The 41,326-nt window shown below is 60.6% G+C and carries 39 protein-coding genes and 1 pseudogene; 27 read left to right on the plus strand and 13 right to left on the minus strand.

Going from position 1 to position 41,326, the window contains the following annotated elements:
* Positions 1–270: 270 nt before the first annotated feature.
* From BN1134_RS19290 to BN1134_RS11685, 7 genes and pseudogenes are all read left to right on the plus strand, one after another.
* The gene (locus BN1134_RS19290) at positions 271–1,353 is read left to right on the plus strand and encodes a thymidylate synthase (protein WP_042047408.1); all 1,083 of its coding nucleotides are present in this window, start codon (positions 271–273) and stop codon (positions 1,351–1,353) included.
* Complete coding sequence (locus BN1134_RS19295; RefSeq protein WP_084214790.1) at positions 1,350–1,901, plus strand: adenylate kinase; 552 nt, start codon at positions 1,350–1,352, stop codon at positions 1,899–1,901. Before BN1134_RS19290 ends, BN1134_RS19295 begins: the two co-directional genes overlap by 4 nt.
* On the plus strand, positions 1,885–2,937 hold the full coding sequence (locus BN1134_RS11680) for a nucleotide kinase domain-containing protein (RefSeq protein ID WP_042047409.1): 1,053 nt from the start codon (positions 1,885–1,887) through the stop codon (positions 2,935–2,937). Before BN1134_RS19295 ends, BN1134_RS11680 begins: the two co-directional genes overlap by 17 nt.
* A 170-nt stretch (positions 2,938–3,107) precedes the next feature.
* On the plus strand, positions 3,108–3,422 hold the full coding sequence (locus tag BN1134_RS20030; RefSeq protein ID WP_269746969.1) for a TIR domain-containing protein: 315 nt from the start codon (positions 3,108–3,110) through the stop codon (positions 3,420–3,422).
* A pseudogene (locus BN1134_RS19305) lies at positions 3,416–4,080 on the plus strand (Nmad2 family putative nucleotide modification protein). Before BN1134_RS20030 ends, BN1134_RS19305 begins: the two are co-directional and overlap by 7 nt.
* A gap of 46 nt (positions 4,081–4,126) precedes the next feature.
* A complete protein-coding gene (locus BN1134_RS19735) occupies positions 4,127–4,825 on the plus strand; it encodes a hypothetical protein (protein WP_156991748.1) in 699 nt (232 codons plus the stop codon).
* A 757-nt stretch (positions 4,826–5,582) separates the two neighbouring features.
* Positions 5,583–5,942, plus strand: coding sequence for a lysozyme inhibitor LprI family protein (locus BN1134_RS11685; RefSeq protein ID WP_042047450.1), 360 nt, complete (start codon positions 5,583–5,585; stop codon positions 5,940–5,942).
* Between the two features lie 226 nt (positions 5,943–6,168).
* Here the strand turns inward: BN1134_RS11685 and cysS are convergent, their stop codons facing one another.
* Entirely contained in the window at positions 6,169–7,545 is a 1,377-nt protein-coding gene (gene cysS / locus BN1134_RS11690; protein ID WP_042047411.1) for a cysteine--tRNA ligase, read from the minus strand.
* A 198-nt stretch (positions 7,546–7,743) separates the two neighbouring features.
* Between cysS and BN1134_RS11695 the strand changes: the two genes are divergently transcribed.
* From BN1134_RS11695 to BN1134_RS19315, 5 genes are all read left to right on the plus strand, one after another.
* A complete protein-coding gene (locus tag BN1134_RS11695) occupies positions 7,744–8,238 on the plus strand; it encodes a peptidylprolyl isomerase (RefSeq protein WP_042047412.1) in 495 nt (164 codons plus the stop codon).
* Positions 8,239–8,380: 142 nt separating this feature from the next.
* Positions 8,381–9,112, plus strand: coding sequence for a UDP-2,3-diacylglucosamine diphosphatase (gene lpxH / locus BN1134_RS11700; RefSeq protein WP_042047413.1), 732 nt, complete (start codon positions 8,381–8,383; stop codon positions 9,110–9,112).
* A 144-nt stretch (positions 9,113–9,256) separates the two neighbouring features.
* A complete protein-coding gene (locus tag BN1134_RS11705) occupies positions 9,257–9,835 on the plus strand; it encodes a PhnA domain-containing protein (RefSeq protein ID WP_042047451.1) in 579 nt (192 codons plus the stop codon).
* 162 nt (positions 9,836–9,997) lie between these two features.
* The gene (locus BN1134_RS11710; protein ID WP_042047414.1) at positions 9,998–10,420 is read left to right on the plus strand and encodes a DUF2753 family protein; all 423 of its coding nucleotides are present in this window, start codon (positions 9,998–10,000) and stop codon (positions 10,418–10,420) included.
* A gap of 240 nt (positions 10,421–10,660) precedes the next feature.
* On the plus strand, positions 10,661–10,789 hold the full coding sequence (locus tag BN1134_RS19315; RefSeq protein WP_084214791.1) for an entericidin A/B family lipoprotein: 129 nt from the start codon (positions 10,661–10,663) through the stop codon (positions 10,787–10,789).
* Positions 10,790–10,842: 53 nt separating this feature from the next.
* Here the strand turns inward: BN1134_RS19315 and ppsA are convergent, their stop codons facing one another.
* Positions 10,843–13,221 (minus strand): phosphoenolpyruvate synthase, encoded by a 2,379-nt coding sequence (gene ppsA / locus BN1134_RS11715; protein WP_042047415.1) that lies wholly within the window; start codon positions 13,219–13,221, stop codon positions 10,843–10,845.
* A gap of 265 nt (positions 13,222–13,486) precedes the next feature.
* On the opposite strand from ppsA, the gene ppsR reads away from it, so the two are divergent.
* From ppsR to BN1134_RS11730, 3 genes are all read left to right on the plus strand, one after another.
* The gene (ppsR, locus tag BN1134_RS11720; protein WP_042047416.1) at positions 13,487–14,299 is read left to right on the plus strand and encodes a posphoenolpyruvate synthetase regulatory kinase/phosphorylase PpsR; all 813 of its coding nucleotides are present in this window, start codon (positions 13,487–13,489) and stop codon (positions 14,297–14,299) included.
* Between the two features lie 285 nt (positions 14,300–14,584).
* The gene (locus BN1134_RS11725; protein ID WP_042047417.1) at positions 14,585–15,961 is read left to right on the plus strand and encodes an amino acid permease; all 1,377 of its coding nucleotides are present in this window, start codon (positions 14,585–14,587) and stop codon (positions 15,959–15,961) included.
* Positions 15,962–16,202: 241 nt separating this feature from the next.
* Complete coding sequence (locus BN1134_RS11730; RefSeq protein WP_404800079.1) at positions 16,203–17,054, plus strand: ZIP family metal transporter; 852 nt, start codon at positions 16,203–16,205, stop codon at positions 17,052–17,054.
* A gap of 52 nt (positions 17,055–17,106) precedes the next feature.
* Here BN1134_RS11730 and BN1134_RS11735 read toward each other — a convergent pair whose 3' ends face one another.
* Complete coding sequence (locus BN1134_RS11735) at positions 17,107–18,072, minus strand: TDT family transporter (protein WP_042047420.1); 966 nt, start codon at positions 18,070–18,072, stop codon at positions 17,107–17,109.
* A gap of 121 nt (positions 18,073–18,193) precedes the next feature.
* On the opposite strand from BN1134_RS11735, the gene BN1134_RS11740 reads away from it, so the two are divergent.
* Positions 18,194–19,093 carry a LysR substrate-binding domain-containing protein gene (locus BN1134_RS11740; protein WP_042047421.1) on the plus strand — a complete coding sequence of 300 codons (900 nt, stop codon included), beginning with the start codon at positions 18,194–18,196 and terminating at the stop codon, positions 19,091–19,093.
* Here BN1134_RS11740 and BN1134_RS11745 read toward each other — a convergent pair.
* Positions 19,054–19,998 (minus strand): Gfo/Idh/MocA family protein, encoded by a 945-nt coding sequence (locus BN1134_RS11745; protein ID WP_042047422.1) that lies wholly within the window; start codon positions 19,996–19,998, stop codon positions 19,054–19,056. The genes BN1134_RS11740 and BN1134_RS11745 overlap by 40 nt on opposite strands.
* 178 nt (positions 19,999–20,176) lie before the next feature.
* Between BN1134_RS11745 and BN1134_RS11750 the strand changes: the two genes are divergently transcribed.
* The 6 genes from BN1134_RS11750 (at position 20,177) to BN1134_RS11775 (ending at position 26,745) form a co-directional block, all read left to right on the plus strand.
* Positions 20,177–21,193: a FecCD family ABC transporter permease gene (locus BN1134_RS11750; RefSeq protein ID WP_042047423.1), complete on the plus strand. Its 1,017-nt coding sequence runs from the start codon at positions 20,177–20,179 to the stop codon at positions 21,191–21,193.
* 1 nt (position 21,194) lies between these two features.
* On the plus strand, positions 21,195–22,238 hold the full coding sequence (locus BN1134_RS11755) for a FecCD family ABC transporter permease (RefSeq protein WP_042047424.1): 1,044 nt from the start codon (positions 21,195–21,197) through the stop codon (positions 22,236–22,238).
* On the plus strand, positions 22,238–23,035 hold the full coding sequence (locus BN1134_RS11760; protein ID WP_042047425.1) for an ABC transporter ATP-binding protein: 798 nt from the start codon (positions 22,238–22,240) through the stop codon (positions 23,033–23,035). Before BN1134_RS11755 ends, BN1134_RS11760 begins: the two co-directional genes overlap by 1 nt.
* Positions 23,036–23,065: 30 nt before the next feature.
* On the plus strand, positions 23,066–23,983 hold the full coding sequence (locus BN1134_RS11765) for an ABC transporter substrate-binding protein (protein WP_042047426.1): 918 nt from the start codon (positions 23,066–23,068) through the stop codon (positions 23,981–23,983).
* Between the two features lie 63 nt (positions 23,984–24,046).
* Entirely contained in the window at positions 24,047–24,601 is a 555-nt protein-coding gene (locus BN1134_RS11770) for a lipoprotein (RefSeq protein WP_042047452.1), read from the plus strand.
* 146 nt (positions 24,602–24,747) lie between these two features.
* Positions 24,748–26,745 (plus strand): hypothetical protein, encoded by a 1,998-nt coding sequence (locus BN1134_RS11775; protein ID WP_042047427.1) that lies wholly within the window; start codon positions 24,748–24,750, stop codon positions 26,743–26,745.
* A 57-nt stretch (positions 26,746–26,802) separates the two neighbouring features.
* On the opposite strand, the gene glgC is transcribed toward BN1134_RS11775, so the two are convergent.
* The 3 genes from glgC to metE all read right to left on the minus strand — a co-directional run bounded on the left by glgC (position 26,803) and on the right by metE (position 31,111).
* A complete protein-coding gene (gene glgC, locus BN1134_RS11780) occupies positions 26,803–28,074 on the minus strand; it encodes a glucose-1-phosphate adenylyltransferase (RefSeq protein WP_042047428.1) in 1,272 nt (423 codons plus the stop codon).
* A 91-nt stretch (positions 28,075–28,165) separates the two neighbouring features.
* The gene (locus tag BN1134_RS11785; protein WP_042047454.1) at positions 28,166–28,672 is read right to left on the minus strand and encodes a hypothetical protein; all 507 of its coding nucleotides are present in this window, start codon (positions 28,670–28,672) and stop codon (positions 28,166–28,168) included.
* A gap of 156 nt (positions 28,673–28,828) precedes the next feature.
* Positions 28,829–31,111 carry a 5-methyltetrahydropteroyltriglutamate--homocysteine S-methyltransferase gene (metE, locus tag BN1134_RS11790; RefSeq protein WP_042047429.1) on the minus strand — a complete coding sequence of 761 codons (2,283 nt, stop codon included), beginning with the start codon at positions 31,109–31,111 and terminating at the stop codon, positions 28,829–28,831.
* Positions 31,112–31,261: 150 nt separating this feature from the next.
* Between metE and BN1134_RS11795 the strand changes: the two genes are divergently transcribed.
* Positions 31,262–32,167: a LysR substrate-binding domain-containing protein gene (locus tag BN1134_RS11795; protein WP_042047430.1), complete on the plus strand. Its 906-nt coding sequence runs from the start codon at positions 31,262–31,264 to the stop codon at positions 32,165–32,167.
* A gap of 130 nt (positions 32,168–32,297) precedes the next feature.
* Positions 32,298–33,554 (plus strand): D-amino acid dehydrogenase, encoded by a 1,257-nt coding sequence (locus BN1134_RS11800; protein WP_042047431.1) that lies wholly within the window; start codon positions 32,298–32,300, stop codon positions 33,552–33,554.
* A 51-nt stretch (positions 33,555–33,605) separates the two neighbouring features.
* On the opposite strand, the gene BN1134_RS11805 is transcribed toward BN1134_RS11800, so the two are convergent.
* On the minus strand, positions 33,606–34,253 hold the full coding sequence (locus tag BN1134_RS11805; RefSeq protein WP_042047433.1) for a DedA family protein: 648 nt from the start codon (positions 34,251–34,253) through the stop codon (positions 33,606–33,608).
* A 181-nt stretch (positions 34,254–34,434) separates the two neighbouring features.
* Between BN1134_RS11805 and BN1134_RS11810 the strand changes: the two genes are divergently transcribed.
* Positions 34,435–34,719 carry a hypothetical protein gene (locus BN1134_RS11810; RefSeq protein ID WP_042047434.1) on the plus strand — a complete coding sequence of 95 codons (285 nt, stop codon included), beginning with the start codon at positions 34,435–34,437 and terminating at the stop codon, positions 34,717–34,719.
* Positions 34,720–34,728: 9 nt separating this feature from the next.
* Here the strand turns inward: BN1134_RS11810 and BN1134_RS11815 are convergent, their stop codons facing one another.
* The 5 genes from BN1134_RS11815 to fadI form a co-directional block, all read right to left on the minus strand.
* Positions 34,729–35,616 (minus strand): AEC family transporter, encoded by an 888-nt coding sequence (locus BN1134_RS11815; RefSeq protein WP_042047435.1) that lies wholly within the window; start codon positions 35,614–35,616, stop codon positions 34,729–34,731.
* A gap of 1 nt (position 35,617) precedes the next feature.
* On the minus strand, positions 35,618–36,172 hold the full coding sequence (locus BN1134_RS11820; protein ID WP_042047436.1) for a YaeQ family protein: 555 nt from the start codon (positions 36,170–36,172) through the stop codon (positions 35,618–35,620).
* An 82-nt stretch (positions 36,173–36,254) separates the two neighbouring features.
* Positions 36,255–36,395, minus strand: a complete 141-nt coding sequence (locus tag BN1134_RS19320; protein WP_084214792.1) for a TIGR02808 family protein — start codon at positions 36,393–36,395, stop codon at positions 36,255–36,257.
* A 153-nt stretch (positions 36,396–36,548) separates the two neighbouring features.
* The gene (fadJ, locus tag BN1134_RS11825) at positions 36,549–38,672 is read right to left on the minus strand and encodes a fatty acid oxidation complex subunit alpha FadJ (protein ID WP_042047437.1); all 2,124 of its coding nucleotides are present in this window, start codon (positions 38,670–38,672) and stop codon (positions 36,549–36,551) included.
* 16 nt (positions 38,673–38,688) lie between these two features.
* On the minus strand, positions 38,689–39,999 hold the full coding sequence (gene fadI / locus BN1134_RS11830) for an acetyl-CoA C-acyltransferase FadI (protein ID WP_042047438.1): 1,311 nt from the start codon (positions 39,997–39,999) through the stop codon (positions 38,689–38,691).
* Positions 40,000–40,190: 191 nt separating this feature from the next.
* Between fadI and BN1134_RS11835 the strand changes: the two genes are divergently transcribed.
* Both BN1134_RS11835 and BN1134_RS11840 read left to right on the plus strand, forming a co-directional pair.
* Positions 40,191–41,123, plus strand: coding sequence for an AAA family ATPase (locus BN1134_RS11835; RefSeq protein ID WP_042047439.1), 933 nt, complete (start codon positions 40,191–40,193; stop codon positions 41,121–41,123).
* The coding region (locus BN1134_RS11840; protein WP_042047440.1) for a DUF58 domain-containing protein at positions 41,114–41,326 on the plus strand (213 nt) is incomplete at its 3' end. The genes BN1134_RS11835 and BN1134_RS11840, both read left to right, overlap by 10 nt.

The following is a 41,326-nucleotide window of genomic DNA, read 5'->3' on the forward strand; positions in this document are numbered from 1 at the left end:
TCTGATCCGGTCCTCACCCACCCCATGGCGAAACCAAATTTTCGCACCTATGCAACAGGCTATATCGACATCATTGCATAGATGAAAAATCATTATGAGAAGACAAGTGGTACACATCCCTATCGGGGATAGGTTTTATATGTAAGGCCAGACAGTAAGTATTTTCCGAGATAATATCTTAATTTCTCTAAGGTCCAATTACGCTTTGTTAATATAAAATAAAGCATCGCACCTACGGCTAAATTTACATTTATCTAATGAGGCAATATTATGCATGTCGTTTATGGTGACAACATTAATAGTGTTATAGTAAATGCTATAGAAAAAATATTCTCCGATGGGGTTAACACTTCATCAAGAAACGGAGAAGCATTAACTTTACATGATGTGAGCATCATATTAAACAACCCAAGATCAAGACACCTAAACTTATCAGGTAGAAAAAACAATATCTTTGCCACTTTTGCTGAAACCCTCTGGGTATTAGCAGGTATGAATGAAATCGCTCCTTATTTATCGTTTTTTGTACCTAGGGCGAAAGAATATTCAGATGATGGTATTATCTGGCGTGCTGCTTATGGTGAAAGGCTCTATGCATATGGACAAATAGACAATGTAATTAAACAATTTAAATGTGAAGGTATATACACAAGAAGAGCTGTTATCAGTCTTTACATGCCAAATAGGGACACAAGTGAAAGTCTACTTGAAGTTAATTTGGAAAATAGCCTAGACATTCCTTGTAACAACCTAATCCATTTTTTTGTCACTCCAGACAAAAAACTAAATATCAAGATAACTCAACGAAGTGGGGATTTGATATTTGGAGTCAGTCATATAAATATATTTGAATTCGGTCTATTACAAGAATTCGTCCTTTTTATGTTACAAAAAGAGGTTGATAGTGAATTAACTTTAGGTTACTTACACCAATCTATTACCAACCTACATATCTATAAAGAAAAAATAAATCAGGCTAAAGATATACTTTTCAATAAAGACAAACAAGATTTAGACATTAAAAATCACGATAATATATATTTTGCAAGCTCTCCACAGGAAACAAAAAAACTATTACATGATATAGTCTCATTTATAGAAAATAAGATAATCATAAGCACTCCTGATCTACCACCAATAGAGCAATCTAGGATTGAAATGAAATCTATATTTTCACATTACAATGTAGACTATAATGGCAATCTTCTTTGGGGGTATTGTGATGCTACATTGGCATATGTTTACCAAAAAAGACTCATGCAACCAATCACCTTACATTCCACATTAAGTGAAGACTTTATATCATCAGTCACTAAAAACAATTTCAATCTACAGATAAAGGTCGCATCATGAAAATTGCTTTTATGGGAGTCTCTGGTAGTGGAAAAGACTATCTTGCCAATTATTTAATTAACAACCATGAATTTGTTCGTTTCTCATTCAGTGACCAATTAAAAAAATTAGCTCGTCATATATATCCTTGGTTAGAAAAAGACTATCAACCTGAGGAAAAAGCATTGCCTTTGAATATCACTCTATCTACTGGGGAAAGAATAACATATTCTCCGAGAGATATATGGCTAAACCTTGATGGTTTAAGAAAAATTGAAGAGCAGATATTCATAAGAATGTTATCTGAGGAAATAAATACTATTGATAATGAAAAGAAAATAATAATAACCGATATAAGATCAACTAATGAGTTATTGTGGTGCAAGAAAAATAACTTTGTAATAATATACATATACAGAGATAATAATAATTACGATAAATACGATATTGACAAACATATTATAGTGAACAGTTCAAATTCCGATTACACATTTAATAATTCCAGTAGCGGCACAGATACATTTGATATGTTCTTTCAAGAGGTCTTCATCAGTGGACAACAAAAATGACTTATTATATTGTAATGTTAGTAAGCAAAAAATACAGTCAGCCAAACCTATACTTAATGAACGAGTTATAAAGGAATGGTTTTATCATCAACGAGAAAGAACATCTATTTATTATAAGAAAGAGATTCTAGAGCTCCCCCCCTTTTGGACAACTGATGAAATATTAAAGAAATATAAATTTGTTAATACCAAGAGAGCATGGGATAGAGAAACAAAATGGCTTATTTCCAATGTAATAAAAAATCCGTCCTTAAGCTATGACAATAAAATATTAAATATTTTTTTATTTAGAGTTATAAATAAAAGCAATACTTTATGTTCACTTGATGCACCATTCAATTTCTCTAACATGAGTTTGGATTATATAAATGACACAATAAGAAACAAGCTATCTATTTTGGCTTACAACGATCCAAACTATGTCTTTTTCAGTGCTGCCTATATATTAGGCGGCCCAAAAATGAACTTCGGATCTTTTCTGGAGCAACGAGAGGGAAAAAAAGAGAGCAATATGGTCATAAGAATGATTAAATTTGTTTTCTACAATCAAGACTCCATTTTGAAAGGCGTTAAAAATTCAACAACACAAGATGCAGTATATAACCATCTTAAGTCATTCCATGGTATCGGGAAGTTTCTCGCCTACCAGATCTTTGTTGATCTAACCTACCTTAACGAGTTTCCATTTACAGAGCACAACTTTGTTGTTTCAGGGCCTGGATGTGAGAGAGGCATTAACTGGATTTTCTCTAACAGGGATGGAATGAACAGCGAAGAATGTTTATTCTGGTTTACAAAAAACCAGCACATGATTTCTGAAAAATATAACGAAAGCTGGGATATGGACGAAGTATTTCACTTTTTGCCAAAAAATGAAAGAATTTATACATTAATGGACATGGAAAATAGTGGAGCATGTGAGATTGATAAAAGATGTAGAACAAAATTCAATAACAAGAGGCCGAAGCAGATTTATCATTATAAAGTAAATCGTAACTTCGAGATTTTTAATTTTTTTGGAGATAAAAATGGTTAACACTATTAAACGAAATGTATTTATTAGCCATCATCATAAAGATGATGCAAGTGTCGATGGGATTACTCGCTTAGCATCTTCTAAAGGCTATCAATTTAGAAATAGCTCCATTAGAGTGAAACCAGAGAACCAAGCCCGTATAGACCAGAAAAAAAATAAGCGATAGAACTATCGAACGCCTACTTAGAATGAAAATGAGATGGGCTAGTCAAGTCATTGTAGTCATAGGTAAAGAGACATATACGAGACCTTGGGTAAACTGGGAGATAAAAGTAGCCCATCAGCTTGGAAAGCCAATTATTGGCGTGTATGAAAATGGTTTAAAAGACGATGTTGAACTACCAGACAACCTGACAAAATATGCGACATCTATTGTTGGATGGCGAGCTGAATCGATCATCGATGCGCTAGATGGCAATAGCCATTTTCAACATATTGACGGTCGAGAGAAAGAGAAAATTAATGGTGGGAACATTATATGCTAATATCTCCAAACTCACATTTGTACGCTTATGCAATCACTCGAGACTTTGGTTTCGCACCTAATCCATTTCATGGAGTTTGTACTTTAGCAACATGCAAGCCACGAATAAGAGCATCGGCCAATATCGATGATTGGATTTTAGGAATTGGAGGGGCACAGTTACGCACAGCCAAAAAAAATGCATTCTATTAATGAAAATAACGGAAAAAATCAATTTTAATGATTATTGGTCAGACTCACGTTTTTCTCTGAAAAAACCATCGAGAAATGGTAGTCACGTGCAAATGCTAGGTGATAACATCTATCATCAAGATGTAGATAAAGCGTGGATACAAGAAGACTCTCATCATAGTAACCCTGATGGGACCTATAATATTAAAAACTTAGAAAGAGATACTAAATCTAAGTTTGTCCTAATTTCAAACCACTTCTATTACTTTGGTAATGCAGCAGTTGAAATTGACCTACAATCAATTGGATATAATAAAATAAGAGACTACAAAAAAATAGATATAGCCCAATCAAAAGGGGCAATGGATATCATAGAAAGCATACACAAAAATAACAAATCAAAATTAAACCTGGTTATTTCAGATCCCTGCCAATTTTCTGAGTTTTATAAACGGGTAGACCAAAAATCAGGCTTAATATCGACATGAAATGATTCACAATAATCACACAAAAATATATAAGGATAACCCCATCATGCCTATTCCAATGCCAGCAGCACAAGGCACGTCAACTCAACCAATAGAATTAAAAATTGTTTCAATAATTTTTGATGGAATCAATTCCACACTTAAAATAAACATACCAATACCACTATCAATAATTGCTGCGTTCATTTTATTAATCTTATTATTCAAGGTAATACAACCAGTATTAAAGAATTACAAGGCAGATGAAATCATAATCAAGGAGCCATTTACAGGAACTCAAATAAAAATAAAACCCAGCATAGAGGATAAAAAAATTGCACATAAGATATGGACAGAGCTAGTAACAAGAAAAGCAGCCTTACCTTTTCAACGAGATAAAGATGTGATCATTGAAGTCTACGATAGCTGGCATACTTTATTTCAATGTGTCAGAGAGCAAATAGCCGCACTTCCGGTAGAGAAACTATCAGGTAAAGAGAAAAAAGACACTGAAAATCTTATTGACATATCCATGATGGTCCTAAATGATGGTTTAAGACCACACTTAACTGAATGGCAGGCCAAGTACCGCTCTTGGTATAAAGTGGAAAAGGAAAAAGAATATAATAAATCAGCCTCACCTCAAGATATTCAAAAGACTTACGTTTATTACGAACAACTAGTAAGTGATGTAGAAAATGTAAACAGGAAACTTCAACTTTTTGCTGATGAGTTGAAAAAATTTGTCAGAAGTGATTTTACATAAAATAAAAAGTATAATCTTAATGTTCACTCTGTTCTTATAATAACCGTTTGAAATAGTATCAAATAATAAAACCAGCCTTCATCTTATACTTCATCTGTTAAATCATACCCTCAGTCTGGAGCAATATGATTGATAGTTGCGCAAAAAATTCACATAAAATAACTTTACAAATGCATTACCTCTAGATGTTTATAAAAAGCGCCCTTTACATTGTATACCACAATAAAACCGCGCCTTAAGCTGCAGTTTTTATTTCTATACCCCAAACACACTTCGACCCCAACTAGAAGACTATTTCGCCAACCCCTTACACTGCTCTCCTCCTGCGGTGGGATCGCCGGTGCGCAGGCTGCCAGATTGACAAAAATCGCAGGGGCCGCTGACGGCGTCGAACGAGGAGCCCGGCTCACCGAAGGTGAAGCTGACCTTGACCTCGCACTCCCCCTGATGGCCCGGGATCGGGTTGGATGAGAGGCTCTGCGAGCTCAGCAGGTGACCCCTAGCGTTGGGCTGGAAGGGGTTGTCTGCGACAAAGGAAGGCTTCCGGCGCCTCGCGAGTGGCGCTCTCCCGCGTCCTGGAGGCGGCATTGAGCAGGTAGAGCAGCTGGCCGCCATATGCATCGCAGACGCCAGCCTTAGACGGCCCCACGTTCAGCGTCATGACGTCATCTGCTTGTTATTCTTGAAAAACAGAGCCACCATCGCGGCCGATTTATACCGTATAGTGGCTCTCTCGCCACTACAAAGGAACAGCCTCTTGAGACCCTATTCCGCCCTGTTACTCTTGCTGGCAACCACTGCCGTTCAAGCTACTCAGGATTGCACTGCGCCGGTAACACAAACCGACATGAACACCTGCGCATTTCAGGATTACCAGCGGGCCGATGCAAGGCTCAATGCCGCCTACAAAAAGCGGGGTGTCGTCTTGGACAAGGCACAACTGGAGAGGCTGAGAACTGCGCAGCGAGCCTGGATCACTTTTCGCGATGCCCAGTGCCGTTACGAGGCCGGCGTCTATGAAGGGGGATCGATGGCCCCCCTGGTACACAGCAGTTGCCTCACCCAGTTGACCGAGGAGCGTACCAAGGTACTGGTCGAGCAATCCGAAACGCCATAACCGGAGCTAATGCCTCGGGGTTCACATTGCAATCTGGCAACCGCGCCCTTGCAGAGACGCCATCGCGCGTTGATATGAGCCCCCTCCCGCAAGGAGAGAGGGGATCAGAGCGCAGGCCACCGAGGCTTAAGAGGTGTCGAGGGAAAAGATGCAAACAAAAACCGCAGCCCTCGGGCTGCGGTTTTTTTATTGGCTCAACCGGTTGGCGCGAGCAGGGCCACCGGCCTTAGGCGCGGCGCCAGGTGGTCTGGCCGGCGCTGTCTTCCAGCACGATCCCCATTTCGGTCAGGCGGTTGCGCGCCGCATCGGCGGCGGCCCAGTTCTTGTCGGCACGAGCCTGGTTGCGCTCACTGATCAGGCGCTCAATCTCGGCAACCTCGTCGTCGCTCTCGCTCCCCTTGAGGAAGGCGTCGGCGTCTTGCTGCAAGATGCCGAGCACGCCGCCGAGCTCACGCAGGCGGGCGGCCAGACCCGCCGCCGCGACGTCATCCTGCCCCTTGAGGCGGTTGATGTCGCGCACCAGATCAAACAGCACCGAGTAGGCTTCCGGGGTGTTGAAGTCATCGTCCATGGCGGCTTTAAAGCGGGCCACGGCCTCTTCACCACCGGCCGGGGCCACCGCCGGCAGGCCGCGCAGGGCGGTGTAGATACGCTCGAGCGCCGCACGCGATTGCTTGAGGTTCTCTTCCGAGTAGTTGAGCTGGCTGCGATAGTGGCCCGACATCAGGAAGTAGCGCACCGTCTCGGCATCGTAGTGAGCCAGCACGTCGCGAATGGTGAAGAAGTTGCCGAGGGACTTGGACATCTTCTCTTTATCCACCATCACCATGCCGCTGTGCATCCAGGTGTTGACGTATTCGCCGTCGTGGGCGCAGCAAGACTGGGCAATCTCGTTCTCGTGGTGCGGGAATTGCAGATCCGAGCCGCCGCCGTGGATGTCGAAGTGATGACCCAAGTGCTTGGAGTTCATGGCCGAGCACTCGATGTGCCAGCCGGGGCGGCCCGGCCCCCAGGGGCTCTCCCAGGTCGGCTCACCGGGCTTGGACATCTTCCACAGCACGAAATCGAGCGGGTTGCGCTTGGCATCGACCACATCGACCCGGGCACCGGCCTGCAACTGCTCGAGATCCTGGCCCGAGAGGCGGCCATATGCCGGGAAGGAGTCGACGATGAACATCACGTCGCCGTTGTCGGCCACGTAGGCATGACCGCGATCGAGCAGCAGCTGCACCATGGCGATGATCTCGCCGATGTGGGCGGTGGCGCGCGGCTCGATGTCGGGGCGCTGCATGGCCAGCGCATCGAAGTCGGCGTGCATGTCGCCGATCAGGCGCTCGGTCAGGTCATCGCAGCTGACGCAGGTCTCGGCGGCGCGCTTGATGATCTTGTCATCGACGTCGGTGATGTTGCGCGCATAGGTGAGGTCATAGCCGAGATAGCGCAGGTAACGGGCCACCACGTCGAAGGCGACGAAGGTGCGGCCGTGGCCAATGTGACAGTGATCGTAGATGGTGACGCCACACACATACATGCCCACCTTTCCCGGGTGGATGGGTTTGAATTCTTCTTTTTGACGAGTGAGTGTGTTGTAAATCTTCAGCATCGCGATCGCTGTCCTTCCAGTGAAATGGGCTGCCATTCTAACCCCATCGGGGGGATAAAACGAGCCGTGTCGCCGCCCCTTTCGCCGCACAAAGCCTGTCCGCTCGCGCCTTTGCCCCCTGCCCTACGCTTTGCCGACAGCCCGCCTTGGGCTAGAATTGCCCGCACTTGCACACCCACCCACTAAAAGGACGCCGTAATGGTCACTTTGCACACCAATTTCGGGGACATCACCCTGACCCTGTTCGCCGACAAGGCCCCGGAGACCGTCGCCAACTTCCTGCAATACTGCCGTGACGGCCACTACGATGGCACCGTGTTCCACCGCGTCATCGACGGCTTCATGATCCAAGGCGGCGGCTATGCGCCCGGCTTTGAAGAGAAAGAGACCCGCGATCCGGTACAAAACGAAGCCGGCAACGGGCTTTCCAACAAGATCGGCACCGTCGCCATGGCCCGCACCATGGATCCGCACTCGGCTACCGCCCAGTTCTTCATCAACGTTAACCACAACGATTTCCTCGACTTCAAGTCGGCCACCACCCAAGGCTATGGCTACTGCGTGTTTGGCGAAGTGAGCGAAGGGATGGACGTGGTCAACAAGATCAAGGGCGTCAAGACCGGCAACTACGGCCGCATCCACCAGGACGTGCCGCTCGAAGATGTGATCATCACCAAGGTCACCGTCGCCTGAGCCCGGTGAACGACCTTGCCACCGCGGCCCCGGCCGCGGTGTTTCCCTTTGATGCCCACGGGCGTTGCATCGATTCCCTCGCCGCCTTTGATGCCCGCCGGCCTCTTTATCACCTCCTGAGCCACGGCGGCCTGTGGACCCCATGACGACCCTCTTTATCAGCGATCTGCACCTTTCTCTGGAGCGGCCCGACATGACGGCGGCCCTGCTCAGCTTCCTGCAAGGTGAGGCGCGCCGCGCCGACGCCCTCTATGTGCTCGGCGATCTGTTCGAGTTCTGGATTGGCGATGACGACCCCAACCCGCTGCACGACCAGGTGGCCGACGCCTTCGCCGCCTTGGCCAGCGCCGGCGTGCCGCTCTATTTCGTGCACGGCAACCGCGACTTTTTGCTGGGGCCGGCGTTTGCCCGCCGCGCCGGCATGACCCTGCTCGGCGATCCCAGCGTGATCGAGCTCTACGGCCAGCGCACCTTGCTGATGCACGGGGATCTGCTCTGCACCCTGGACGTGGACTATCAGCGCTTTCGCCGCGTCACCGGCTGGCGCTGGCTGCGCTGGCTGTTTTTGCACCTGCCGCTGGCGCGCCGTCAGCGCATTGCCCGGCAGCTGCGTGGCAACAGCCAAAAAGAGAACGCCGGCAAGGCGCAATCGATCATGGACGTGACCGAGGCGGCGGTGCACCAGGCCATGCGCCAGCACCACTGCACTTTGCTCATTCACGGCCACACCCACAGGCCCGCCATCCACGATTTTTCCCTCGACGGTCAGCCGGCCCGCCGCATCGTGCTGGGCGACTGGTTTGAGCAGGGCTCGGTGCTGGCGTGCCGCCCCGCTGAGCAGACGCTGGAGCAGCGCCCCCTGCCGCCGCGCTGATGAGCAGGCTCGCTTGAGGCGAAACTAGCATATGACACGATTATCCCTGCCAAAATGGGGGATAATATGCTATAGTCCGCCCCCTCTCGTTATAACTGAAACATGGCCTACCAGTGGTGGGCCCGAACCTTGGGGAATATCACCATGTCGATCGATCAATCTCTGCTGGCCCGGGCCGGTGGCAAATGCGAACTGTGCGGTGCCGAGCAGGAGCTGAGCCAGTACGCCATCCCCCACTCCCCGGCCGCTGACGCCGACCACAGCGTCGCCCTGTGTGCCACCTGCCACGGCCAGATCAGCGCCCCCGAGACCCTCGAGGTCAACCACTGGCGCTGCCTCGGCGACACCATGTGGAGCCAGGTGCCGGCCGTACAGGTCATGGCGTGGCGTCAGCTCAAGACCCTGGCCGATCAGGGTGAAGTGTGGGCCCGTGACAACCTCGACATGCTCTACCTCGAAGACGACACCCGCGCCTGGGCCGAAGCCGGCCAGCAGCAGGCCGATGACGATCACACCCCGACCCTCGACTCTAACGGCGCCGTGCTGCAAGAGGGTGACTCGGTGACCCTGATCAAGGATCTCGACGTCAAGGGCGCCGGCTTCACCGCCAAGCGTGGCACCCTGGTCAAGAACATCCGCCTGACCAACAACCCGCTGCACATCGAAGGCAAGGTCAACGGCGTGCAACTGGTACTGGTCGCCGCCTACATGAAGAAGGCATAACGCCGCGCGCGATAACGCGGTAAAAAGGCGGCCCGAGGGCCGCCTTGTTCGTTCTTGCTCCAATCTAGGCGATCAAGAGGCGTTGCCTCACTCTTTGCGGGGTTCATATTGCCGGTCAAATGAGATAAGTTCCCATTATCATTTGCCTGACAGGAGAGCCCTATGTCGACCCGTTTCTGGAAACACCAGACCCGGCTTGGCAACCGCCGTTTCGCCCTCGGTAACCACGCCGGCGCACTGGCGTGCTACCAGCAAGCCCTGTGGAGCGCCCGCCAGCACCTGCCCCTGTGGCGCGAGCCCGAGGAAGCCGTCGCCGCCCTGGTGGTCTCTTACCACAACCTGGCCGATCTGCTGCTGGCCATGGCGCTGCCCGAGCGCGCGGCTTACTACCTGTGCGAGGCGCAGCAAAGCCTGCTCAATCTGCTGCAAGACGGCGCCCAGCCGTGCCGGCTGCGCGAGGCGGCCCATACCCATCTCTTCTGCTGCCGCGTTGAGCTGCTGCGGTTTTTGCGCCGCAGTGGCCCCCATCCCGAGGTGGAGCAGGCGCTGCGCTGCTGTGGCTGCGCCCACCCCACCCTGCACTAGTCCAACATGCCCATCGGGTGCTAACGCCCCCCAGCGACGGCCGAACCTCGATGGCCATGGAGGCTACCCCCTTAGCGGCGCAGGCGCGATGAAGGGGCCACGCGATGTGCACCGCTCACTCCGCCACGTCCGGCGCGCAGCTCACGGCCGCGCTCCCGCTTCATGTTGGATCAGTGAGGAGCCGGGCAATTTCCCCCCGTTTGGATACCCTCAAAGGGAACCACCATCAGGGAGAGAGCCATGATCCGAATTGTTGTGTCCCTTCTGCTGGTTGTCGCCTGCGGCCAGCTGGTTGCCTGCAACACGGTGCGCGGTGTCGGCCAGGATATCGAAAGCGCGGGTGATGCCATCCAGCGCTCCACCCACTAACCCTCGACCATGAAAAAGGGGCCCTCAGGCCCCTTCTGTTATGGGTGGTCGGCTCAGTTGACCGGGTGCTGCTCAGCCAGATAGAGCCAGGTGTTGACCACGGTATCGGGGTTGAGCGACACCGAGTCGATCCCCTGCTCCAGCAACCAGGCGGCAAAGTCCGGGTGATCGGACGGCCCCTGGCCGCAGATCCCCACGTATTTGCCCGCCTTGCGCGCCGCCTGGATGGCCATGGCCAGCAGGGCCTTGACCGCCTCGTTGCGCTCGTCAAACAGGTGGGCGATCAACCCCGAGTCCCGATCCAGCCCCAGGGTGAGCTGGGTCATGTCATTGGAGCCGATGGAGAAGCCATCCACGTGTTCGAGGAACTGCTCGGCCAGCAGGGCGTTGCTCGGGATCTCGCACATCATGATCACCTTGAGCCCCTGCTCGCCGCGGCGCAGGCCGTTCTCGGCCAGGATCTCGATCACCTCGCGGATCTCGCCGACGGTGCGTACGAAGGGCACCATCACCTCGACGTTGGTCAGCCCCATCTGCTCACGCACCCGCTTGATCGCCTCGCACTCGAGGGCAAAGCAAGCACGGAAGCTGTCGGCGATGTAGCGCGAGGCGCCACGAAAACCGATCATGGGGTTCTCTTCGTGGGGCTCATACTCGCGCCCGCCCACCAGGTTGGCGTACTCGTTGGACTTGAAATCCGACATCCGCACTATGACCCGCTCCGGCCAGAAGGCCGCGGCCAGGGTGGCGATCCCCTCGGTGAGCTTGGCCACATAGAACTCACGCGGGCTCTCATAGCCGGCCATCATCTTGGTGATGGTGGCTTGCAGCTCGGGGCTCTGGCGGTCGAACTCCAGCAGCGCCTTGGGGTGCACGCCAATCATGCGGTTGATGATGAATTCAAGGCGCGCCAGGCCGATCCCGGCATGGGGCAGCTGGGCAAAGTCGAAGGCCCGATCCGGGTTGCCCACGTTCATCATGATTTTCACCGGCAGGCGCGGCATGTTGCCCACCTCGGTCACCGCCACGTCAAAATCCAGGGCCCCATCATAGATAAAGCCGGTGTCCCCCTCGGCGCAGGAAACGGTCACCTGCTGGCCGGGCTGAATGTGGTCGGTGGCGTCACCACAACCCACCACCGCCGGGATCCCCAGCTCGCGGGCAATGATGGCGGCGTGGCAGGTGCGCCCGCCCCGATTGGTGACGATGGCCGAGGCCCGCTTCATGATGGGCTCCCAGTCCGGATCGGTCATGTCGGTGACCAGCACGTCGCCGGGCTGTACCTCGTCCATCTGGCTGATGGAGTTCACCACCTTGGCCGGGCCGTGGCCAATCTTGTGGCCGATGGCGCGCCCCTCGGCGATGACGCTGCCCGCCTGCTTGAGGGCGAAACGCTCTAAGGTGTTGCCCTCCTGGCGGCTGCGCACGGTTTCCGGACGCGCCTGGACGATGTAAAGCTGGCCATCCTGCCCATCCTTGGCCCACTCGATGTCCATCGGGCGGCCGTAGTGCTGCTCGATGATGAGCGCCTGCTTGGCCAGCGCCATCACCTCTTCATTGGTGATGCAAAAGTGGTTGCGCTCGGCCTCAAGGGTATCGACGGTCTGCACCTGGCGGCCATGGCCGGCATCGCCCGAGTAGATCATTTTGATGAGCTTGGAGCCGAGGGTCTTGCGCACCACGGCAGGGCGACCCGCCTTGAGGGTCGGCTTGTGCACGTAGAACTCGTCCGGGTTGACGGCCCCCTGCACCACCATCTCACCCAATCCCTGGGAGCCGGTGATGAAGACCACGTCGTTAAACCCCGACTCGGTGTCGAGGGTGAACATGACGCCGGAGGCGGCCAGATCCGAGCGCACCATGCGCTGCACCCCGGCCGAGAGGGCCACGCCACGGTGATCGTAACCCTGGTGAACCCGGTAAGAGATGGCTCTATCGTTAAACAGCGAGGCAAAGACATGCTTGATGGCAGTGAGCACGGCGTCGATGCCGCGCACGTTGAGGAAGGTCTCCTGCTGCCCGGCAAACGAGGCGTCGGGCATGTCTTCGGCGGTGGCCGAGGAGCGCACCGCAAACGAGGCATCGAGCCCGGCAGAGAGCTTGTCATAAGAGGCGTGGATCGCCTGCTCCAGCGCCGGTTGCAGCGGCGCGGCGACGACCCATTCACGGATCTGCTGGCCGGCACGGGCCAGGGCATTGACGTCATCCACATCCAGCTCGTCGAGCAGGGTATGGATCCGCTCGTTGAGACCACTCACCTCGAGAAACTCGTTGAAAGCAAACGCCGTGGTGGCAAACCCGCCCGGAACCGAAACACCGGCTCCCGAGAGGTTGCTGATCATCTCGCCGAGGGAGGCATTCTTGCCACCGACGCGATCCACATCCTGCATTCCGAGTTGCTCGTACCAGAGTACGTACTGTTGCACTTGCATGTCTCCAGGTTGGTGAACACGGGATCGAGCCCGTGTTTCTGTTATGGTGTAGGGCACCGCAAAGAAAACGTTTTCTTGCCAGAGCCAATAAAATCCCCTGTATAAAGGGGATGGTTCAATGGCGAGGCCATTTTACAATGAATCACAAAAAATTAACGAACCAGGTTTGCAACCTGTATCACAAGTTCACAACAGCTGGATAGTTGACATTCCGCGTTGGTATCCAGAGAAACTTTATTTGTAGAGCTGAAAAAGGAGCATTCTCGTGCACACCGTCTTCTACGTTTCCGATGGCACCGCCATCACGGCCGAAGTGTTTGGCCACGCCGTGTTGAGTCAGTTTCCCCTCGCCTTCGAACAGGTGACCATCCCCTTCGTCGAAACCCTGGAGAAGGCGCGCCTGGTGCGCCAGCGCATCGATGAGTGCTTCGCCCAGACTGGCATCAAGCCCCTGCTGTTTCACACCATCGTCGACCCCGTGCTGCGCGAGGAAGTGCTGCGCGCCCAGGTCAATGCCCACGATTTTCTCAACACCTTCGTCACCCCGCTCGAGCAGGAGCTGGGCGTAAAGGCCACGCCACGCCTGCACCGCACCCACGGCATGGAGAACCGCAAGCTCTATGACGATCGCATCGACGCGGTCAACTTCGCCCTGGCCAACGATGACGGCATCACCACCAAGGAGTATGAGGAGGCAGACATCATCCTCATCGGGGTGTCGCGCTGCGGCAAGACCCCCACCAGCCTCTATCTCGCCCTGCAATTTGGCATTCGCGCCGCCAACTACCCCTTCATCGATCAAGACATGGGCGCCCTGGAGCTGCCCCCCGCCCTCAAGGCCAACCGTCACAAGCTGTTCGGCCTGACCATAGCGCCCCAGCGGCTGCACGAGATCCGTAACCAGCGCCGGGCCAATAGCCGCTACTCGTCACTGGAGCAGTGCGAGCAGGAGCTGGCTCGGGTCGAGCGGCTGTTTCGCCAGGAGGCGATCCATTTTCTCAACACCACCTCCCACTCGGTGGAAGAGATCAGCGCCAAAATCCTGGAGACCACCGGGCTGCGCCGGCAACTCTATTGAAGAGGCAACAGTAAAACGCGAAGTCAATAGAGACCTGATAGATTGAACAAAATTCACTCTTTTCTTGGTTTTTCGCCCGTTGTCGCAGCCAGCACGTGATTAAGGCGCCATTTCCTCCGCTTTCTCGGTGAAAAAGAGGTGCAAAACCGTGCACCTAGCATTATTCTCGGCCTATTGGTAGTGACACGATATGGTTAAGCAGGCGAATTCGTAACGAAGCGCACGCAATATTGTAAACATATCGGTACGCAACCAAGTTAACTGACCGACACAGAGGATTGAGGAATGGATCTGACACAGCAGGGAAATGAGCTCAAGCGTGGCTTGAAGAACCGCCACATCCAGCTGATCGCCCTGGGCGGTGCCATCGGTACCGGCCTGTTTCTGGGGATTGCGCAAACCATTAAGATGGCGGGCCCGGCCGTGCTGCTCGGCTACGCCATCGGCGGCTTCATCGCGTTTCTTATCATGCGCCAGCTCGGCGAGATGGTGGTCGAAGAGCCGGTAGCCGGCTCGTTCAGCCATTTTGCCTACAAGTACTGGGGCGACTTCGCCGGTTTTGCCTCCGGCTGGAACTACTGGGTGCTCTATGTGCTGGTGAGCATGGCCGAACTGACCGCGGTCGGTATCTATGTGCAGTACTGGTGGCCCGAGATCCCGACCTGGATGTCGGCGGCCTTCTTCTTCGTGCTCATCAACGCCATCAACCTGACCAACGTCAAGGCGTTCGGCGAGATGGAGTTCTGGTTTGCCATCATCAAGGTACTGGCCATCGTCGGCATGATTGGCTTTGGCAGTTGGATGCTCTTCTCCGGCACCGGCGGCCCGGATGCCTCGGTCACCAACCTGTGGGCCCAAGGCGGCTTCTTCCCCAACGGGGTGAGCGGCCTGGTGATGGCCATGGCGGTGATCATGTTCTCCTTCGGCGGGCTTGAGCTGGTCGGCATCACCGCCGCCGAAGCCGACAACCCCGAAAAGAGCATTCCCAAGGCCACCAACCAGGTGATCTACCGCATCCTCATCTTCTACATCGGCGCCCTGGCCGTACTGCTCTCCCTCTACCCCTGGGGCAAGGTGGTGGAAGGCGGCAGCCCGTTCGTGATGATCTTCCACGCCCTCGACAGCAACCTGGTGGCCAACGTACTCAACATCGTGGTGCTGACCGCCGCCCTGTCGGTCTACAACAGCTGCGTCTACTGCAACAGCCGCATGCTGTTTGGTCTGGCCAAGCAGGGCAACGGCCCCAAGGCGCTGCTCAAGACCAACCAGAGCGGGGTGCCTGTGGTGGCCATCTCCATCTCAGCCGCCGCCACCTTGCTGTGCGTGCTCATCAACTACCTGATCCCGGGCAAGGCGTTCGAGCTGCTGATGGCCCTGGTGGTCTCGGCCCTGGTGATCAACTGGGCCATGATCAGCCTGGCTCACCTCAAGTTCCGCAAGGCCAAGGCCGCCGAAGGGGTCACCCCCAAGTTCAAGGCGCTGTGGAGCCCGTTTGGCAACTACCTCTGCCTCGCCTTCATGGCCGGCATCCTGGTGATCATGTACCTGACCCCCGGCATCCAGATCTCGGTGCTGCTGATCCCGGTCTGGCTGGTCATTCTTGCCGTTGGCTACCAGTTCAAGCAGCGGCGCAGCCGCGCCAGTCTGGCCACCAACCCCTGATCCTCATCGCTAGCAACAACCGGCCTTCGGGCCGGTTTTTTTATCGCCATCGACCGGAGCGTTTGCCCCAATAGGTTTGGCCGCATGGACAAGCGCCGCTGCCACAGGCTCTAATACCCTGGTTTTCCTCTGCCCACTGCCTTTATCCGGAGCCGTCATGACCGATCACACCCTCTCCTCCCCGCCCCAACCCTGGCAGCAGCTGCTGCGCCTGCACATTCAGGCGCACCCCAAGGTGGCCATGGCGCTGGCCATCGCCCTCGCCGGCGTATTGCTGCTGCTGTTGCAAAGCCTGATTGCCATCGCCGCCGGCGATCTGACCCCGGGGGCCCACTACGGCATCATTGGTGGTCTGGCGGGCTTTGCCGCCACCGCCCTTGGCGCCCTGCCGGCGCTGGTGCTGCGCTCCATCCCGCAGCGGGTGGAGGACACCATGCTCGGCTTTGCCGCCGGCATGATGCTGGCGGCCAGCGCCTTCTCGCTGCTGCTGCCGGGGCTGGAGGCCGCCGAGGGGCTCACCGGCAACCCCTTCCTCGCCGCCGCCGTGGTGGTGCTTGGCATGGGGCTCGGCGTGCTGCTGATGCTGGGGCTCGATCAGTTCACCCCCCACGAGCATGACAAGAGCGGCCCCTGCGGCCCCGGCCACCAGAACTGCTCGCGGGTCTGGCTGTTTGTCTTTGCCATCGCCCTGCACAACCTGCCGGAAGGGATGGCCATCGGCGTGAGCTTCTCCCAAGGTGACATGAAGGTGGGGCTGCCGCTCACCACCGCCATCGCGTTGCAAGACATCCCCGAGGGGCTGGCGGTGGCGCTTGCCATCATCGCCGCCGGCTACAAGCCGCTGCCGGCCGTGCTCATCGCCATCTTAAGCGGCCTGCTCGAGCCGGTTGGCGCCCTGGTCGGCATCGGCCTCTCCAGCGGCATGGCCATCGCCTACCCCATCGGTCTTGGCCTCGCGGCCGGCGCCATGCTGTTCGTGGTCTCCCACGAGGTGATCCCCGAAACCCACCGCAACGGCCATCAGACCTTCGCCACCCTGGGGCTGATGGGAGGCTTTGCCCTGATGATGACCCTCGACACCGCGCTCGGTTAAACGCAAAGACCCAGGCCAAGGCCTGGGTCTTTTTTTAGCGGGCGCCGCCTGATCAGTGGGCGCGCAGCAAGAGTCGGTGCGGCTTGAAGAAGAGGAGATAACGCAGCGCCACGTACGTCACGATGACGAAGGCTACCCCCAGCTCCAGCGTGGCCAGCCCGTGCACCTGGGCCACATAAGGCGCGGCCACCCCCAGCTCGCCCAGCAGCGACGCCAGCTTGAACAAGGCGGTGGCGCCGATCACCATGGGGAAGGTGAAGGCGGCATAGCCGGCACTGAACGGCAGGCGCAGCAGACGGAAGAAGGCGAGCCAGATGATGAAGGTCATCAGCACGGCGATACCAAACAGCAGGGCCACCAGCACCGGCGAAGGGGTGTCGCTGACGGTCAGGTAACCGGCCAGCGACAAGCTGGCGGGGGCTGCCAGAATGGCGATGGTCGGCTTGGCTGCATCCGGCACCTCATGGCCGAAGATGAGGCGGTAGATCATCAGCGGCAGCATGACGCCATAGCAGATCATGCCAAACCACATCAGCCACTGGGCCAGTGGCAGCATGCGCCCCTGCGGGCAGGCGACGGCGGCCACTATGATGCCGACCGGCGGCACGAACCAGCTCGGCACCATGTGGTGCAGCTCAAAGCCGCGCAGGCGGTGCCAGCAGAAGGCGGCCAGGAACACCAGGTGCAGCCCCACGGCGGCCAGCCAGAGCGCCTCGCCGGCAGAGGGGGCATAGCGCTCGAGCGCCTTGGAGACCACCATCACCGCCATGGCATAGGTGGGCACCACGCTGCCCACCACGGGGTGGGCCAGATCCTGCCACAGCAGGCGCGGGTGGCTGAGAAACTTGCCGGTGAGGATCAGCAGCAGCGCGGCCGCGATGGCGGCGCCCAGTTGCTGGCCCCAGCCATCGAGGCCCCCTAAGTTCTCGCAGCACCAGCCCAGGCTGGCAATGCCGAGCGCCAGCCCCGCCATCGGGGTCGGGGCACCGGCCAGCGTCTGTCGGGTTCTTTTCATCATGCCATTTACCTCTGCGCTTACCGCGTCACCACGGCGTCATCACGATGGATGGGGCTAGGATAATGAGCCGTCGTCATTTACGATATCTAAATGATTTAAAGGCAGCATTTAGAAAAACAATATGAATATCACCCTCAAGCAGTTGCGTGTCTTCAGCGCCATCGCCCGCCACGGCAACCTCGGCAAGGCCGCCGATGAGCTGTGCCTCAGCCGTGGCGCCATCTCCCAGTCACTGCAAGAGCTCGAGCGCCAGCTCGCCGCCCCCCTGTTCGATCGCATCCACCCCAGGCTGCAACTCAACAGCGAAGGGCGTCAGCTACAGCCCATGGCCGAGGAGTTGCTGGCGCGGGTGGCCGACATCGAGACCCTCTTCACCCCCCACTCAGGCGAGGCGGGGCTGCTGCGCCTGGGGGCCAGCCAGACCATCGGCAACTACCTGCTGCCGCCCCTGCTGGCGGCCATGCAGCAGGCGGGAGTCCGCCTCGAGGTCAACATCGCCAATACCCACAGATTGTGCGAGCAGCTGGCCCACTTCGAGCTGGACTTGGCGCTGATCGAGGGGGAAACCCGGATGAACGAGCTGGTCACCGAGCCCTGGCTCAGCGACGAGATGGTCGTGGTGGCCCCCTGGGATCACCCCCTCGGCGGCCTGCCCGATCTGCGCCTGGCGGCGCTGGCCGGTGAGCCATGGGTGCTGCGCGAGCCGGACTCCGGCAGCCGCGAGCAGTTCGATCAGCGCCTGCGTCCCCTGATTGGCCGCATCGGCCCCCTGCTCGAGCTCAACACCCTGGAGGCGGTGATGCAGTCGGTCGAGCAGGGGCTCGGCCTCTCGCTCATCTCCGAGCTGGCGGCGCGCGATCGCATCGCGGCGCGCCGCTTGCGCCGCCTCAACCTGGCCGAGCCGATGCGCCGCCGGCTGCAACTGGTGTGGCACCGTCAAAAATACCTGTCGGCGCCGATGCGCCACTGCATCGCGTTTTGTCAGGCGCAGGCCGCGGCCGCCAGCCAGCCTATCACCTGACGGCTCACCGCCTGGGGCAGCCAGGGTGAGTCGAGCGCCCCGGCTACCCGCAGCTCGGCGAGGTGATCCGCCTCGAACTGCAATCCCCCCTCGACCGGCATGAGGATCTCGGTTCCATCATCCCAGCGGATCTGCTGCGGATTCCACCACTTGCCGACGATCTCAAGCCCCCACCCCTCCCCCTCGAGCCGGGCGTGGCGCGGTAGATCTTCGTCGATGGCGGCGCCGATCCGCGCCGAGAAGGGCCCCTCGAAGCGATACCAGCTCTGCAAATCGACCCCGCTCGGCCCCATCTTGCGCATCACCACAGGAGGGCTGGCCGGCAGTGAGAAGCGCCGGCACAGGGCGGCATAGAGCCACAGGCCATAGACCCCCACATCCCAGTTGGCACCACCGGCCAGGGCGGCATCGAACAGCTTGCCATCCCCTGTCACCTGCGAGCCGAAGGCCGCCTCGAGATGATGGGGCAGCCCGCGCTCGGGGAGCTGCGCCCACAGGGCCCGCCAGGCGGGAAAGCACATCACCTTCATCGCTTCGAGCAGCAACACACCCCGCGCGTGCGCCAGCGCCGTCAGCTGGTCCCACTCGGCCACGCTCAGCACCGCCGGTTTTTCCACCAGCACATGCTTGCCGTGCTCGAGCATCAGCCGCACCACGGCGCCGTGCTGGGGGTGGATCACCGCCACATAGACGGCATCGACCTCCCCATCCTCGGCCAAGGCCCGGTAGCTGCCATGGGCGCGCGCCACGCCGTGGTCGGCGGCGAAAGTGTCGGCCCGCGCCGACTCGCGGGCAGCGATGGCCACCACCTTGCTCTGCCTGGCAAAACGGGTGATGTCATGACAAAAACGGCTGGCGATGGCACCGGCGCCGGCAATGCCCCAGCGGCAGAGACGAGATTCCATGGTGAACTCCGGATGAGGGGAAGCGCCCATTATGCCCGATCGGGACGAAGGGGGGATCGGGCAAAGAAGATAATGAAAATAGTTATCACTCCTTGTTGCATCCAGATCCCTTTGTTAGCATAACGTCTCATTTGGTGACCGGCCCCCGCCGCCTCTTCACCCGTTCAAAGGAGTCCCTGTGTCACGCCCCCAGAGCCTGTTGCTGCTGTCGGGAACCCTGCTGCTGCTGTGCCTGTTTGCCCTCTCGCTGGCCACCGGTGCCGGCGAGTACGGCCCCCGTGCCCTGCTCGGTTACCTCTCCGGCGATCCCGCCCTGCGCCAGGATCCCCAGTTCACCATGATCCTGCACACCCTGCGCCTGCCACGCACCCTGTGCGCCTTATTGGTTGGCGTGTGCGTCGCCCTCAGCGCCACCTTGCTGCAAAGCGCCACCCGCAACCCGCTGGCCGAGCCGGGGCTGCTCGGGGTCAACGCCGGCGCCGTGCTGGCGCTGGTGGTGGGGATCACCTGGTTCGGGGTCGAGTCTGCGTATGGTTACCTGCTGTGGTCCGGCCTTGGCGCCCTGCTGGCCAACCTCATCGTGCTCGCTCTGGGGCTAATGCTCGGCGGCGCCACACCGCTCAAGCTCATCCTGGTCGGGGTGGCGCTCTCCGCCACCTTCGGCGGGCTCGCCAATTATCTGCTGCTCTCCAATTTGGTGGTGCTCGAGCAGTTTCGTTTCTGGAATTTAGGCTCCCTCGCCGCCAGCTCGCTCGATGCCATCGGCCATGTCACCCCCTTCGTCGTGCTGGCCCTGCTCCTGAGCCTGCTGCTGTGCCGCCCGCTGACCCTGTTGCAGATGGGGGATCAGCAGGCCAGGGCGCTTGGCATCCACCCGGCCCTGATCCGGGTCGGGGTGCTGCTCGCCTCGACCCTCTTCATCGCCTGCGCCATCGCCATCGCCGGCCCCATCGCCTTCGTCGGCTTTCTCGCGGCCTACTGCGCACGACAGGTCGAGCCGGTCAAGCTGGCGGTGCAGATCCGTTTCAGCGCCCTGTTTGGCGTCCTGTTTCTGCTGCTGGCCGATCTGCTGGCCCGGGTGCTGATCCGCCCCTTTGAGATGCCAAGCGGCATCCTGCTGGCGCTGATCGGTGCCCCGACCCTGATCGTCGTGGTGCAACGCGGCGGTTTTCGTTCCCTGCTGGCGGTGAAATAAGATGTCCTACCCCCTTCCCAGCGGCCACTGGCCGCTCTCCTTTGGCCCGGCCCGCCTGCTGCTTTCCCGCCGCGCCGTGCTGCTGGCGCTGCTCTTGCTCGCCCTGCTGCTGCTGTTGATGTTGCTGGCTCTGACCCTCGGTAGTGGCCAGATCACCGCCCCCAGGGTGTTACAGACCCTGCTCGGCCACGGTAGCCGCCTCGATGAGGTGATGGTGTTCAAGGTACGCCTGCCGCGCATTCTGGCTGTGGTGCTGGCCGGCACCGCCATGGGGCTCTCGGGCTGCCTCATCCAAACCCTGGTCGGCAACCGCCTCGCCACCCCCGACATGATCGGGGTCAACGAGGGGGCCTCCCTGGCCATCATCATCTTCTCCCTCTATCTCACCGTCGGCAGCTGGCCCTGGTGGGCTGCCCCCTTCGGCGCCATTCTCTCGGCCTGCGTCCTCTACGCCCTGTGCCGCAAACCCGGCGAGCAAGGCTACCTGTTCGTGGTGATCGGCATCGGGGTCTCCGAGCTGTTCGAGTCGCTCGGCCAGTTTGTGATGTCGACCCAGGCGCTGGCCCACCTCTCCGATCTCTACCTGTGGAACATGGGCAGCTTTATCGGCCAGGGGGTCGACAAGCTGCAACCCATCGCCCTGCTGCTCCTGCTGCTCTGCCCCTGGGTCATCTACAGCGCCCGCTCACTGGCCCTGCTGCGCCTCGGCCAGGAGGGGGCGCGCAGCCTCGGCATCCGGGTCGAGCGGCTGCAACTGACGGTGTTGGCCCAGGCGGTGCTCATCGCCTCGCTCGGCACCGCCATCGGTGGCCCCGTGGTCTTCATCGCCATGACCGCCCCGGTGTTTGCCTCGTTCCTGGTGCGTGGCCGCATCCTGCCCCTGTGGCTGGCGGCCTTGTGCGGTGCCCTGCTGCTGCTTGCCAGCGATCTGCTGGTACGCCTGCTGGCCAGCCCGCACGAGGTCGCCACCGGCACCATGACCCGTATCCTCGGCGGCGTGGTGCTGCTGTTTCTCATCCTTCAAGACCGGCGGAGAACCGACTGATGACCTTAAGTGTCCAGCAACTTGCCTTCGGCTACGGGGAGCAACCGCTGCTCACCGGCCTCGATTTCACCCTGCCCGAGGGGCGGCTCATCGGTATCGTCGGCCCCAACGGCTGCGGCAAGTCGACCCTGCTGCGCCTGCTGGCGGGCCAGCTTGCTCCCCGTCACGGCCGTGTGCTGCTCGATGGGCGCCCCCTTGCCGACTATGGGGGCAAGCGGTTGGCGCGGCGCCTTGCCTACCTGCCACAGCGGCCCCTGGTGCCCCCCGGCATCTTGGTCGAGCAACTGGTTCAATATGGTCGCCACCCCCATCAGGGGTGGCTCTCCCAGTGGAGCGCCGAGGACGCCCGCCAGGTGCAGCGGGCCCGGGATCGGATGCAACTCGATGCCATCTGGGGCCAGGAGGTTGGCTCCCTCTCCGGCGGTCAGGCCCAGCGCGCCTGGCTCGGCATGATCCTGGCGCAAGATACCAAGCTGGTGCTGCTCGATGAGCCTACCAGCGCCCTCGACATCGGCCACCAGGCCGAGGTGATGGAGGCCATCCACCAGATCGCCGCCCAGGGGCGCACCGTGCTGCTGGTGATCCACGATCTGGCCGCCGCCGCCCGCTACTGTGACACCCTGATCGCCCTCGGCGAAGGGCGCATCCAAGCCATGGGGCCGGCCCGCGAGGTGATCACCAAGTCACTGGTCGATCGCCTCTATCACACCGATGTCGATATTGTGCCCGCCCCCGGAGACGGCGCCCCGCTTATCGTGCCGCGCCGCCACCTCCCGACCCTGCGCTGTGCCTGCTGACCCATCCACTACCCCCACAAGGAGCCCTTCATGTCCGCAATGATCCGCATTCCCCTGCTGCTACTGCTGCTGGCCAGCAGCGCACTACAGGCTGCCACCCGGGAGATCACCGATGCCATCGGCCGGGTGATCACGGTGCCGGCCCGCCCCGAGCGGGTGGTCACCTTAGGTGAGCTCGAGCTTGACTCGGTATTGACCCTCGGCGTGCAGCCGGTTGGCACCCTCAACGGCCGTGGCCAGAGTACGCTGCCGCACTACCTGCTGCCGCTGGCGGATGAGACAGTCCGCATCGTGGGCGATCTCGGCGCCCCCAATCTGGAGACCCTCATCGATCTCGAGCCGGATCTCATCTTGACCGGTCAGATCAAACCTGAGCTGCTCGCCCTGCTACAGGCGATCGCCCCGACCGTCGTCACCAGCCAGTTCAACGACGCCTGGAAGCCGGTCTTCACCCGCATCGCCAGCGTGTTGGATAAGCCAGCGCAGGCCAGCGCCTTCATGGCAAACTACCAGCAGCGCCTCGACGCCGCCCGCCAGGCCATCGCCCCCCACCAGGGCGAGACCATCAGCATTGTGCGCTGGAATCCCAAGGGGCCGAGCTTCATGTACAGCGGCACCTTTGCCAGCACGGTCGTGGCCGAGCTCGGCCTGCGCCGCCCCGCCAACCAGATGGGGGAGCGCCAGCCCCACTCCCCGGCCTTGAGCCTGGAGTCCCTCGGCCAGCTTGACGCCAACTGGCTGGTGATCGGCACCCTGAGTCCGAGCGGCGAGGCGGTCGACGCCATGCGCCAGGCCGAGCAGAGCCCGGCCTTCGCCCAATTGCCGGTGATCAAGGCCGGGCGCTACCGCGCGGTGGATGGCAGCCTGTGGACCTCGACCGGCGGCCCCCAGGCGGCGCTGCGCGTCATCGATGACGTCGTCGTTCTGCTGCAAGGCAAACCGGAGTAAGGCTGTCACTCGCGCCCACTCTCCCGTAACATGGCGACCATCGACACTCTCAATGGACTCGCCATGTTCAAATCTCTGCTGCTGCTTCCCCTCACCTTGCTGCTTTCGGCCTGCTCGCTGACCCAGTACAGCGTCACCGAACAACAGATCAACGACTACCTGGCCAGCCGGGCTGGCTTTGAGAAGCGCCTCGGCATCCCTGGCATCATGTCGAGCCAGATCCGCCTTGGCGAGATGAAGAGCCACATCGGCCGCTCCGCGCCCGACAAGGTCGATCTCGATACCGCCGGCGATCTGGTGGTCGCCAGCCCCATGGGCCAGCAATCCCTCAAGATCCGGCTCACCCTGCGGGCCCGCCCCGACTATGTGCCGGCGCAGGGGGCCATCTACCTCAAGGATCTCGAGCTGCTCTCGGTCAAGACCGAGCCGGCCGACGTGGGCGCCGCCCTCACCCCGCTGCTGCCGATGTTTAGCCTCTCCCTCGGCCAGTTTCTCGATGAAACGCCGGTCTATCGCCTCAACGAGCAGCGCAGCAAGAACGAGGCGCTGGCGCGCGACAAGGTGGATGGGCTGAAGGTGGAGCCGGGCAAGCTGGTGATCCCCTTCAAGCTGCTGTGATCCCCGCTGTGTTTCCTGCATCAAAAAGGCCGGTCGGATGACCGGCTTTTTGCTTCTCAACGACCAGAGAGTGGAGCATAATGCGCCCTATTCTCATTTGCGTTAGCAATGAGATGTCCACAATAACAAGAGTGTGAGAACAACGGATGAAGAAGACACTGCTGGTCAACGCTATCGCATGGGCACTGCTGAGTCAGGCCACCCACGCCGCCGTCAAGGTCGAGGACAAGACCTTCCATACCGCCGCCGCCATGCTGGCCTACACCGAATTCGAACTCTCCGGCGAGCCACTGGCCGAAGCGCTGGGGCTGGATCTGGACGTGCTCGACGCCAACCGCGCCGACGAGCCGACCCCGTTCGACTTTGCCGCCGGCATCGAGTCCTACGAGTACTCCGAAGAGGCCATGTACGCCCTCAACTATCAGTCCGGCATGGGCCCGCACCTGGTGAACGGGCCACAAAACCAGGCCCGTGGCGGCACGATGGCCTCCCTCGGTCAGCGGGTGCTGAGCCTGGCCGAGGCGGTCGGCTTCCCGGCCGACGAGGTGCCGCAAGGCATGTACCCGCTCTCCTTCCCCTACGCCTCGGCCAATCCGGAATTCGCCCAGGCCGTCAACGTGACCCCGGTCAACGGCGATCAGATCACCATCAAGACCGCCAAGGGCACCGAGAAGCGCGTCAAGACCCAGGTGCCGGCCTATTTTCGTGACTACAGCACCCTGCGCTGGAGCGGCAGCGACCAGCTGCTGGTGCCGGCCGCCGTGGGTGGCATCCTGCTCAAAGAGGTGATGTGGTCGCAAGATTTCCTCGGCGGCATGCACGTGGCCGACACCGATGAAGAGGTCGAGGCCAGCTCCGCCAAGATGGATCAGGACGGCAAGCACAAGCTCGGGGTCTCGGCCGCCGACGGCTTCAACGGCATGATGCTGACCGAGCAATCCCTCGACAAGCTGGCCCTCTTGCAATCGCGCCTCGGTTACGATGGCAAGCAGTTGGGCGTGGCCATCACCCCGCAATACGATCCGGCCAAGGGAGTGATCTACTTCCCGCATCAGGTGAAGGTGACCGAAACCCGGGCCAATGAGGCCGGCGCCATCGATAAGCTCGAGGTGGTCGACGGCTCGGCCCAGCTGCGCGATGCCTGGATGCTGCTGTGGCCGCTCTCCGAGTTCTACGCCTTTACCGATCAGCGCAGCGCCAACACCAATCAGAACCCGGCCTTCCACGCCGTGTTCGACGGGGAGCCGTTTGCCGCCGCGCCGGCCGCCAACCGGGCCGGCGATCTGAACAAGGCGGTGGCAGGCCACGACGCCTTCTCCCTGGCGCTGAACCTCTCCAACCTCACCTTCAAAAACCTGATGGCCCTGCACTTTGAGCCCAAGGCCGGCACCCTGGTCGACAGCTGGCAAGCGGGCACGCAGGGTAAGCACGTCACCGCCTTCGACGCCGCCTATGCCCTGGTGGCCTTGCAGATCTTCCAGCGGGCGCAGGATGCCCTGCCGGTCGGCTACGCCGCCGGTGACAACGGTGAGCTGAACCTCAACACCGCCCAAGGCAAGCAGGCGCTAAAGCTCATCACCCAGCAGGCCGACTTCATCTTGAGCCAGCTCAAAGGCAGCAACGGCCTCATCCACGACGGCATCACCCTGGGTGGCAAGCTCGATGCCGGCCAGTCGGTCGAAACCCAGTTTGCCGCCGTGCGCGGCCTGACCGCCGCCTTCCTGGCCACCCAGGATGGGAAGTACCGCAGCGCCGCCCGCGAGCTGTTTATCGCCACCGACAAGGCCTATTTCAATACCAAAGCTGGCACCTGGCTGGCGGGTAAACAGGATGAATACACCCCCTGGACCCAGGCCGCCATCTCCGGCGCCCTGCGCGCGGCCATGCTGAACCTGCGCAACGAAGGGGCCGAGCAGGCACCCGAGCTGGAGCTGGCCAAGCTGACCCAGCAGTACGTCAGCTGGTTCCGTGGCACCAACAATGGCGGCATGCAGATGGCCGAGTGGATCGGTGACTCCGGCGAGAACGTCGTCGAGGGCGCCGGCCATGACAGCGACGAAGATGGGGTGCCCCAGGTGACCGCCGCGGGCGGCCAGCACGGCACCGCCATGGTGATGGCCGGCAAGGCCGTGATCGGCGAGTGACACGCTGGCGCGATCAAAAAAGGGGAGCCACTGGCTCCCCTTTCTCATGACGACGGATCACAGCCGCTCGAGCATATCCCGAGTGACCAGCACGATCCCCTGCTCGGAGCGGTAGAAGCGGCGGGCATCCTCGTCCGCGTTCTCCCCCACCACCAGCCCATCGGGCAGGACACACCCCTTATCGACCACCACCCGGCGCAGCCGGCACCCCGCCCCGACCTCGACGCCAGGGAAGATCACCGTCTGATCCAGGGTGCAGAAAGAGTGCACCCGCACATTGGTAAACAGCACCGAACTGGTGATAAACGAGCCGCTGACGATGGTGCCACCGGAGAACAGGGAGTTGATGGTCATGCCGTGCTGGCCGTTTCTGTCCTGCACGAACTTGGCCGGCGGCATCATGCTGCGACTGGTCCAGATCGGCCAGTGCTGGTCGTACACGTCCAGCTCGGGCACCACGGAGGCGAGATCCATGTTGGCCTCCCAGAACGAATCGACCGTCCCCACGTCACGCCAGTAGGGGCGGCTGCCCTCACTGCAACCGACGCAGGAGAGACCAAACGGGTGGGCATACGCCACCCCCTGCTGCACCACCTTGGGAATGACGTTCATGCCAAAGTCGTGGTGGGAGCATTCGTCCTGAATATCCTCCTCGAGCAGTTGATAGAGGTATTCGGCGTCGAAGACATAGATCCCCATGGAGGCTAGCGACATCTCCGGCTTATCCGGCATGGCGGGGGGATCGGCGGGCTTCTCGACGAAGGTGTTGATCTTGCGATCCCCATCGACCCCCATCACGCCAAAGGCGGAGGCTTCGCTGCGGGGCACCTCGATGCAGCCGACCGTCACCTTGCCGCCGAGACGCATGTGATCGAGCAGCAGGCTGGCGTAGTCCATCTTGTAGATGTGATCCCCGGCCAGCACCAGAATGTACCTGGGTTTGTGCTCGCGAATGATGTCCAGGTTCTGGTAGACCGCATCGGCGGTGCCGCGATACCAGTGCACCTCATCCACCCGCTGCTGAGCCGGCAGCAGATCGATAAACTCGTTCATCTGGTTACGCATGAATGACCACCCGCTTTGCAGATGGCGCAGCAGGCTGTGTGATTTGTACTGGGTGACGACACCGATACGGCGGATGCCGGAGTTGACACAGTTGGAGAGCACGAAATCGATAATACGGAACTTGCCACCGAAATGGACTGCCGGCTTGGCCCGGCTGTCGGTGAGCTGTTTCAGGCGGCTTCCTCTGCCCCCTGCCAGCACCAGCGCCATGGTTTCATTCAGGAGCTGTCTCGCTTTGCCCGTATTGCTTGGCTCTAATAACATCTTCCTTCCCTCTTTAATATCAGGCCTTAAGATCCATCTTGCCCGTTCCACCATACCAAGAAAATGTTTTCAGTCACATTATGTGAACACGTCAGGTGTCAGATGAGAGATGTGTGCGCCGGCGCAACAAGGTGAGGATCACCTCGTTGAGTAACCGGTAGCGTTCCAGCTCCTCCTTGTCGTAACGGGTGGCCAGCATGGCTGGATTTCCCCTGTGCTTGAGATAGCGGTTGATCTGCAACCGGTTGAAACCGGCCACCTTGTAGAGGGTGGTCAGCAGGCCGGCAAACTGCTCGTCATCGAGCCCGGCCAGCGCCAGGTAGCCGGCGTTATCCGGGCTGGGGTGGCTCAATGTCACGCTCTCAAGCTTGCCCGACTCCTTGAGGTACTCGAGCCACTGCTCCACATAGAGCGGCTTGCTGCCCGCCAACAGATTAAAGTAGCCCACCGCATCGCAGCGGCAACCACTTAGCAGCAAGACGGCCAGGGCGTCGTCGTCACACTCGAAACGCACCGGCCCACTTTGCCCCCAGTCGAGCGCCTGGATCTGAATACGCGCCTTTGCCCCGCTCGGGGCGATCGCTTCAAACTGGAACATGGCATTGATCCACAAAGAAAATATCCATCATGGTCCAGTCGCCATCATGTGTAAAGGATCAGCGCGCCATGCCGCCGCTTCGCGACCCCTCATCAAAAGCAAAGAGGGGGGAGGCTGAGCCTCCCCCCTCTTTCATTCAGACACGCCCGCCGGCACTCAGACCTGCTCGGCAACCACAGCCAGCTCCTGGCGCAGCGCCTTGGTGGCCGCCACCATCACGTGAAGGGCGGCTTCAGTCTCTTCCCAGCCACGGGTTTTCAGCCCGCAATCCGGGTTGACCCACAGCCGCTCGACCGGGATCTGCTCGGCGGCGCGGCGCAGCAGCCCCTCGATCCAGCGCTGGCTCGGCACGTTGGGCGAGTGGATGTCGTAAACGCCCGGCCCAATCTCGTTGGGGTAGTTAAAGCGCTCAAACGCCCCCAGCAGTTGCATCTGACTGCGGCTGGTCTCGATGGTGATGACGTCCGCATCGAGCGCCGCCACCGCCTCAATGATGAGGTTGAAGTCGCTGTAGCACATGTGGGTGTGGATCTGGGTGCTGTCGGCCACCGGGCTGGCGCTCAGGCGAAAAGCGCGCACCGCCCAGTCCAGATAAGCCTGGTGATCCCCGGCGCGCAGGGGCAATCCCTCGCGGATGGCCGGCTCGTCGATCTGGATGATCTTAACCCCGGCCGCCTCCAAGTCCGCCACCTCGTCGCGAATGGCCAGGGCAATCTGCAATGCCGACTGCTCGCGGCTCACGTCTTCGCGTGGGAACGACCAGCAGAGGATGGTCACAGGCCCGGTCAGCATCCCCTTGACCGGCTTGTCGGTCAGGCTCTGGGCATAGTGGATCCACGCCAAGGTCATGGGGGCCGGCCGGTCGATGTCCCCGGTGATCACCGGCGGCTTGACGCAGCGCGAGCCGTAGCTCTGCACCCAGCCAAAGCGGGTGATGGCAAAACCGCCTAGCTGCTCGCCAAAATACTCCACCATGTCGTTGCGCTCGGCCTCGCCGTGCACCAGCACGTCCAGCCCAATCGCCTCCTGGCGGGCGATGGCCTCCTCGATCTGCGCGCGGATCCCCGCCTCGTAGGCCGCCTCATCCACCCGGCCAGCCCGCCAATCCTGGCGCAGGGCACGAATTTCGCGGGTCTGCGGGAACGAGCCTATGGTGGTGGTCGGCAGCAGCGGCAGACGCAGTGACTGGCGCTGCTGCTGGGCACGCTGGGGATAGGCGCTGAGGCGGTGGAAATCCGGCTCGCTCAAGGCGGCCAGCCGCGCCTGCACCGCGCGCTTGTGTACCTGGCCATCCGATGCCCGCTCGATGATGGGCTGGCTGTAGGCCGCCACGCGATCCACCGCCCCTCCGTTCAGATGCTCGGCCAGCAGCCCCAGCTCGTAGCACTTTTGCAGCGCAAAGGCGAACCAGCTCTTCACCCTGGGGGGCAGCTCCTGCTCCAAGGAGAGATCCACCGGGCTGTGCAGAAGCGAGCAGGAGGTGGCAATCCACAGGCGCTCGCCAAGGCGCGCCTTGAGCGGCGCCAGACGCTCGGCCTGGGCCAGCAGATTGGCGCGCCAGACGTTGCGACCGTTGATCACCCCGGCCGACACCACCCAGTGGGCCGGCAACTTGGGCAGCAGGCTGTCGAGCTGCTCGGGCGCGGCCACCAGATCCAGGTGCAAGCCGTCGACTTTCAGGCTGGTGATGAGCTCGCGCTGGTGTGCCACCGAGCCGAAATAGGGGGTGAGCAGCAGTTTGCAGGGGCCGGCGAGGCGCTCATAGGCGCGCAGGTAGGCAAGGCGCCATTCATCGGGCAGATCCAAGGTCAGCGCCGGCTCGTCTATCTGCACCCACTCCACCCCCTGGGCCGCCAGTTTGGCCAGGATTTCCTGATAGACGATGAGCAGCCGGTCAAGCAGCTCGAGGCGCGAAAAGCCGCTCTCTTTCTCCTTGCCAAGCCAGAGATAGGTGACGGGGCCGAGAAGAACCGCCTTGATTGGAAGGCCCAATGCCTTGGCCTCCTCGACCTCGTCAAACAGTTGCGACCAGCCCAGACGAAAGCGCTGCTCCCGATGAAACTCGGGCACCAGGTAGTGGTAGTTGGTGTTGAACCACTTGGTCATTTCGGCAGCGGCGGCGGGCTGGCCGGTCGGGGCGCGGCCACGCGCTACCCGAAACAGGGTATCGAGCGTGGTGTCACCGTCGCGGTGACGCTCGGGGATGGCATCCACCAGCAGGCTGGTGCCGAGCACCTGATCGTACCAGGCAAAATCGCCGACCGGCAGCAGGGTGACGCCGGCCTCACGCTGGGCCTGCCAGTGGCGCTGGCGCAGGTTTTTCCCCACCGCCAGCAGCTCGGCTTGCGGGATCTCGCCGCGCCAGTAGGCCTCGAGGGCAAATTTCAGTTCGCGCTTGGCGCCGATGCGGGGGAACCCCAGGGTATGTGCTTGCGTCATCGCCTTCTCTCCGATTCTGGTTGACTTGACCCTGGCACTGGCTCATTTAGCCGTCCAGATGTTTACACATCCAGAATGACGAGATAAGGTGACTCTGGCTATTGAATCCTCTTCAAGTGGCTCTCAAGGATCGTTCAAGCAGGAGCAAGGATGGAGATCAAACACTTAAAAACCGTGGCGGCCCTGGCCGATCAGGGATCACTCGCCGCCGCCGCACTGAGCCTGAGCCTGACCCAGTCCGCCCTCTCCCATCAGCTCAAGGAGCTGGAGGGGCGCCTCGGCTGCGAGCTCTATCTGCGCAAGAGTCGGCCGCTCACCTTCACCGCCGCCGGCGAGCTGGTGCTGCACCTGGCGCGCAGCGTGCTGCCCCAGCTGGCCAGCACCGAGAAACAGCTGGCCGCACTGCAAGCCGGCCACAGCGGCAAGCTGCACCTAGCGCTCGACTGCCACAGCTGCATCCACTGGCTGCTGCCGCTGCTGCCCGCCTTTCGCCAGCGCTGGCCCGGCATCGAGCTGGAGGTCGAGTCGGTGCCCGGTTTCGACACGGTGGCGGCCCTGCTCGGCGGCCAGCTCGATCTGCTGCTCACCTCCGACGTGCAGGCCCGCGGCGATCTTCACTTCGAGCCCCTGTTCGACTTCCCGCTGGAGCTGGTGATGGCGCCGGATCACCCACTGGCTCGTCAGGAGTGCATTGCCCCGACGGATCTCGCCGGCGAAGTGCTGCTCACCTACCCGGTGGAGCGCGCCCGCATGGACGTGTTCAGCCGCTTCTTGCAGCCGGCCGGGGCCGAGCCGGGTCGCTGCAAGGTGGTCGACAACACCTCGGTGATGTTGCAGATGGCCGCCGCCGGCCTCGGAGTAGCCGCCCTGCCCGCCTGGGCCAGCAGCGAGTTCGTCCGCCAGGGGCTGCTGGCCGCCCGCCCGCTCGGCAACGGGATCACCCGCCACATGTACGCAGCGGTGCGGGCCGCCGATCGCCAGCAGGGGGCATTGCAGGGGTTGTTTGCCCTGATCCGGGCGAGCCATGGCGCACCACCGATGTTTCATCCGACATAAAAATAAAAGATGGATTTAAAAACCAGCAAAAACACACAAAATAGAAACATTCGCCATTTTTAGTTAACACCATTGAATATCATGTTGCCGCTGATTAAGGTGAAGCCCTCATTCGTCGGAGGCAAACTATATGGATATCGTGGTGCTCGGTGGAGGTGTGATCGGGGTAACGTCAGCCTGGTATCTGGCCAGGGCCGGGCACAGGGTGACCCTGCTCGAGCGGCAGGCCGATGTGGCACTGGAGACCAGCCATGCCAACGCAGGTCAAATCTCCCCCGGCTACGCGGCTCCCTGGGCGGCGCCTGGCATCCCCTTCAAGGCCGCCAAGTGGATGTTCGAGCGCCACGCGCCGCTCGCCATCCGCCCCACCTCGGACCCCTTCCAGCTGCGCTGGATGCTCAAGATGCTGGCCAACTGCAACGAGGCCTCTTATGCCCGCAACAAGGGACGCATGGTGCGTCTGGCCGAATACAGCCGCGACTGCATGATGGCCCTGCGCAGCGAGCTGCCCATCGACTATGAAGGGCGCCAGCTCGGCACCTTGCAACTGTTTCGCTCCGATGCCCAGATTGAGGCAAGCAAGCGCGACATGGAGGTACTGGCGCTGGCCGGCGTGCCGTTCGAGTCGCTCGATGCCGCCGGTTGCGAGGGCGCTGAGCCGGCGCTGGCCCGAGTGCGCGGCGTCATCAAGGGGGGGCTGCGCCTGCCCGGTGACGAGACCGGCGACTGCCTGCGGTTCACCCGCGCCCTGGCCGCCGAGGCGAAAAAGCTCGGGGTCGAGTTTGTCTTCAACTGCGCGGTGGATAGCCTTGTCCGCCGCGGCGAGGCGGTGGTGGGCGTGCGCGCCGGCGAGCAGCACTGGCAGGCCGATGCGGTGGTGTGCGCCTTTGGCAGCTACAGCACCGGGTTCCTGCGCCCGTTGGGACTCGATCTGCCGGTCTACCCGGTCAAGGGCTACTCCCTCACCCTGCCCATCACCGATGGGGAGGCGGCCCCGCGCAGCACGGTACTCGACGAGACCTACAAGGTGGCACTGACCCGTTTCAACGAGCGGATCCGGGTCGGCGGCATGGCCGAGCTGTCGGGCTTCAACCTGGCCCTCAATCCGCGCCGGCGCGAGACCCTCTCCATGGTGGTCAACGATCTCTTCCCCCATGGCGGCGATCTGGCCCGCGCCGAGTTCTGGACCGGGCTGCGCCCCATGACCCCGGACGGCACCCCGCTGGTGGGGCCAAGCCCGATCCCAGGGCTGTGGCTCAACACCGGCCACGGCACACTGGGCTGGACCATGGCGGCCGGCTCGGGCCAGCTGCTCGCCGACTGGATGGGGGGCCAGCACAGGGCTATCGACACCGAGGGGTTCACCCTGGATCGCTACGCGGCCTGAAAGGCCCAATAAAAAAACGCGCCCGAGGGCGCGTTTTTTTATGTTCGCAGCTTAAACCCGGCTGCTGGCGAGCTTGGCCCGGATCCCGCCAATGACCATCGGCAACAGGGAGATCACGATGATGCCGAAGATGAGCAGGGTAAAGTTCTTGCGCACCACCGGCAGGTTGCCAAAGAAGTGGCCGGCGTAGACGAAGCTCATCACCCACAGGAAGCCCCCGACCAGGTTGAAGGCCAGGAAGCGCTTGTAGGTCATGGCGCCCATCCCCGCCACGAAGGGGGCGAAAGTGCGCACGATCGGCAGGAAGCGGGTGATGATGATGGTCTTGCCTCCGTGGCGCGCATAGAAGGCGCTGGTCTTCTCCAGGTGATCGCGACGGAAGATCTTCGAGTGGGGATTTTGAAACAGCTTCTCACCGAAGAAGTGACCGATGGTGTAGTTGACCACGTTGCCGAGCACCGCAGCGATGATCAGCACGGTCGCCAGGGTGTGCACGTCCAGCACGCTGCCCACCGTCAGGGCACCAGCGGCGAACAGCAGGGAGTCACCCGGCAGGAAGGGGGTCACCACCAGGCCGGTCTCACAGAAGATGATGAGAAACAAGATGGCGTAAACCCAGATGCCATAGTTCTCGAACAACTCCCTGAGGTGGACGTCCACGTGGAGAATGAAATCGATAAGAAAGAGGATCAGATCCATGGTGCTCACTCGCTAAAAAACCGCAGCAGAGTCTACCCCGCCCCCCGCATCCCAGCAATCGCCCTCCCGAGAGAATTTTCCCCTGCCCGAATGGGGGAGCCCACGATACCTGCCGGATCCGGCAGTTGCACCACAGGGCGGGGAGTGAGAAGGTACAGAGATTCCATCGAGGACTGATTTCATGAACCGCTTCGAAATTTGGAGCCAACGCGGCCAGAGCTGGGTCTATGACGTGGCGGCCCTGCGTCGTCAGGTGCTGGCCCTTGAGGGCGAGGTGATGGTGCGTTACGTCAACCGCCTCGGCGCCCCGTGCAGCCTGTTTCTGGTGATTGAAGGGCAGACGGCGAGGCAGCGTTTCAAGCCGGGCATGCCCCCCCTCGACTGGGAGTGGCTGCGTCAAGCGCTGCACGAGCCGGCACTGCCCCTGAGTCTGGCCCCCCGCAACCCCTACCCGCGTCAGCCCTAGCCTCTCTCGCTATCCCAGGTGCAGCGCCAACCAGACCGCCAGCGGAATGATCAGCAGCGAGAGCGCGTTGCCCCCCAGCACGATACTGGCCACCTTCTGCGGCTGGCACTGGTACTGCTCGCACAACATGTAGTTGAGCACGGCCGGTGGCAGTGCCACCGACACCAGCAGCAGTGGCACCCACTCGGAATTCAGCGGCAGCAGCCACCACACCAGCAGCAGTGACCCGCCTCCCGCCGCCAGATAGAGCAGATTGACCCGGAGGGCGAGCCCCAGATCGTCCCATCCCCCGTCCAGCAGCCGGATCCCCAGCGCAAACAGCATCAAGGGCACCGAGATCTGGCCGAGCAGGGAGGCCGTCGTCACCACGAAGGCCGGCAACGAGATCCCCAGATTGGCCACCAGCAAGCCGGCCGCCGCCGCCCACAACATGGGGCTGCGCAGCCAGAGCCAGCGGCTCCCCTCCCTGCCCCCGGAGAGCAAGGCGATCCCCACCGAGAAGTGCAGCAGGTTGGAGAGCACGAACAGGATCACGATGGCGCCGAGCTGCTGCTCGCCGAAGGCCAGCACCATCAGCGGAATGCCGAGATTGCCGGTGTTGCGGAACATGGCGGGCACCATGCGTGCCGGCCGAGAAAGACCGCCAATGGGGCACAGGGCCAGCAGCAGACCGGGCAGCAGGATCACCAGGGCGCCGGCCAGCAGCAGCGCCATATGCTCACCGAGGGCCAGCGGGTATTTCACCAGCGCCGAGAAGACCAGGGCCGGGGTAAACAGCTCGATGTTGGCACGATTGACGAACCCGAGCTCCCCGCCCGGCCGGCGATGGCCGTAGAGGGCGCCAAGGGCCACCACGGCAAACACCGGGACCACGATGTCGAGCAGAGCGGCCAGCATATCAGGCGTGGCTGGGGTGGCGTTGCAGGAACTGGGGGTCCAGGGTCACCTCAGCGTGGCCATTGCTCAGCCAGAGCTGCCCCTCGCTGATGGTGCAGGTGAGCTGCATGGTGCGCTCGGCCAGGGCTGCCAGCGCCTGGCTCTGCTCATCGGCCAGCTCGATCACCGTCAGGTTGTCGTGCTGGGCGAGCTTGCCCTGATTTTGCTTCCACCACACCGATACCCCGCGCCCGCCATAGGCATAGAGCACCACTTCACGGGCGCGGTTGCACGCCTTCTTGAGGCGGCGCTCGTCGGGCAGGCCGAGCTCCACCCACAACTCAATCTCGTCGCTGTAGTTTTTGATCCACAGCTCCGGCTCGTCGTCGGCAGACAGCCCTTTGGTAAATTCGAGACGCTCGGCCGCATGCCAGGCAAAGGCCGCCAGGCGGATCATCATCCGCTCGTCGGTTTCGGAGGGGTGGCGGGCCAGGGTGAGGGAGAAGTCCTGATAGAGGCCCCTGTCCATGTCGGAGAGGGAGAGATGGGCCTTGAATACGGTTGCCTTGAGGGCCATAACGCACCTGGGTCAGTGGGAACGCCCGGCAGTGTACCCGATTGCGGCGCGGCTGACGATGGCACTCAAGGCAACAAGGGGATCAACGCTCGACCGGCTTCACTCCGCAGGCATTGAGCAGGACGCAGCTCACCACCGCCACGGCAAGAAAGCCGCTTAAGAAGATGAAGGGCATCACGCCGTATCCCAGCACGGTCCAAATGGTTTGCTCAAGCAGGCTCATGGTTTTCTCCTCGTTCGATTGCGTCCTCATTGTCACCCTAGTCCGATGGCGTGAGCCATGCCACCAAAGGAGTAAACCCGACCCGGTTTGCGCTGGATCAAGGACGCAGGCATAAAAAAGGCGGCCCGCAGGCCGCCAATTCGATAAGAGGGCTCAGTAAAAGGTGCGCCCCTCGGCCGCCATGCTTTTAAGCCGCTCGCACGGGGCGAAACGATCGCCAACGCGCTGTTGGTAGTGCTCAAGCCGCCCGACCAGATGGGCGATGCCGAGGCAGTCCATATAGCGGAACGGGCCGCCGAGGAAGGGGGGAAAGCCGATGCCGAAGATGGCGCCGATGTCACCGTCACGGGGCGAGGCGATCACCCCGCCATCGAGCGCGATGGCCGCCTCGTTGAGCATCATCAGCACGCAGCGCTCGGCCAGCTCCGCCTTGGGCAACTTGGCCTGCGGCGTGACCCCGAGCAGATCGTAGACACTCTCGTCCACCTGTTTCTTGCCCTTCTTGGCCGCCTTGCCATAGAGGTAGAACCCCTTGCCATTCTTGCGCCCCTTGCGATCGGCCTTGAGCAGCTTGTCAAACGCCGCCGGCGCCTGGAAGCGCTCGCCGCCGAGCTCCTGCTCCAGGATCGGGGAGATCTTGGCCCCCACGTCGATGCCCACCTCGTCGAGCAGGTTGATGGGGCCGACCGGGAAACCAAAATCGAGCAGGGCCCCGTCGAGCACCTCCACCGGCTCCCCTTCCAGCACCAGGCGCGCCGCCTCGTTCATGTAGGGGGCCAGGATGCGGTTGACGTAGAAGCCCGCCTCATCCTTGACCACGATCGGGGTCTTACCCTGGGCCCTCGCGAACGCCAGGGTGGTGGCCACCGTCTCGGCGCTGGTGCCGGCATGGGGGATGATCTCGGCCAGCGGCATCTTGTCGACCGGGCTGAAGTAGTGCAGCCCCACCACCCGCTCGGGATGCGCCGCCTTGGCGGCAATCTGACCGATCGGCAGCGACGAGGTGTTGGAGGCAAAGATGGCCTGCTGGGTCTCGCGCTCGATGTCCGCCACCATCTGCTGCTTGAGGGCGAGATCCTCAAACACCGCCTCGACCACCATGTCGATACGATGAAAGCCCGAGTAATCCACGGTGCCCGACAGCATGCTCATCTGCTTTTCCAGCTCGCTGCGCAGAATGTGGCGGCGCTTGAGCTTTTTGGCCAGCAGATCGTAGCTGTAGCGCAGGGCATTGCTGATCCCGCCCTGGGCCACGTCCTTGATCCGCACCGGCAGCCCCGCCTTGCTGGTGGTGACATACGCGATGCCGCCCCCCATCAGGCCGCCACCCAGCACGCCCACATGACCCACCTTGCGCGGGGCGGCCCCCTGGTAGCTCACCTCTTTTTTCATCTCAGTGGTGGCAAAGAACAGGGAGCGCAGGGCGGCGGACTCCGGCGTCATCACCAGCTCGCCGAAGCGGCGCGCCTCGGCAGCCAGCCCGGCCTGCATCCCCTCCTCAACCCCGATGCGGATCACCTCGAGGATGCGCTCCGGCGCCGGGTAGTTGCCGCGGGTCTTGGCCATCACCCCCTTGCGGGCCTGATCAAACAGCACCTTGCGGCCCAGCTTGTTGGTCTCGAGCAGCTTGCCTTGCAGATCGCGCTTGAGCTCGCGCTTGGGCTTGCCCTGCTTAACCCGCTTGATGGCGGCCTCGAGCAGTATGCTCGGCGCCACCACCTCATCGACCAGACCGAGCTTCTTGGCCTGCTTGGCACGCACCTGCTTGCCGGTGAGGATGAGATCGAGCGCCTTGGCCACGCCGATGAGACGCGGCAGGCGCTGGGTGCCGCCGGAGCCCGGCAGCAGGCCGAGTTGCACCTCAGGCAGGCCCAGCACTGTCTTGCCGTGATCGGTGGCGACCCGGCTGTGGCAGGCCAGCGCCAGCTCCAGCCCGCCGCCAAGGCAGGGGCCGTGGATGGCGGCGATCACCGGGATCGGCAGCGCCTCGATCTCGCCAAACAGCAGCTGCCCCTCGCGGGCCAGCTGCTCGGCGTCATCGGCGCTCTGGCAGGCTGCCAGCATGCCGATGTCGGCGCCGGCGATGAAGGAGTCCGGCTTGCCGGAGCGGATCACCAGACCGATGAGATCCTTGTTGGCCCGGATCTGGGCCAGCACGCCGCGCACCTCGTCGGCGAAGGCGGCCTTGAGGGTATTCATGCTCTCGCCCGGTACATCCATGGTGAGCAGGCCGATGCCGTCTTTGCGGATCTCGAGGGTAAAGCTCTTCTGTTCCATCTTGGTTCTCCTGCCCTTATTCCACTTCCAGCACCATGGCGGCGCCGAGGCCACCCGCCGCACAGGCGGTGTTGAGCCCCAACCCGCCGCCGCGACGGCGCAGCTCGTTGAGGGTCTGGGTGATCATGCGCGCGCCAGTGGCGGCGAAGGGGTGGCCATAGGCCAGCGACCCTCCCAGCACGTTGAACTTCTCCATGTCCACCTCGCCGATGGCCTGATCCCGGCCCAGCTTGTCACGGGCAAACTCGTGGCTGGCAAACATCTTGAGGTTGGCCAGAGTCTGGGCGGCAAACGCCTCGTGCATGTCGATGAGGGTGAGATCGCTTAAGGTGATGCCGGCGCGATCCAGCGCGAGCGGGGTGGCGTAGGAGGGGCCCATCAGCATGTCCTGCCACACATCGATGGCCGAGAAGGCAAAGCTGCGGATGTAGCCGAGCGGCTCGAGGCCAAGCTCGCGGGCGCGCCCCTCGCGCATCAGCATGACGGCGGCGGCGCCGTCGGTGAGCGGGGTGGCGTTGGCGGCGGTCACCGAGCCGTGCACCCGGTCAAACACCGGTTTGAGCTTGGCGTAGCTGGCCAGATCCGACCCTTCGCGGATGTTGTTGTCGCGCTCGAGGGCGGCGCGGTAAGGGGGCACGTGGGCGGCGAACACCTCGCCAGCCAGCTTGCCCTCGGCCCAGGCCTGGGCGGCTAGGGTGTGGGAGCGGTGAGCCAGCTCATCTTGCGCGGCGCGACTGATGCCGTGGGTCTTGGCCATCTGCTCGGCAGTCTGCCCCATGGAGAGGCCGGTGGAGTACTCGGCCACCGCCGGCGGTACCGGCAGCAGATCCTTTAGGCGCAGGCGGCGCAGAATATTGAAGCGCTGCTGGAGGTTGCGCGCCTTGTTGAGATCGACCAGGGCGCGCGCCAAAGACTTGCTCACCCCGATGGGCAGCACGGAGGAGGAGTCGGCGCCGCCGGCGATGCCGATGTCGATGGTGCCAGCCATGATCGACTCGGTGACGTTGGCGACCGCCTGGAAACTGGTGGCGCAGGCGCGCGACACGCTATAGGCATCGGTCGAAACGCTCATGCCGGTACCGAGCACGATCTCGCGGGCGATGTTCGGCGCCTCGGGCATCTGCACGACCTGACCAAAGACCAGCTGTTCGATGAGGACAGGATCGAGATCCACCCGGGCGAGCATCTCGCCCACCACCAGCTTGCCGAGATCCACTGCCGGCACGCCGTGGTAGGCGCTGGCCTGTTTGGCAAAGGGGGTACGCAGCCCCGCCACAACGGCAATCCGTTCGCCCTGGCGGGTGGTCAGTTTCAATGGCTTGTTCATCCTGGCTCCTTGTTGGAAGAGGTCTGACCTCACGGGCGACATGTTAACAATCCAATCACAAGTTTCATACAGGTGATTGAAACAATTTTGCCATCGATCACTCTATGCCGATTGCGCGGCTCGGCACTGGTGATGCGAGGGGCCCTGGAGTATAAAAAGAGCAACCCCGATAAAAAACAACGAGTTCCACTATGCCTCAGCCCCAGTTCAGCCAACTGCGCCAGCGCCTCAACGAGCAGGTGCTGGGGCAGCCCGATCTTGTCGACGGCCTGCTCATCACCCTGTTGTGCGAGGGGCATGTGCTCATCGAGGGGGCGCCTGGCCTGGCCAAGACCCGGCTGGTCAAGGCGCTCGGCGCGGCGCTTGAGGGGCGCTTCGCCCGCATCCAGTTCACCCCGGATCTGCTGCCGGCGGATCTCACCGGCTCCGAGGTGTTCCACCCCCAGGACGGCAGCTTCGTGTTTCAACCCGGCCCCCTGTTTAACCACCTGATCCTCGCCGACGAGATCAACCGGGCGCCGGCCAAGGTGCAATCGGCCCTGCTCGAAGCCATGGCCGAGCGGCAGATCACGGTGGGCAAGAAGAGCTGGCGCCTGCCGCCGCTGTTCATGGTGGCGGCGACCCAGAACCCCATCGAGCAGGAGGGCACCTACCCCCTGCCGGAGGCCCAGCTCGACCGCTTCCTGCTCAAGCTCAAGGTGAGCTACCCGGACTCGGCATTGGAGCTGGCCATCTTGCGCCAGCACCGCCAGGGGGAGCCCGCCCCCGACGCCAGCCGCCAACTGGGGCTCGGGAGCCTGCAAGAGGCGCGCCGCCAGGTGCTCGCCGTCGAGATGCAGCCGCGCCTCGAGCAGTACATCGTCCACCTGGTGTGCGCCAGTCGCCAGGACCCGAGCGGCCTCATCGCCTACGGGGCCAGCCCGCGCGCCACTCTGGGGCTGGCCCGCGCCGCCCGTGCCCGTGCCTGGCTAGAGGGGCGCGCCTTCGTGCTGCCCGAGGACATCTCTACGCTGGCGCTCCCCCTGCTGCGCCACCGGCTGCTACCCAGCTACCCGGCGCTGGCCCAGGGGCTCGACGGGGACGCGCTGGCCCGCCAGCTGCTGGAGCGAGTGCCATGCCCCTGAGCGAGGCGGCCCTGCTCGGCGATCCCCTGCTGGCCCTGCCGCTGGCGCGGCTGCTGGCCACCCGCTCGTTGGCACGCCTCGCCCCCGAGCGGCATACCCCGCAGCACAGGGGGCGCCTCGCTCGCCAACCCGGCCTCACCTTCAAGGAGCTGCGCCCCTACCAAAGCGGCGACGAGGTGCGCCACATCGACTGGCGGGTCACC

The sequence above is a fragment of the Aeromonas simiae genome (assembly GCF_000820125.1).
Classification (GTDB): Bacteria; Pseudomonadota; Gammaproteobacteria; order Enterobacterales; family Aeromonadaceae; genus Aeromonas; species Aeromonas simiae.

What these genes read in the sequence shown, in the direction of transcription:
- BN1134_RS19290 (WP_042047408.1), top strand. Translation starts at nt 271, where the DNA reads ATGCATGTCGTTTATGGTGACAACATTAATAGTGTTATAGTAAATGCT.
- BN1134_RS19295 (WP_084214790.1), top strand. Translation starts at nt 1,350, where the DNA reads ATGAAAATTGCTTTTATGGGAGTCTCTGGTAGTGGAAAAGACTATCTT.
- BN1134_RS19735 (WP_156991748.1), top strand. Translation starts at nt 4,127, where the DNA reads ATGCCTATTCCAATGCCAGCAGCACAAGGCACGTCAACTCAACCAATA.
- cysS (WP_042047411.1), bottom strand. Translation starts at nt 7,545, where the DNA reads ATGCTGAAGATTTACAACACACTCACTCGTCAAAAAGAAGAATTCAAA.
- BN1134_RS11695 (WP_042047412.1), top strand. Translation starts at nt 7,744, where the DNA reads ATGGTCACTTTGCACACCAATTTCGGGGACATCACCCTGACCCTGTTC.
- lpxH (WP_042047413.1), top strand. Translation starts at nt 8,381, where the DNA reads ATGACGACCCTCTTTATCAGCGATCTGCACCTTTCTCTGGAGCGGCCC.
- BN1134_RS11705 (WP_042047451.1), top strand. Translation starts at nt 9,257, where the DNA reads ATGTCGATCGATCAATCTCTGCTGGCCCGGGCCGGTGGCAAATGCGAA.
- BN1134_RS11710 (WP_042047414.1), top strand. Translation starts at nt 9,998, where the DNA reads ATGTCGACCCGTTTCTGGAAACACCAGACCCGGCTTGGCAACCGCCGT.
- BN1134_RS19315 (WP_084214791.1), top strand. Translation starts at nt 10,661, where the DNA reads ATGATCCGAATTGTTGTGTCCCTTCTGCTGGTTGTCGCCTGCGGCCAG.
- ppsA (WP_042047415.1), bottom strand. Translation starts at nt 13,221, where the DNA reads ATGCAAGTGCAACAGTACGTACTCTGGTACGAGCAACTCGGAATGCAG.
- BN1134_RS11725 (WP_042047417.1), top strand. Translation starts at nt 14,585, where the DNA reads ATGGATCTGACACAGCAGGGAAATGAGCTCAAGCGTGGCTTGAAGAAC.
- BN1134_RS11730 (WP_404800079.1), top strand. Translation starts at nt 16,203, where the DNA reads ATGGCGCTGGCCATCGCCCTCGCCGGCGTATTGCTGCTGCTGTTGCAA.
- BN1134_RS11735 (WP_042047420.1), bottom strand. Translation starts at nt 18,072, where the DNA reads ATGATGAAAAGAACCCGACAGACGCTGGCCGGTGCCCCGACCCCGATG.
- BN1134_RS11740 (WP_042047421.1), top strand. Translation starts at nt 18,194, where the DNA reads ATGAATATCACCCTCAAGCAGTTGCGTGTCTTCAGCGCCATCGCCCGC.
- BN1134_RS11745 (WP_042047422.1), bottom strand. Translation starts at nt 19,998, where the DNA reads ATGGAATCTCGTCTCTGCCGCTGGGGCATTGCCGGCGCCGGTGCCATC.
- BN1134_RS11755 (WP_042047424.1), top strand. Translation starts at nt 21,195, where the DNA reads ATGTCCTACCCCCTTCCCAGCGGCCACTGGCCGCTCTCCTTTGGCCCG.
- BN1134_RS11760 (WP_042047425.1), top strand. Translation starts at nt 22,238, where the DNA reads ATGACCTTAAGTGTCCAGCAACTTGCCTTCGGCTACGGGGAGCAACCG.
- BN1134_RS11765 (WP_042047426.1), top strand. Translation starts at nt 23,066, where the DNA reads ATGTCCGCAATGATCCGCATTCCCCTGCTGCTACTGCTGCTGGCCAGC.
- BN1134_RS11770 (WP_042047452.1), top strand. Translation starts at nt 24,047, where the DNA reads ATGTTCAAATCTCTGCTGCTGCTTCCCCTCACCTTGCTGCTTTCGGCC.
- BN1134_RS11775 (WP_042047427.1), top strand. Translation starts at nt 24,748, where the DNA reads ATGAAGAAGACACTGCTGGTCAACGCTATCGCATGGGCACTGCTGAGT.
- glgC (WP_042047428.1), bottom strand. Translation starts at nt 28,074, where the DNA reads ATGTTATTAGAGCCAAGCAATACGGGCAAAGCGAGACAGCTCCTGAAT.
- BN1134_RS11785 (WP_042047454.1), bottom strand. Translation starts at nt 28,672, where the DNA reads ATGTTCCAGTTTGAAGCGATCGCCCCGAGCGGGGCAAAGGCGCGTATT.
- metE (WP_042047429.1), bottom strand. Translation starts at nt 31,111, where the DNA reads ATGACGCAAGCACATACCCTGGGGTTCCCCCGCATCGGCGCCAAGCGC.
- BN1134_RS11795 (WP_042047430.1), top strand. Translation starts at nt 31,262, where the DNA reads ATGGAGATCAAACACTTAAAAACCGTGGCGGCCCTGGCCGATCAGGGA.
- BN1134_RS11800 (WP_042047431.1), top strand. Translation starts at nt 32,298, where the DNA reads ATGGATATCGTGGTGCTCGGTGGAGGTGTGATCGGGGTAACGTCAGCC.
- BN1134_RS11805 (WP_042047433.1), bottom strand. Translation starts at nt 34,253, where the DNA reads ATGGATCTGATCCTCTTTCTTATCGATTTCATTCTCCACGTGGACGTC.
- BN1134_RS11810 (WP_042047434.1), top strand. Translation starts at nt 34,435, where the DNA reads ATGAACCGCTTCGAAATTTGGAGCCAACGCGGCCAGAGCTGGGTCTAT.
- BN1134_RS11815 (WP_042047435.1), bottom strand. Translation starts at nt 35,616, where the DNA reads ATGCTGGCCGCTCTGCTCGACATCGTGGTCCCGGTGTTTGCCGTGGTG.
- BN1134_RS11820 (WP_042047436.1), bottom strand. Translation starts at nt 36,172, where the DNA reads ATGGCCCTCAAGGCAACCGTATTCAAGGCCCATCTCTCCCTCTCCGAC.
- BN1134_RS19320 (WP_084214792.1), bottom strand. Translation starts at nt 36,395, where the DNA reads ATGAGCCTGCTTGAGCAAACCATTTGGACCGTGCTGGGATACGGCGTG.
- fadJ (WP_042047437.1), bottom strand. Translation starts at nt 38,672, where the DNA reads ATGGAACAGAAGAGCTTTACCCTCGAGATCCGCAAAGACGGCATCGGC.
- fadI (WP_042047438.1), bottom strand. Translation starts at nt 39,999, where the DNA reads ATGAACAAGCCATTGAAACTGACCACCCGCCAGGGCGAACGGATTGCC.
- BN1134_RS11835 (WP_042047439.1), top strand. Translation starts at nt 40,191, where the DNA reads ATGCCTCAGCCCCAGTTCAGCCAACTGCGCCAGCGCCTCAACGAGCAG.